Source organism: Enterobacter sp. E20 (assembly GCF_000801755.2).
Classification (GTDB): domain Bacteria; phylum Pseudomonadota; class Gammaproteobacteria; order Enterobacterales; family Enterobacteriaceae; genus Enterobacter; species Enterobacter asburiae_B.
On record NZ_CP012999.1, the window covers coordinates 2,051,045 to 2,108,715 of the forward strand.

General features: G+C 52.6%; 51 protein-coding genes and 6 pseudogenes (2 of these 57 running past the window's edge). 24 read left to right on the forward strand and 33 right to left on the reverse strand.

Annotation, left to right across the window (positions count from 1 at the left end; translation table 11 throughout):
- The 6 genes from rsxC to blr form a co-directional block, all read right to left on the reverse strand.
- Positions 1–1,597 carry the 5' portion of an electron transport complex subunit RsxC gene (gene rsxC / locus NI40_RS09760; protein ID WP_045143010.1) on the reverse strand. It extends 539 nt beyond the left edge of the window, so 1,597 of the gene's 2,136 nt are visible here — the first part of the coding sequence; the start codon lies at positions 1,595–1,597; the stop codon falls past the left edge of the window.
- Positions 1,590–2,168 (reverse strand): electron transport complex subunit RsxB, encoded by a 579-nt coding sequence (rsxB, locus tag NI40_RS09765; protein ID WP_023311378.1) that lies wholly within the window; start codon positions 2,166–2,168, stop codon positions 1,590–1,592. The genes rsxC and rsxB overlap by 8 nt, the downstream gene beginning before the upstream one ends.
- A complete protein-coding gene (rsxA, locus tag NI40_RS09770; protein WP_014883581.1) occupies positions 2,168–2,749 on the reverse strand; it encodes an electron transport complex subunit RsxA in 582 nt (193 codons plus the stop codon). Before rsxA ends, rsxB begins: the two co-directional genes overlap by 1 nt.
- Positions 2,750–2,825: 76 nt before the next feature.
- Positions 2,826–3,266: a DUF2569 domain-containing protein gene (locus NI40_RS09775; protein ID WP_039262318.1), complete on the reverse strand. Its 441-nt coding sequence runs from the start codon at positions 3,264–3,266 to the stop codon at positions 2,826–2,828.
- A gap of 86 nt (positions 3,267–3,352) precedes the next feature.
- Positions 3,353–3,568: a transcription modulator YdgT gene (gene ydgT, locus NI40_RS09780; protein WP_013096896.1), complete on the reverse strand. Its 216-nt coding sequence runs from the start codon at positions 3,566–3,568 to the stop codon at positions 3,353–3,355.
- A gap of 231 nt (positions 3,569–3,799) precedes the next feature.
- The gene (blr, locus tag NI40_RS22750; protein ID WP_168112406.1) at positions 3,800–3,925 is read right to left on the reverse strand and encodes a division septum protein Blr; all 126 of its coding nucleotides are present in this window, start codon (positions 3,923–3,925) and stop codon (positions 3,800–3,802) included.
- A 243-nt stretch (positions 3,926–4,168) separates the two neighbouring features.
- Here blr and NI40_RS09785 point away from each other — a divergent pair, with 243 nt between their 5' ends.
- Positions 4,169–5,209, forward strand: a complete 1,041-nt coding sequence (locus NI40_RS09785) for an oxidoreductase (RefSeq protein WP_039262316.1) — start codon at positions 4,169–4,171, stop codon at positions 5,207–5,209.
- Between the two features lie 53 nt (positions 5,210–5,262).
- Here NI40_RS09785 and add read toward each other — a convergent pair whose 3' ends face one another.
- From add to malX, 3 genes are all read right to left on the reverse strand, one after another.
- Complete coding sequence (add, locus tag NI40_RS09790) at positions 5,263–6,264, reverse strand: adenosine deaminase (protein ID WP_033145337.1); 1,002 nt, start codon at positions 6,262–6,264, stop codon at positions 5,263–5,265.
- A 96-nt stretch (positions 6,265–6,360) separates the two neighbouring features.
- Positions 6,361–7,533, reverse strand: coding sequence for a MalY/PatB family protein (locus tag NI40_RS09795; protein WP_039262315.1), 1,173 nt, complete (start codon positions 7,531–7,533; stop codon positions 6,361–6,363).
- A 48-nt stretch (positions 7,534–7,581) separates the two neighbouring features.
- A complete protein-coding gene (malX, locus tag NI40_RS09800; RefSeq protein WP_039262314.1) occupies positions 7,582–9,174 on the reverse strand; it encodes a maltose/glucose-specific PTS transporter subunit IIBC in 1,593 nt (530 codons plus the stop codon).
- A 177-nt stretch (positions 9,175–9,351) separates the two neighbouring features.
- Here malX and NI40_RS09805 point away from each other — a divergent pair, with 177 nt between their 5' ends.
- Positions 9,352–10,380, forward strand: coding sequence for a Mal regulon transcriptional regulator MalI (locus tag NI40_RS09805; RefSeq protein WP_039262313.1), 1,029 nt, complete (start codon positions 9,352–9,354; stop codon positions 10,378–10,380).
- Positions 10,381–10,505: 125 nt separating this feature from the next.
- Here the strand turns inward: NI40_RS09805 and NI40_RS09810 are convergent, their stop codons facing one another.
- Together NI40_RS09810 and manA are read right to left on the reverse strand one after the other, a co-directional pair.
- Positions 10,506–12,047 carry a YdgA family protein gene (locus NI40_RS09810; protein ID WP_039262311.1) on the reverse strand — a complete coding sequence of 514 codons (1,542 nt, stop codon included), beginning with the start codon at positions 12,045–12,047 and terminating at the stop codon, positions 10,506–10,508.
- Between the two features lie 214 nt (positions 12,048–12,261).
- Positions 12,262–13,446 carry a mannose-6-phosphate isomerase gene (manA, locus tag NI40_RS09815; RefSeq protein ID WP_039262310.1) on the reverse strand — a complete coding sequence of 395 codons (1,185 nt, stop codon included), beginning with the start codon at positions 13,444–13,446 and terminating at the stop codon, positions 12,262–12,264.
- A 199-nt stretch (positions 13,447–13,645) separates the two neighbouring features.
- On the opposite strand from manA, the gene fumA reads away from it, so the two are divergent.
- Entirely contained in the window at positions 13,646–15,292 is a 1,647-nt protein-coding gene (gene fumA, locus NI40_RS09820) for a class I fumarate hydratase FumA (protein ID WP_039262309.1), read from the forward strand.
- A gap of 182 nt (positions 15,293–15,474) precedes the next feature.
- Entirely contained in the window at positions 15,475–16,869 is a 1,395-nt protein-coding gene (fumC, locus tag NI40_RS09825; protein WP_039262308.1) for a class II fumarate hydratase, read from the forward strand.
- Here the strand turns inward: fumC and tus are convergent, their stop codons facing one another.
- From tus to NI40_RS22755, 3 genes and pseudogenes are all read right to left on the reverse strand, one after another.
- On the reverse strand, positions 16,870–17,799 hold the full coding sequence (gene tus, locus NI40_RS09830; protein ID WP_039262307.1) for a DNA replication terminus site-binding protein: 930 nt from the start codon (positions 17,797–17,799) through the stop codon (positions 16,870–16,872).
- 73 nt (positions 17,800–17,872) lie between these two features.
- Complete coding sequence (rstB, locus tag NI40_RS09835; protein ID WP_039262306.1) at positions 17,873–19,171, reverse strand: two-component system sensor histidine kinase RstB; 1,299 nt, start codon at positions 19,169–19,171, stop codon at positions 17,873–17,875.
- A 29-nt stretch (positions 19,172–19,200) separates the two neighbouring features.
- Positions 19,201–19,614 (reverse strand): annotated as a pseudogene (locus tag NI40_RS22755) (tyrosine-type recombinase/integrase); the annotation flags it as partial.
- Here NI40_RS22755 and NI40_RS09840 point away from each other — a divergent pair.
- Positions 19,612–20,130, forward strand: a pseudogene (locus NI40_RS09840) (replication protein P); the annotation flags it as partial. The pseudogenes NI40_RS22755 and NI40_RS09840 overlap by 3 nt on opposite strands.
- 665 nt (positions 20,131–20,795) lie before the next feature.
- Here the strand turns inward: NI40_RS09840 and lpxP are convergent.
- Both lpxP and NI40_RS24475 read right to left on the reverse strand, forming a co-directional pair.
- Positions 20,796–21,704 carry a kdo(2)-lipid IV(A) palmitoleoyltransferase gene (gene lpxP / locus NI40_RS09850; RefSeq protein ID WP_039262348.1) on the reverse strand — a complete coding sequence of 303 codons (909 nt, stop codon included), beginning with the start codon at positions 21,702–21,704 and terminating at the stop codon, positions 20,796–20,798.
- A gap of 537 nt (positions 21,705–22,241) precedes the next feature.
- Positions 22,242–22,418, reverse strand: a complete 177-nt coding sequence (locus tag NI40_RS24475; RefSeq protein ID WP_217498535.1) for a YnfU family zinc-binding protein — start codon at positions 22,416–22,418, stop codon at positions 22,242–22,244.
- A gap of 152 nt (positions 22,419–22,570) precedes the next feature.
- Between NI40_RS24475 and NI40_RS09855 the strand changes: the two genes are divergently transcribed.
- On the forward strand, positions 22,571–22,804 hold the full coding sequence (locus tag NI40_RS09855; RefSeq protein ID WP_039262743.1) for a hypothetical protein: 234 nt from the start codon (positions 22,571–22,573) through the stop codon (positions 22,802–22,804).
- A 17-nt stretch (positions 22,805–22,821) separates the two neighbouring features.
- On the opposite strand, the gene NI40_RS09860 is transcribed toward NI40_RS09855, so the two are convergent.
- Together NI40_RS09860 and NI40_RS24195 are read right to left on the reverse strand one after the other, a co-directional pair.
- Positions 22,822–31,404: a GH36-type glycosyl hydrolase domain-containing protein gene (locus NI40_RS09860; RefSeq protein ID WP_039262742.1), complete on the reverse strand. Its 8,583-nt coding sequence runs from the start codon at positions 31,402–31,404 to the stop codon at positions 22,822–22,824.
- Positions 31,405–31,542: 138 nt separating this feature from the next.
- The gene (locus tag NI40_RS24195; protein ID WP_218055124.1) at positions 31,543–31,707 is read right to left on the reverse strand and encodes a YnfU family zinc-binding protein; all 165 of its coding nucleotides are present in this window, start codon (positions 31,705–31,707) and stop codon (positions 31,543–31,545) included.
- 350 nt (positions 31,708–32,057) lie between these two features.
- Here NI40_RS24195 and NI40_RS09865 point away from each other — a divergent pair, with 350 nt between their 5' ends.
- The 13 genes and pseudogenes from NI40_RS09865 to NI40_RS09910 all read left to right on the forward strand — a co-directional run bounded on the left by NI40_RS09865 (position 32,058) and on the right by NI40_RS09910 (position 41,132).
- Complete coding sequence (locus NI40_RS09865) at positions 32,058–32,282, forward strand: DinI family protein (RefSeq protein WP_039262741.1); 225 nt, start codon at positions 32,058–32,060, stop codon at positions 32,280–32,282.
- A 62-nt stretch (positions 32,283–32,344) separates the two neighbouring features.
- Positions 32,345–32,602, forward strand: a pseudogene (locus tag NI40_RS22765) (glycoside hydrolase family protein); the annotation flags it as partial.
- Positions 32,599–33,117, forward strand: coding sequence for a hypothetical protein (locus NI40_RS09870; RefSeq protein WP_039262740.1), 519 nt, complete (start codon positions 32,599–32,601; stop codon positions 33,115–33,117). The pseudogene NI40_RS22765 and the gene NI40_RS09870, both read left to right, overlap by 4 nt.
- Positions 33,118–33,505: 388 nt before the next feature.
- Positions 33,506–33,919: an Ivy family c-type lysozyme inhibitor gene (locus NI40_RS09875; RefSeq protein ID WP_045143001.1), complete on the forward strand. Its 414-nt coding sequence runs from the start codon at positions 33,506–33,508 to the stop codon at positions 33,917–33,919.
- Positions 33,920–34,370: 451 nt separating this feature from the next.
- A pseudogene (locus tag NI40_RS09885) lies at positions 34,371–35,033 on the forward strand (terminase small subunit); the annotation flags it as partial.
- Position 35,034: 1 nt separating this feature from the next.
- A pseudogene (locus NI40_RS24280) lies at positions 35,035–35,151 on the forward strand (major capsid protein); the annotation flags it as partial.
- Positions 35,150–36,649 (forward strand): annotated as a pseudogene (locus NI40_RS09890) (phage tail tip fiber protein); the annotation flags it as partial. The pseudogenes NI40_RS24280 and NI40_RS09890, both read left to right, overlap by 2 nt.
- Positions 36,649–36,951: a hypothetical protein gene (locus tag NI40_RS09895; protein WP_039262736.1), complete on the forward strand. Its 303-nt coding sequence runs from the start codon at positions 36,649–36,651 to the stop codon at positions 36,949–36,951. The pseudogene NI40_RS09890 and the gene NI40_RS09895, both read left to right, overlap by 1 nt.
- A complete protein-coding gene (locus NI40_RS22770; RefSeq protein WP_039262735.1) occupies positions 36,951–37,628 on the forward strand; it encodes a hypothetical protein in 678 nt (225 codons plus the stop codon). Before NI40_RS09895 ends, NI40_RS22770 begins: the two co-directional genes overlap by 1 nt.
- 103 nt (positions 37,629–37,731) lie before the next feature.
- Positions 37,732–37,971 (forward strand): phage exclusion lipoprotein Cor, encoded by a 240-nt coding sequence (cor, locus tag NI40_RS24285; protein WP_039262734.1) that lies wholly within the window; start codon positions 37,732–37,734, stop codon positions 37,969–37,971.
- A 56-nt stretch (positions 37,972–38,027) separates the two neighbouring features.
- A complete protein-coding gene (locus NI40_RS22780; protein WP_045143000.1) occupies positions 38,028–39,290 on the forward strand; it encodes a tail fiber domain-containing protein in 1,263 nt (420 codons plus the stop codon).
- A 151-nt stretch (positions 39,291–39,441) separates the two neighbouring features.
- Positions 39,442–39,861 carry a translesion error-prone DNA polymerase V autoproteolytic subunit gene (locus NI40_RS09905; RefSeq protein WP_039262733.1) on the forward strand — a complete coding sequence of 140 codons (420 nt, stop codon included), beginning with the start codon at positions 39,442–39,444 and terminating at the stop codon, positions 39,859–39,861.
- Between the two features lie 2 nt (positions 39,862–39,863).
- Complete coding sequence (locus tag NI40_RS09910) at positions 39,864–41,132, forward strand: Y-family DNA polymerase (RefSeq protein ID WP_039262732.1); 1,269 nt, start codon at positions 39,864–39,866, stop codon at positions 41,130–41,132.
- Positions 41,133–41,508: 376 nt separating this feature from the next.
- Here NI40_RS09910 and NI40_RS23910 read toward each other — a convergent pair whose 3' ends face one another.
- Entirely contained in the window at positions 41,509–41,847 is a 339-nt protein-coding gene (locus NI40_RS23910; protein WP_127353291.1) for a hypothetical protein, read from the reverse strand.
- A gap of 172 nt (positions 41,848–42,019) precedes the next feature.
- Positions 42,020–42,247: a phage protein gene (locus NI40_RS09915; RefSeq protein WP_039262731.1), complete on the reverse strand. Its 228-nt coding sequence runs from the start codon at positions 42,245–42,247 to the stop codon at positions 42,020–42,022.
- A 148-nt stretch (positions 42,248–42,395) separates the two neighbouring features.
- Between NI40_RS09915 and NI40_RS24200 the strand changes: the two genes are divergently transcribed.
- Entirely contained in the window at positions 42,396–42,560 is a 165-nt protein-coding gene (locus tag NI40_RS24200) for a YnfU family zinc-binding protein (RefSeq protein ID WP_213729873.1), read from the forward strand.
- A 242-nt stretch (positions 42,561–42,802) separates the two neighbouring features.
- Here NI40_RS24200 and NI40_RS09920 read toward each other — a convergent pair whose 3' ends face one another.
- Positions 42,803–43,021: a cold shock domain-containing protein gene (locus tag NI40_RS09920; protein WP_039262730.1), complete on the reverse strand. Its 219-nt coding sequence runs from the start codon at positions 43,019–43,021 to the stop codon at positions 42,803–42,805.
- 287 nt (positions 43,022–43,308) lie between these two features.
- On the opposite strand from NI40_RS09920, the gene cspF reads away from it, so the two are divergent.
- Entirely contained in the window at positions 43,309–43,521 is a 213-nt protein-coding gene (gene cspF / locus NI40_RS22785) for a cold shock-like protein CspF (protein ID WP_071884838.1), read from the forward strand.
- 51 nt (positions 43,522–43,572) lie between these two features.
- Here cspF and NI40_RS09925 read toward each other — a convergent pair whose 3' ends face one another.
- The 3 genes from NI40_RS09925 to rstA all read right to left on the reverse strand — a co-directional run bounded on the left by NI40_RS09925 (position 43,573) and on the right by rstA (position 45,899).
- Positions 43,573–44,247: an SOS response-associated peptidase gene (locus NI40_RS09925; protein WP_039262729.1), complete on the reverse strand. Its 675-nt coding sequence runs from the start codon at positions 44,245–44,247 to the stop codon at positions 43,573–43,575.
- A 422-nt stretch (positions 44,248–44,669) separates the two neighbouring features.
- The gene (locus NI40_RS09930; RefSeq protein ID WP_039262728.1) at positions 44,670–44,930 is read right to left on the reverse strand and encodes a hypothetical protein; all 261 of its coding nucleotides are present in this window, start codon (positions 44,928–44,930) and stop codon (positions 44,670–44,672) included.
- Positions 44,931–45,182: 252 nt separating this feature from the next.
- Entirely contained in the window at positions 45,183–45,899 is a 717-nt protein-coding gene (gene rstA, locus NI40_RS09935) for a two-component system response regulator RstA (protein ID WP_021241154.1), read from the reverse strand.
- Between the two features lie 128 nt (positions 45,900–46,027).
- Here rstA and NI40_RS09940 point away from each other — a divergent pair, with 128 nt between their 5' ends.
- Positions 46,028–46,363 (forward strand): GlpM family protein, encoded by a 336-nt coding sequence (locus tag NI40_RS09940; protein ID WP_028017326.1) that lies wholly within the window; start codon positions 46,028–46,030, stop codon positions 46,361–46,363.
- Here NI40_RS09940 and folM read toward each other — a convergent pair.
- From folM to ydgH, 3 genes are all read right to left on the reverse strand, one after another.
- Positions 46,360–47,082, reverse strand: a complete 723-nt coding sequence (gene folM, locus NI40_RS09945; RefSeq protein ID WP_039262726.1) for a dihydromonapterin reductase — start codon at positions 47,080–47,082, stop codon at positions 46,360–46,362. The two genes, NI40_RS09940 and folM, sit on opposite strands and share 4 nt — an antisense overlap.
- A 39-nt stretch (positions 47,083–47,121) precedes the next feature.
- A complete protein-coding gene (locus NI40_RS09950) occupies positions 47,122–48,504 on the reverse strand; it encodes an amino acid permease (RefSeq protein WP_039262724.1) in 1,383 nt (460 codons plus the stop codon).
- Between the two features lie 185 nt (positions 48,505–48,689).
- Positions 48,690–49,634 carry a DUF1471 family protein YdgH gene (gene ydgH / locus NI40_RS09955; RefSeq protein ID WP_039262723.1) on the reverse strand — a complete coding sequence of 315 codons (945 nt, stop codon included), beginning with the start codon at positions 49,632–49,634 and terminating at the stop codon, positions 48,690–48,692.
- A 535-nt stretch (positions 49,635–50,169) separates the two neighbouring features.
- On the opposite strand from ydgH, the gene pntA reads away from it, so the two are divergent.
- Both pntA and pntB read left to right on the forward strand, forming a co-directional pair.
- Entirely contained in the window at positions 50,170–51,699 is a 1,530-nt protein-coding gene (pntA, locus tag NI40_RS09960) for a Re/Si-specific NAD(P)(+) transhydrogenase subunit alpha (protein WP_023311474.1), read from the forward strand.
- Between the two features lie 10 nt (positions 51,700–51,709).
- Complete coding sequence (pntB, locus tag NI40_RS09965; protein WP_024909329.1) at positions 51,710–53,098, forward strand: Re/Si-specific NAD(P)(+) transhydrogenase subunit beta; 1,389 nt, start codon at positions 51,710–51,712, stop codon at positions 53,096–53,098.
- Between the two features lie 120 nt (positions 53,099–53,218).
- On the opposite strand, the gene uspE is transcribed toward pntB, so the two are convergent.
- The 6 genes from uspE to NI40_RS09995 form a co-directional block, all read right to left on the reverse strand.
- Complete coding sequence (gene uspE / locus NI40_RS09970) at positions 53,219–54,169, reverse strand: universal stress protein UspE (RefSeq protein ID WP_023335478.1); 951 nt, start codon at positions 54,167–54,169, stop codon at positions 53,219–53,221.
- A gap of 109 nt (positions 54,170–54,278) precedes the next feature.
- Positions 54,279–54,461: a hypothetical protein gene (locus tag NI40_RS09975; RefSeq protein WP_014883604.1), complete on the reverse strand. Its 183-nt coding sequence runs from the start codon at positions 54,459–54,461 to the stop codon at positions 54,279–54,281.
- 145 nt (positions 54,462–54,606) lie between these two features.
- The gene (gene fnr, locus NI40_RS09980; protein WP_006174991.1) at positions 54,607–55,359 is read right to left on the reverse strand and encodes a fumarate/nitrate reduction transcriptional regulator Fnr; all 753 of its coding nucleotides are present in this window, start codon (positions 55,357–55,359) and stop codon (positions 54,607–54,609) included.
- Between the two features lie 183 nt (positions 55,360–55,542).
- The gene (gene ogt, locus NI40_RS09985; RefSeq protein ID WP_039262722.1) at positions 55,543–56,058 is read right to left on the reverse strand and encodes a methylated-DNA--[protein]-cysteine S-methyltransferase; all 516 of its coding nucleotides are present in this window, start codon (positions 56,056–56,058) and stop codon (positions 55,543–55,545) included.
- A gap of 10 nt (positions 56,059–56,068) precedes the next feature.
- Positions 56,069–57,595: a p-aminobenzoyl-glutamate transporter gene (gene abgT / locus NI40_RS09990; protein WP_029740288.1), complete on the reverse strand. Its 1,527-nt coding sequence runs from the start codon at positions 57,593–57,595 to the stop codon at positions 56,069–56,071.
- Between the two features lie 41 nt (positions 57,596–57,636).
- Positions 57,637–57,671, reverse strand: partial view of a M20 family metallopeptidase gene (locus tag NI40_RS09995; RefSeq protein ID WP_039262721.1) — the 3' end only. Its footprint extends 1,411 nt past the window's final position; 35 of the gene's 1,446 nt are visible here — the last part of the coding sequence; its start codon lies beyond the right edge, outside the window — the gene reads right to left on this strand; its stop codon occupies positions 57,637–57,639.

The following is a 57,671-nucleotide window of genomic DNA, read 5'->3' on the forward strand; positions in this document are numbered from 1 at the left end:
CCTTTCGCGCTTCGCGGGCGGCAATCGCCTCGCTGTTATCCGGTTTTTCCCCGGCCTGGATCACCACCGTCTGGGCGGCATCGGCTTTTTTCTCGCGAACGCGCGCCAGTGCGGCGTTGATCGCATCCTGATCTTTCCCGGCAGGCTGAACGGCGGCCTGCTTATGGCGTTCCTGACGGGCGATTTTTTCGCGCTCCAGTCGCGCCTGACGCGCTTCGAAACGTGCCTTGGCTTCTGCGGCGCGTTTTTCTTCCATGGAGATGGCATAAATCTCGGCCTTCTCCTGACGGAAGTATTGCACCAGCGGAATGTTGCTTGGGCAGACCCAGGCGCAGGCGCCGCATTCAATGCAGTCGGCCAGATTATGGGATTTTGCCTTGTCGTGCAGCTGACCTTTGCTGTACCAGTACAGCTGCTGCGGGAGGAGATCCGCCGGGCAGGCATCGGCACAGGCGCTGCAGCGGATGCAACCTTTCTCTTCCTGCTCTTCACCCATTTCGGTGGGGGAAGGGGCGAGCAGACAGTTCGTGATTTTCACTACCGGAACGTCCAGCCACGGCAGCGTAAAGCCCATCAGCGGGCCGCCCATGATCACCATCTGGTCGCTGGCCGGGCAAAATTCAGCCTGTTCCAGCAGATGGCGCACCGGCGTACCCAGACGCGCCCAGACGTTGCCAGGACGGGAAACCGACTCGCCGGTCAGCGTCACCACACGCTCGGTCAACGGCTCGCCGTCAATCACCGCGCGTTTCACCGCATAGGCGGTGCCGACGTTTTGCATCAGCACGCCGATATCCGAAGAGCGTCCGCCGTGCGGCACCTGCTTGCCGGTGAGAATTTGCGTCAGCTGTTTTGCGCCGCCAGAAGGGTACTTGGTCGGGATAACGCGCAGGCTAATATCATGACTGCCCGCCAGCACGGCGCGCAGCATCGAGATGGCCTGCGGTTTATTGTCTTCAATACCAATCAGCACTTCCCGCGGCTTCAGAATGTGCGCCAGGATGCGGATGCCTTCCACCACCTGAGCGGCACAGTCCTGCATCAGACGATCGTCTGCGGTGATATACGGCTCGCACTCGGCGGCGTTGATAATCAACGTCTGAATGTTATCGCCACCGCCGCGCAGCTTAACGCCGGTCGGGAAGCCCGCGCCGCCCAGCCCGGCGACGCCGAACTGATGAATTCGCTCGATAAGGGCTTCGCGGCTGTGGGAGCGGTAGTCGCTCCAGCCGTCACGATCGATCCAGCGGTCTTCGCCGTCGGCTTCAATGATCACGCTCAGCTCCGACAGCGCAGACGGATGAGCCACCGTATGAGGGGCAATCGCCACCACTTTACCGGAGGTGGGGGCGTGCACCGGCAGCATACGCCCACGGCCAAAGGTTAGCGGCTGGCCGCGAAGAACCGTATCGCCTTCTTTCACGCACAGCTCGCCCTCAGCGCCAATATGCTGCTTGAGCGGCATGACGTAACGCGTCGCCAGCGGAATTTGACGCAGCGGCGTGCCGTTGGACTGGGTTTTCATCTCTGGCGGATGGATACCGCCGTCAAAGTCCCAAATCTTCTCTTTTCTGAAAGCAGAAAATAACTTAAGCATGTTGTTCCACAGGAATGATGCGAACCGGAATGGTTTGAAGATCCCACTTCCAGCTTTCGGTAGTCGTTTCAACCGGTCGCAGCTCAATACATTGCGTCGGGCAGGGGGCCACGCAGAGGTTACAGCCGGTGCAGAGGTCCGCCACGACGGTGTGCATGGCGCGGGTGGCGCCGACAATGGCGTCAACCGGGCAGGCCTGAATACATTTGGTGCAGCCGATGCAGTTGGCTTCATCGATCACGGCCAGGGCGCGAACCGGCTCCTGCACCTCCGCATCGCCATCAACGGGCTGCGGATCGACGTTAAGCAGGGCCGCGATTTTCAGCATCACCGCTTCGCCGCCGGGGGCGCAGCGGTTAATTTTTTCACCCTGAATGCCTACCGCTTCGGCATAGGGGCGGCAGCCCGGGTAGCCGCACTGCCCGCACTGGCTTTGCGGCAAAAGCTCATCAATTTTTTCAACAACGGGATCGTCCTCTACCGCGAAACGGCGGGAGGCGTAACCCAGGATAAGGCCAAACACCAACCCCAGGACGCTGATAGAGGCGATGGCAATCCAGATAGCATTCATTACAACTTCACCAGACCACTAAAGCCCATAAAGGCCAGAGACATTAAACCCGCGGTCACCAGCGCAATCGCGTTACCGCGAAAGGGCGCAGGGATATCCGCTGCCGCCAGACGCTCGCGAATCGACGCGAACAGGACCATAACAAATGAGAAACCGACGGCGGCGGAAAAACCGTACAGCGCCGACTGCATAAAGTTATGGCCAAGGTTGATGTTCAGCAGCGCAACGCCGAGAACGGCGCAGTTGGTGGTGATCAGCGGCAGGAAGATACCCAGCAGGCGATAGAGGGCCGGGCTGGTTTTACGCACCACCATTTCAGTAAATTGCACAACAACCGCAATGACCAGAATAAAAGCCAGCGTGCGAAGATAGATTAACCCCAGCGGGATGAGGATCCAGGTATCAATCAACCACGCGCAGATGGACGCCATCGTCATGACGAAGGTCGTCGCCAGCCCCATGCCCATCGCCGTTTCCAGCTTTTTGGACACGCCCATAAACGGGCACAGGCCAAGGAACTTCACCAGAACGAAGTTGTTAACCAGCACGGTGCCGACAAAGAGCAGTAAGTAATCGGTCATTATTTAGCCTGAAATAAAAAAGCCGCCTATTATCGGACAAACTCACGCAGGCGACAACAGGTTATCTGTAAGGTTATTACGGGTTCACGAAGGTGCTTTTTACCCGCGTCGAACGCTTGAAATAGGGGACCAGCAGCGCTGCCGCCAGTAACGGGAAAAGCAGCTGACGAACGGCCAGAGCGTCTGATACGGGCGAAAAAGCAAACGCTTTAACCGCCAGCAGAACCGAAATCAGCAGCCAGATAATGTAGTGCTTTGGCACACTCTTGCGTCGCTTAAAGAAGGCGATGGTCAGCCACAGGGTGTAGTACCACATCCCAATCGCGAAAACGAACGACATAAACCACATCGCAATATTCAGCACGCTTTGCGACATCAGGGTCTGGATGGCGTGAGGGGTAATCAGTGCGGTGGTATACAGCAGCAGCGCAAGTGAAGCGCTTAATAAGGCAACCAGCAGCCATGCCAGTGGGGCGATTAACCAGCCTCCAATGCGTTCTCCAGGCGTTGCGGTCATGAACTCTCCCATAATCTGCGCGAAATGTTGTACAGCTAGTTTGCAGGGCGGAGAGTATATAACATTTCGCGCGGATGGCTACTTTCTTATAAAACGTAACGCCATACGGACTTAGGCACTTCACCCACGTTGAACAAACGCCCCCCGGAAACCAGCTCCGCACGGCGATGGTCAGCGGCGCGATACATATTAATGATGTCCTGATTATCCGACAGGGTGTAGTTCAGATGGTCAAACAGTTTTTCCAGGCTCTCAAGCGAATTGATCTTGCGAAATTTTAATAAATAGTCCTGAACTGTCATATTAATAAGTTTCCATATAAAAGTGAGTAATACCAGTTAAGGTAATTCGTTCGAATAATAAACGGATTAATAAAGACGTAAACAGCCCACTCAGGTAACGCGACGAAATTAGGAGTTTTCTTTGCTGAAATTCAGGCATCAGACGATGCCTGGAAGAGAAGGTTAACCGTGTTCACCAGGGCTGGCAATAAGTAACTGACATATTATGTCACTCTTTATTGCAGTAACCGGTTACTTAGGTTGGGCGACTGTGACAGGCTCCGGCGGCTGGTAGTTATCGATATGGCTGGCAACGCCCAGCAAAATGACCGAAACCCCAAGGACAATCCATCCCGCTAATTCAATGATTCGATTAATAATTGACGTCATGATTCGTAGTTGTACTTTATCCATAAATACAGGTCGCAAATGTTACAGCGACGTTTCCCCGACGGCAAGCGCTTTGGGAACGGTTCCCTTAAACAAAATCAGTGGGTTAATACTATGTAACAAAAACAACCCCTACGACCTGCTATTTTAAGTCATATGGCACATTATTAATCTGTGGTAATGCCAGGCTAGCCAGTGTGAAATAAGAACGTCATAAAAGAGGACGGCACTATGAGTGATAATATCCGCGTTGGGCTTATCGGCTACGGGTATGCAAGCAAAACGTTTCATGCGCCTCTGATAGCCGGGACGCCGGGGATGACCCTGGCTGCGGTATCCAGCAGCGATGCCGCTAAAGTCCATGCCGACTGGCCTTCCGTGCCGGTTGTCTCTGAGCCAAAACACCTTTTCAACGATCCGAATATTGATTTAATCGTTATCCCCACCCCGAACGACACCCACTTCCCGCTGGCAAAGGCCGCGCTTGACGCCGGTAAGCACGTGGTGGTCGATAAGCCCTTTACCGTCACGTTGTCTCAGGCTCGCGAGCTGGATGCGCTGGCAAAGAGTCTGGGCAGGCTGCTGTCGGTATTCCATAACCGCCGCTGGGACAGCGACTTTCTGACGGTAAAAAGGCTTCTCAGTGAAGGCACGCTAGGGGAGATCCTCTTTTTTGAATCGCACTTTGACCGCTTCCGTCCGCAGGTACGAAACCGCTGGCGCGAGCAGGCCGGTCCGGGCAGCGGCATCTGGTACGATTTAGCCCCGCATCTGCTGGATCAGGCCGTCAATCTTTTTGGTCTGCCGGTGAGCATGACGGTCGATCTGGCCCAGCTCCGGCCCGGAGCGCAGACGACCGATTACTTCCACGCGGTGCTCAGCTACCCGCAGCGGCGAATTGTGCTGCACGGCACGATGGTCGCGGCCGCGGAATCGGCCCGCTACATCATTCACGGCACGCGCGGGAGCTACGTGAAGTTTGGCCTCGATCCGCAGGAGGACCGGCTGAAAAGCGGTGAACGTTTGCCGCAGGAAGACTGGGGCTATGATATGCGCGACGGCGTGGTCACGCGGGTGGAAGGTGAGGAACTGGTAGAGGAGACCTTGCTGACGATCCCGGGCAACTATCCGGCCTATTATGCGGGCATTCGCGATGCGCTGAACGGCACGGGCGAAAATCCGGTTCCGGCCAGCCAGGCGATTCAGATTATGGAACTGATTGAGCTGGGTATTGAATCTGCCAAACATCGCGCCACGCTCTGTCTGGCATAAGCTATAAGGGCTGTTGTAGGCCGGGTAAGGCGTAGCCGCTACCCGGCAAATGCTCAACCGCGAGCCACTTTATCTTTAAGCGCCTGCTTCTCTTCGGGCGTCAGGAAGGCAATCTCCAGCCCGTTGATCTGCGCCTGACGGATCTGCTCGCGGCTCAGACCCGCCTGCGGTGCGGCGATGTTGTATTCGTGGATGATATCCACGCCCTGAACCGCAGGGTCGTCAGTGTTCAGCGAGGCCAGCACGCCGTGCTCGAGGAACGTTTTCAACGGATGATGCGCCAGCGTTGCCACGGTGCTGGTCTGAATGTTAGACGTCAGGCACGACTCAATCCCGATACGCTGCTCCGCCAGGAAATCCATCAGGGCGCGATCTTCTACCGCCTTCACGCCGTGGCCGATACGTTCGGCGCCCAGCTCGCGGATGGCCTGCCAGATGCTTTCCGGGCCAGCCGCTTCGCCCGCATGCACGGTAATGTGCCAGCCGGCATCGCGCGCGCGGTTGAAGTGGGAGAGGAACAGACTGCCCGGGAAGCCCAGCTCGTCACCGGCCAGATCGACGGCGGTGATGGCATCGCGATGGGCCAGCAGCGCTTCAAGCTCCTGCAGGCAGGCGGCTTCGCCGAACGTACGGCTCATAATGCCAATCAGACGGGCCTGAACGTCGAAGGTTTTACACCCTTCGCGCACGCCTTCAATCACGGCTTCCACCACGCCTGCAACGGGCAGGCTGTGGGTCATCGCCATATAGCCCGGCGAGAAGCGCAGCTCGACGTAATGCAGGCCATTACGGGCCGCATCTTCAATGTTCTCAAACGCCACGCGGCGGCAGGCATCCAGCGAGGCCAGCATCTTCACGCCCCAGTCGAGTTTGCTCAGGAAGCTGACCAGGTCCGGTTCATTGGAAGTTACCTGTACGTGAGGGATCAGCGACTCAAGCGTCTGAGCAGGAAGCGTTAAATTGAACTGGCGGCCAAGATCGAGGATGGTTTGGGCACGAATGTTACCGTCAAGGTGACGATGAATATCAGTTAAAGGCAGGCGTGTATCAATCATGGTCGCACTCTTTTCTGGTTAAAGTGCGCCATATTATAAAAACAAAACGGGGTAAAAAGCTATTTGCGCAAGGGAATATTCCGTTGCGCAAATTGATTACAGGAGCGTGTTAATCCCGGCAATGAGGCGTTGCACACCTTGTTCAAGCTTGCTGCGCGGACAGCCGGCGTTCAGGCGAACAAAGCCGTTTCCCTCTTTGCCGTAGGTATATCCCGGCATGATGGCGACTTTTTGCTGCTCGATCAGCACTTTTTGCAGCGCCCGATCGTCAATGTTCAGCGGGCGCAGGTCAATCCAGGCCAGATAGGTTGCTTCGGGCGGCTGCCAGTTCAGCTTCGGAAAGGCGCGGTTTACTTCCTGCGCGATATACATCAGATTCTCTTCCAGATAGCCCCGCAGGGCATCCAGCCACGGCGCACCCTGCTGATAGGCGGCAATATGCGCCGTCAGCGCCAGCACGGAAGGGGAAGAGAGTCCGTCCCGGCCTTTTAGCGCGCTAAGATAACCGTTACGGCTCTGTTCATCGCCAATCAGGCCGTAAGCGCCCGTCAGCGCTGGAATATTAAAGCTTTTCGAGCCGGAAGTGAGAAGCGCCCATTTGCCGCGCGCCACCGTGCTCCACGGCGTGTGACGATGCTCTCCCCACACCATATCCATATGAATTTCATCGCTGATAACCGCCACGTCATAGCGCTCGCACAGTTCCGCCATCTGCGTCAGTTCGTCCCGCGTCCAGACCTTGCCGGTTGGGTTTTGCGGGCTGCACAGCAGTAAAATTTTGTTTTCAGGTTTCGCCAGGGCCGCTTCCAGCGCCGCCATATTTCCCTGCCAGCCTGCGGCGTGCTTTTCCATCTCCACGGGCACCACATGACGCGCATTCCCTTCAATGGCTTTATAAAACGCGTCGTATGCCGGGGTGTGCACCACCACGCCGTCGCCGGGGTGTGACCAGAGACGAATCAGCTCTGACACCATGTAGATAACGGAAGGACCATAAACGACGGTTTCCGTATCAATCTGGCTGTTAAAGCGCTGCTGGAACCAGTGCGCGACGGCGGCGAGAAACTCATCGTTCTTCCAGCGGCTGTAGCCCAGCACGCCGTGATTGATGCGCTGATGCAGCGCGTCGGTAATGCAGGGCGCGGTGGCGAAATCCATATCCGAGATGGTGAAGGGCAGCAAATCGGCCGCGCCAAAGCGGTCGGCGACGTAGTCCCACTGCGTACACCAGGTGCCGTGTCGATCCACGACGGTAGAAAAATCAAACATGACGTGAGTCCTTAAAGTAAAACCCCCTCATGAGAGGGGGCTGAGGCATCAGGCTTCAACTGTTCGCATCAGGGTAGCCAGCTCATCCTTCACCGACTGGACCTGCGGGCCGATAACCACCTGCAAATTGTGCTGATTTAACTGTACCACGCCGATGGCCCGGTTGGCTTTCAGGGCGTTGGTATCCACTTTTGACATATCCGCCACCGACAGACGCAGGCGGGTGATGCAGTTATCCAGCGAGGTGATGTTATCCGCGCCGCCCAGCGCCGCCAGAATGGCCGGTGTGTTATAGCCGGATTTGCCCACGGTTCCGGCAACCGCCTGTTCAACGCTGCTCGCCGTATCGGTATCGCGGCCAGGCGTTTTCAGGTTAAAGCGGGTGATGGCGAAGCGGAAGATGCCGTAGTAAACCGCAAACCAGATAGCCGCCACGACCGGCACCAGGTACCACTTGGTGGACAGGCCGTGCAGGATCCCGAACACCACGAAGTCGATCACGTTGCCGTCGGTGTTGCCGATGGTCACGCCCAGCACCGCCATCACGGTAAAGCCCAGACCGGTCAGCACCGCGTGGATGAGGTACAGCACCGGTGCGACGAACAGGAACAGGAATTCGATTGGTTCGGTGGTACCGCCCACGACGCAGGCGATCACGCCGGAAATCAGCAGGCCTTTAATTTTATGACGGTTTTCCGGGCGCGCGCAGTGGTACATCGCCAGCGCGGCACCCGGCAGGCCGCCGAGGAAGGCAGGCATTTTACCCTGAGACAGGAAGCGGGTGGCGCTTTCGGAGAAGCCGTGGGTGGTCGGGCAGCTCAGCTGCGCCTGGAAGATGGTCAGCGCGCCGCTCACGTCGTGACCGCACACCTCCATGGTGCCGCCCGCTTCGGTGAAGCGAATCAGGGCCACCAGGATATGCTGCAGGCCAAACGGCAGCAGCAGACGCTCGCCGGTGCCGAAGATCATCGGACCGAAATCTCCCGCGCCGTTGATGATGCGGCCAATACCGTTGATGCCCATCGCAAAGACCGGCCAGATCAGCGGAATGATTAAACCGAACAGACCCATCACGACCAGGGTAACAATCGGCACAAAGCGGGTACCGCCGAAGAAGGCCAGGGCATCCGGCAGCCGGATATTGTGGAAGCGCTCGTGCAGCATCCAGATAATGACCCCTGCGATCACTGCCCCGAGTATCCCGGTATCAATAGACTGGATACCGATCACGCTCTGAATGTTGTTGGCTTTAAGTACGGCAGCGTCGGTGGTCGGCAAAATGCCTTTCGTGGTCAGCCAGAAGTTAACCGCCAGGTTCATCACGGCGTAGCCTACAAACCCGGCAAACGCCGCGACGCCTTTGTTCTCGCGCGCCAGGCCCAGCGGGATAGCGATACAGAACATCACGGGCAGGAAGCTAAACGCAAAGGAGCCGACTTTACTCATCCAGATGAAGATCGCCTGCAGCACCGGGGTACCGAGGAACGGGATCAGCGTGATGACGTCTTTACTGCTCAGCGAGCTGCCGATCCCGAGCATGATCCCGCAGAACGAGAGGAGTGCCACGGGCAGCATAAAGGTTTTACCCAGTTGCTGGAAAAATTCCCACAGCGATATTTTTTGTGCTGCTTTCGCCGTCATAAAACGACTCCTTTATTGTTAAAATCAGTTTGCCTGCTTCAATGCTGCGAGAAGATAAAACGTTTTATCAAAGTTTAGTGCGCGCTAAATCACATTCTCAGGCTTTGACTGGTAGTATAAAGATAACGTATTGATAAAACGTTTTACCGATCTCATTTCAGGGAGTCACGCCAACACATGGCTGTAGCGAAAAAAATCACCATCAACGATGTCGCGCTGGCGGCGGGCGTTTCCGTAAGCACCGTTTCACTGGTGCTGAGCGGAAAAGGGCGCATCTCTCCTGCGACCGGTCAGCGGGTTAACGAGGCGGTTGAGCAGCTGGGTTTTGTGCGTAACCGTCAGGCGTCGGCGCTGCGCGGCGGGCAAAGCGGGGTGATTGGCCTGATTGTCCGCGACCTGACGTCACCTTTCTATGCGGAGCTGACCGCAGGGTTAACCGAAGCGCTTGAAGCGCAGGGGCGGATGGTCTTTCTTCTGCACGGCGGTCGCGAGCCCGATCAGCTTCTCTCCCGGCTCGATATGCTGCTGAATCAGGGGGTGGACGGGGTGATCGTCGCCGGGGCGTCGGGCGTGGGCAGCGAGCTGTGCGAGCGCGCCGCCGAAAAAGGCGTGCCGCTGGTGTTTGCTTCGCGCGCCAGCTATCTGGACGAGGCCGATACGCTGCGACCGGATAACATGCAGGCCGCGCAAATGCTGACCGAACATCTTATTCGTCGCGGACACCAGCGCATTGCCTGGCTGGGTGGGAAAAGCTCGTCCCTGACCCGCGCCGAGCGGGTCGGCGGCTACTGCGCGACGCTGATTAAATACGGCCTGCCGTTCCACAGCGAATGGGTCGTGGAGTGTGAATCCAGCCAGAAGAAAGCGGCGGAAGCGATAGCCGCGCTGCTGCGCAGCAGTCCGACGATCAGCGCCGTGATTTGTTACAACGACGTGATTGCCATGGGCGCCTGGTTTGGCCTGATCCGCGCCGGGCGTCAGAGCGGCGAGGGCGGGGTGGAAACCTTCTTCGGCCATCAGGTGGCGCTGGGGGCGTTCGCCGACGTCGGTGAAAACGCGCTAGACGATCTGCCGATCGTCTGGGCTACCACCCCTGCGCGGGAGATGGGCTACACGCTGGCGGACAGGATCATGCAGCGCATCGACAACACGGACGTTCAGGCCGGACACCAGATTGTGGCGGCGCGGCTGGTGACGGTGAAATAATCTCCGCTGCACATCGCCCGGCGGCGCTTCGCTTGCACGGGCCAACAACGGATCGGGATCGTAGGCCGGGTAAGCGTCAGCACCACCCGGCAATAAAAAAACCCTCATGCGAGGGGTTTTGACGTTTAGTGCTGCGGTGCTGCCGGTGCTGCCGGTGCTGCCGGTTCAGCCGGTTCAGCCGGTTCCGGCATCCCCAGCGTCGGCATACCAAACATGCCGACAAAGTCTTCCAGCGGCATCTTGTCGCCGTTCAGCGTTACCTGGCCGTTGGCGTACTGCAGGCTGGTGGAAATCGTGTTGTTTTCCACTTTAGTGATGCGGAACATCTGGCCCATTGCCGCCAGACCTTTCACCTGCTGGTTCGCCAGCTTGCCGGCGTCTTCATCGCCGTAGCCTTCCAGCTTCGCAATCTGGGTCATAAACTCGGTCGCCATATCCATCGGGATGGTCAGCTTGCTGTCGAGCGACTTCACGCTGCGATCCACTTCCTGCGCCAGCGTCTGCGGTTCACCCGTTGCGGTTGCCGGATCTTTCAGGAACAGAGACAGGTTAAAGCTGGTTTCGCCCTTGCTGTTTTTCCAGCTCAGCGGCGCAACGGTGACCACCGGCTCGCCTTTCAGCAGGACAGGCAGGTTGTTGAACAGTACCGCCATCGCCTGCTGCTGGTACACCTCAGGGTTCTGCTGGAGTGCGGCATCGGTCAGCAGCGCCTGGCTCTCTTTGCTGTATTTCTGGCTAAACTCGTGCCACGCCTGGCCGTCGATATTGCCGATCTTCAGCGACAGCTTGCCGGTGCCCAGGTCCTGATTCTGCACCTTCAGGCTCTTCAGCGTGTAATCCAGCTGGGTGTTGATGCTCTTACCGTCTTTGGAAACGTCTGATTTGCCGTTGACGTCCATACCTTCCATCACGGCCATCTCTTTTCCTTCAACCGCAATGGCAACCTTGTCGAGAGACAGTTTTTGATCGCCGATACGCTCCTGGAAATCGGTCATTCGGCTGTTGCCGTCGGCCTTCAGGTTGTTGAAGGTGAGCTGAACCTTTTGGTTATATTCGTTCACGGCATTGACCAGGCCGCTTTCCGCTTCACCCGTCAGGGAGAACACGTTTCCGTCGCGGTCAGCATCAAGTTTGAAGTGACCGCCGCTGAAGGCGACTTTCTCATTCTCTTTCTCGTAGTTCAGCGCTTTCAGAGCAATATCGGAGCTCGTGTCACCGGCATAGCTGATGCGGGTATTAATGTCGAATGGCGATTCATTCTTCGCCAGGTCAAACAGCGGTTTAGTGACGTCGTTATTCACCAACACGGTATGAACGGACGCCATCGACGGGATCAGGTTAAAGGACTTCAGCTGCGCCAGCGGCAGCGGACCGTGGCTCACCACCTCGTCCAGCACCACGCTCTGGCCCGGTTTCAGCCAGCCGTTTTCAGCACCGGCCACCGGCTTCACCACCAGCTGCATACGGCTGGTAAACACGCCGCGCTGATAATTCTGGTAGCTCAGCTCAAGGCCCGCCTCCGGCGCGCTGCGCTTAATCTCTCCGTTAGCCTGCGCCACCATCTCAGCCAGACGGCCTTCCAGCTGTTTCCCGGTAAACCAGGAGGCACCCGTCCAGACCACGCCTAACGCTACAATCACTCCAACCGCTACGACCGATTTTTTCATTGCGACTATCCCTAAAATGAAACCAGGCGGTAAAAACCGCCTGGAGATATTAAGCCTGCAACTAGCTTAGCAAGAGTTGTTAAAAAAATCAGTAAGTCCCTAATACCCGTCATACTTCAAGTTGCCTGTGCGTTGGCTTTCCTCGCTCACCCCAGTCACGTACTTATGTACGCTCCTGGGGATTCGCTGCGTCGCAGCCTTCATGCAACTCGAATTATTTAGGGTATAGCTTATTGAAAACGCGCGCCAGACGACCGGTGCCGCTTACGCTGACCGGTGATTCACTGGCTGCAACGAATGCTGACTCACCGGGCTTAAGCACCAGACGCTGTTCGCCTTTGCGCAGCGTCGCTTCGCCCTCGGCGCAGAACAGAATCGCCGCGCTTTCCTGCGCGATGGCGGTTTCGGCCTGGCTCAGGTCGTGCAGGGAAAAAGCAAAATCCTCAACCGGAATTGGGAAGTCCAGCTCTGCGCCGTTTTTCACCGGCTGAGTCAGCAGCTCCGCGGCAGGTTTCGCCACAAACTTCACGTTGGCAACCAGTTCAGGAATATCGATGTATTTCGGCGTCAGGCCCGCGCGCAGCACGTTATCGGAGTTAGCCATTACCTCCAGCGCAACGCCCTGAAGGTAGGCGTGCGGGGTTTCAGCGAACAGGAACATCGCTTCGCCCGGGTTGAGCTTCACCACGTTCAGCAGCAGAGGGGAGAACAGGCCGCTGTCGTCCGGGTAGAATTCGGAGATCAGGCGGATGGTCTCCCACGGTTCACCCTGCTGGCTGCCCAGAGCCGCTTTCAGCACCGCCAGCGCGTGAGATTTCTCTTCACCCTGCATATTCAGCAGGCTGGCAAACAGCTGGCTCAGCGCGTCCGCGTTCGGGTTTTCAAGGAAGTGGGCGATAGCCTTGTGGGCACCCGCGACCGGTTGCAGCAGAGAAACGATCTCTGAAAACTCGCGGAACGCGTTCATCGCCAGGAACGGGGTCAGCGCAAAGACCAGCTCCGGCTTGTGGTTAGGATCTTTGTAGTTACGCTCGGCGGCGTCTAACGGAATACCCGCCGCGTTCTCTTTGGCAAAGCCGATTTCAGAGGCTTTCTTGTTCGGGTGAACCTGGATGGAGAGCGGCTGGTCAGCGCACAGCACCTTGAACAGGAACGGCAGTTCGCCGAAGCGCTGAGCCACCTTGTCGCCCAGCAACGCGGCTTTATCGGCGTCAATCACGTCACGCAGGCTGCGAACCTGGCCGCTGGCGTCTTCAATTTTTGAGCTGCTCTTCGGGTGCGCCCCCATCCACAGTTCTGCCATCGGCAGGTTGTTCGGGTTCGCGATACCGTAGAGATCCGTTAACGCAGTTTTACTTCCCCAGGCGTAGTTTTGCACTGAGTTAATGAGTTTTTGCATTATCAAGCCCTGATTCAATTGTGGAATTAACTCCGGGTATTAAAGCAATAAACCTCATGGAAGTAACCTGTGGATGTAAAAAGTCGTACTAGTCTCAGTTTTTGTTAAAAAATTGTGTAGGATAAGCTGACTCGCTTTTAAGCCGGGCAGCGGAACATCTGCCCTGAATAAACAGACCGAAGCAGTAAGTGAGAGACCAATGTCGAATAAACCCTTCCATTATCAGGATCCTTTCCCCCTCAGTAAGGATCGGACCGAGTATTACCTGTTAACCCGCGATCACGTCTCCGTCTCTGAGTTTGAAGGACAAGAGATCCTCAAGGTGGATCCGCAGGCGCTGACGCTGCTGGCGCAGCACGCTTTCCACGACGCCTCGTTTATGCTCCGCCCAGCGCACCAGCAGCAGGTTGCCGATATTCTCAGCGACCCGCAGGCCAGCGAAAACGATAAATACGTTGCCCTGCAGTTCCTGCGTAACTCAGACATCGCGGCGAAAGGTGTTCTGCCTACCTGTCAGGACACCGGCACGGCGATCATCGTCGGTAAAAAAGGCCAGCGCGTCTGGACCGGCGGCGGTGACGAAGCGGCCCTGGCGCACGGCGTCTACAACACGTACACCGAAGATAACCTGCGCTACTCGCAAAACGCGGCGCTGGATATGTACAAAGAGGTCAACACCGGCACCAACCTGCCGGCACAGATCGATCTCTACAGCGTCGACGGTGACGAGTACAAATTCCTCTGTATCGCCAAAGGCGGCGGTTCGGCCAACAAAACCTATCTTTACCAGGAAACCAAGGCGCTGCTTACCCCGGGCAAGCTGAAAAATTACCTGGTTGAGAAAATGCGTACTCTCGGCACCGCGGCGTGCCCGCCGTATCATATCGCGTTTGTGATTGGCGGTACGTCGGCTGAAAGCACGCTGAAAACCGTTAAGCTGGCCTCAACCAAATACTACGACGGCCTGCCTACCGAAGGTAACGAGCACGGCCAGGCGTTCCGCGACGTGCAGCTTGAGCAGGAACTGCTGGAAGAAGCGCGTAACCTGGGCCTCGGCGCGCAGTTTGGCGGCAAATACTTTGCCCACGACGTGCGCGTGATCCGTCTGCCGCGTCACGGTGCCTCCTGTCCGGTCGGGATGGGCGTGTCCTGCTCTGCGGATCGCAACATCAAGGCGAAGATCAACCGCGACGGCATCTGGATCGAAAAACTGGAAAACAACCCGGGCAAATACATCCCGGAAGAGCTGCGCAAAGCGGGTGAGGGTGAAGCGGTTCGCGTCGACCTGAACCGTCCGATGAAAGAGATTCTGGCGCAGCTTTCGCAGTATCCGGTCTCGACCCGTCTCTCGCTGAACGGCACGATCATCGTGGGCCGCGACATTGCGCACGCGAAGCTGAAAGAGCGTCTGGACAACGGCGAAGGCCTGCCGCAGTACATTAAAGATCATCCGATCTATTACGCAGGCCCGGCGAAAACGCCTGAAGGTTACGCGTCCGGCTCGTTAGGCCCGACCACGGCAGGGCGTATGGACTCGTACGTTGACCAGCTGCAGGCCAACGGCGGCAGCATGATCATGCTGGCGAAAGGCAACCGCAGCCAGCAGGTGACGGACGCCTGCCACAAGCACGGCGGCTTCTACCTCGGCAGCATCGGCGGCCCGGCTGCGGTTCTGGCGCAGGGCAGCATTAAGAGCCTGGAGTGCGTGGAATACCCGGAACTGGGTATGGAAGCGATCTGGAAAATTGAAGTGGAAGACTTCCCGGCGTTTATCCTCGTGGATGACAAAGGTAACGACTTCTTCAAGCAGATCCAGTCGTCCCAGTGTTCGGCGTGCGTGAAGTAATTCTGTAAATTGCCGGGTGGCGCTGACGCTTACCCGGCCTATATTCTCGTAGGTCGGGTAAGGCGAAGCCGCAACCCGACACTAAAAAGAGCGCACAAAGCGCCATATCGTTTCTCAGAAGTCATCAATACTTATCCCTTAAGCATGTGAGCAATCCCTCTTTTGTTATCAAGGAGAAAGTAATGACCACGGTACGCCATGAGAAAGATTCGATGGGCGCCATCGACGTCCCGGCCGATAAGCTATGGGGCGCGCAAACCCAGCGTTCGCTGGAGCACTTCCGTATTTCGACCGAAAAAATGCCCGTCTCGCTGATTCAGGCGCTGGCGCTCACCAAACGCGCCGCCGCGAAAGTGAACCAGGATTTAGGCCTGCTGACGGCAGACAAAGCGACCGCCATCATCAACGCCGCCGACGAAGTGCTGGCGGGCAAGCATCCCGATGAATTCCCCCTCGCCATCTGGCAGACCGGTTCCGGCACCCAGAGCAACATGAACATGAACGAAGTGCTGGCGAACCGGGCCAGCGAACTGCTGGGCGGCGTGCGCGGCATGGAGCGTAAGGTCCATCCGAACGATGACGTCAACAAAAGCCAGAGTTCCAACGACGTCTTCCCGACGGCGATGCACGTGGCGGCGGTAATTGCTATCCGCGAGCAGCTTATCCCGCAGCTTAACGTCCTGAAAGCCACGCTCAACGAGAAAGCGCAGGCCTTCCGCGACATCGTCAAAATTGGCCGTACGCACCTGCAGGACGCCACGCCGCTGACGCTCGGCCAGGAGATTTCCGGCTGGGTGGCGATGCTGGAACATAACCTGAAGCATATTGAGTACAGCCTGCCGCACCTGGCGGGGCTGGCGCTCGGCGGGACGGCGGTCGGGACCGGGTTAAACACCCATCCAGAATACGCGGTGCGCGTGGCGGAGGAGCTGGCAAACATCACCGGGCAGCCGTTCGTCACGGCGCCCAACAAGTTCGAAGCGCTGGCGACCTGCGATGCGCTGGTCCACACCCACGGCGCGCTGAAAGGGCTGGCGGCCTCGCTGATGAAAATCGCCAACGACGTGCGCTGGCTGGCCTCGGGTCCGCGCTGCGGTATCGGTGAAATCAGTATTCCGGAAAACGAGCCGGGTAGCTCCATCATGCCGGGTAAAGTCAACCCGACCCAGTGCGAAGCCATGACCATGCTCTGCTGTCAGGTGTTGGGCAACGACGTGGCCGTCAACCTGGGCGGTGCGTCCGGCAACTTCGAGCTGAACGTCTATCGCCCGATGGTGATCCACAACGTGCTGCAATCTGTTCGTCTGCTGGCGGACGGGATGGAGAGCTTTAACGAACACTGTGCGGTAGGGATTGAGCCCAACCGCGAACGTATCAGCCAGTTGCTCAATGAATCCCTGATGCTGGTGACCGCACTCAATACCCATATCGGCTATGACAAAGCCGCGGAGATCGCTAAAAAAGCGCATAAAGAGGGGCTGACGCTGAAAGCCTCCGCCCTGGCGCTGGGCTATCTCACGGAGGCGGAGTTCGACGCCTGGGTTCGTCCGGAAGCGATGGTCGGTAGCATGAAATAGTCATCCCGCCACGTACAGGTGCAGCCGCGGAATAATTAGCTGCAGCGGCTGCGCCTGAGGTCGGTAACGGTGCTGGACATTTTCAGCATCGTAATTCAGCAACTCACCAATATCCGGCACGATAGCCCCCCGATCGGCATCATAAAGCGCAATCAGCGGCGTAGGGCAGGCATACTGAACCTGTTTTTGCTGGCCGGAATACCAGACGCGGGCGATAGGCTGCACCTTCACCGGGCGCTTTATCTTGAGGCGCGTGTCCGCCGGCAGCGAGGCGATGCTGTGGTACTCCTGCTCCAGGCGCTCAATCCACTGCTCGCGCGACCACGGCGCGACGGTACGCGGCGTCTTCAGGCTTTTTTCCAGCTGCGCCAGAATCTCATCCCGGGTGAAGTTTTTAATGATGTGCTTATTCGCCCAGCCGAAGCGCAGCGTGGCGGGATGACGCAGTACCGTCAGCGTGCGATAGGCGTTCAGGGTAATCAGCCCCGGAAGCTGGCGGTGCACCCATTCAAACCGGGCGGCAGGGGCGAGGCCGGACTCTTCGGTAACGATCTTTTCAAAGGCCGCTTTCAGGGTGTTGATGTGGGTAATCTGGCTTTCCAGCGCGTCGCGCGTTGTCGCATCGGTTTGCAGGCAGATCACGCCAGGCAGACGCACGGCGGCCTTACTGCTGCGGTTTTCTGACTGCTGCTGGATAAACAGGCGGCGATAGTGCTTCAGCGTCAGCTCAAGGGCGGCGCTGCCGATGTGCTGTTCAACCGCGATGGTGTCCAGCGGGTCGTGCTCGGCCCCTTTGGCAACCTCGGGCAGGGTAAAGACGCGCGCGGCCAGCAGACGGCAGCTCTGCAAACGTTCTGTCAGGGTCAGGAGCTCGTGTTCTATTGCCCGAAACGTGCTGTTCAGCCGTTCGAGGAGATCGTAGGTCGCCATAAGCACTCTCGTTAGTTACAACATACTTATCATATAGCACAGCACGCCGGGTCAGGCCAGCGTGCGGTTGAAGTCAGGCAGGGACGGGAAGGGCGATGTTATGGTATACCGGCCAGCTAAAGCAGAAGCGCGCGCCGCCGAGCTCGCTCTCTTCGCAATGCACCGTGCCGCCCATCGCCTGCGCGATAGAGTAGACAATCGCCAGCCCCAGGCCGCATCCGCCAGTGGCGCGATCGCGGCTGGGGTCGAGGCGGACAAACGGTTCAAACACGGTTTCTCGCTCTTCCGGGGCAATCCCCGGACCGTCATCCTCCACCGTCAGGCTGGCCTGATTGCCCTGCAAATCCAGCCCAATCTGTAGCGTGCTTTCGCTGTAGCGCATGGCGTTGTTCATCAGATTGTCCAGCACGCGCTCCATCAGGCGCATATCGAGCGCGCCGTAATCACCCGGCGTGACGCGCGTTAACAGCGTGCGCTGCGGGTTTACGCTCTGAACGTCATCGATGTGGGTTTGCAGCCAGGCAGGCAGGTCCGGCGTGCTGAGGTTCAGTTCGTTTTGCGGACGATCGAGTCGCGCGTAGGTCAGCAGCTCCTCGATCAGCGCCTCAAGCTGGCCGATATCGCGGTTAAGCGCCTGAGACTCCGCTTCCGTCAGATTCTCGCTCATCTCCAGACGATAGCGCAGGCGAACCAGCGGCGTGCGCAGCTCGTGCGCAATCCCGTCGATCAGCTGCTTTTTACTGGCGATCAGGGCATTGATGTTATCGGCCATCTGGTTAAAGGCCACGCCCAGACGTTCAAAGCTGGAACCGCTGTCGAAGTGAATGCGTTCGGTAAAATGCCCTTCGCCAAAACGCTGCGCGGCGGATTCCAGCTTCAGCATGTCCTGCCAGTGCGGGCGCATCCAGATAAAGACCGGAAACGCGAGCGAAATGGCGATAAAGGCCATCAGCGCCATGTCCAGCAGACGCATCTGGTGCAGATAATAGAGATAGGGCACCGGCCCGACGGCCAGTACGTAATGGCTGCGCGGAATACGCTGGATAAAGGTGTATTTCTCGTCCAGCGCGACGATGTCCCCGTCGCGCAGACGCTGCATGGCGGGTGGGTCCAGCTCAAAATCTTTTAACGGCTCGATGCGTAAATCGAATGACAGGTTCAGATCCAGCTCTTTGAGGGTTTTCGCCCAGTCGTGCGGCGGGATCTCTCTCAGCTCGCTGCGCATCAGATAGAGCGAGCTTTTCATCAGATCGTCCAGCGACTGCCTGCCCGCACGTTCGGCGGTGAATTTATAGACCAGCCCGACCAGCATGGTCATGACCAGGAAGCAGACAAACAGCAAAAGATAAAACTGCACAAACAGCTTTTTCATTAAATATCACCGGGAAATCAAGTAATTAACTACTTTGTTTTTACCTTCAGGGGCACTATAGGGGCATTTGCATATCCGCCAAAGCGCTGATTCAAAAATGATACCTGATCGCTATCGAGAGCATTTATCCACGCAGAGTATACATGGAAGACCATCTCTGCATTCTCATGACCCATCTGATTCGCTATAAAAGCAGGATTAGCACCTGCCGACAACATCCAGCATGCGTATGTATGACGCAGCTGATAGGGGCGTCTGCGGCGAATTCCCGATCGTCTTACCGTAATATCCCATAATGACACAATTGAACTGACTGAATAGTACGCAGCTTGCTTGCCTTTCTGAGGTCGAGGCATAAACACAAAGTGCAGTTTCTGCGTTTCCGTTTTACCGAACTCCCGGTGGTGAAAAGTGATTGGTACCTTAGGGGCACTCCCGGTAATCGCAGCCAGGAAGACGTGAACGAGATTCGCCGTCAGTGGGTGCTGGCGTTCAAAGAAAACGGGATAACCACCATGGAGCAGGTTGATGCCGGCATGCGCATGGTTCGCCGCCAAGAGCGCCCGTTCCTGCCGTCGCCAGGCCAGTTCATCAAGTGGTGCAGGGAAGGGCGCAGCGTGCTGGGGATCACCACCGCTGACGTTATGGCTGAGTACTGGAAGTGGCGTAAGCTGGTGTTTCGTTACCCGAGCAGTGAGCAGTATCCCTGGCCTAAACCCATTTACTATCACATCTGCCTCGAGCTGCGGCGCCGGGGAACTGATGGTCAACTGTGCCACAAAGAACTCGAGCATGAAACCGGCGATATTCTGGATATGTGGGAAAAGCGGGTGCTGGCCGGGAAGCCAATCCCGCCTGTTCGGCGCGCGTTGGCCTCGCCAGTGGTTCAGAAGGGGCCAACGCCAGCGGAGCTTTTAAAGGCTAAATATGACCGGATGAAGGCTGGTGGGAGGGGGTAAGTGTGCCAGCAAAGATTCTGAAGACTCGTGCCGCACAACGAATGAGTTAAAGGCTTTATCTCCATCGAGTGTTATAACCGAGTAACAAGTCGCCTCCTCTGGCGACAAAGAGGTATCAAAATGAGATTAAGAATCACGAGATCAATCGGCCTCAGCAAATTCTCGCCACGTTGGGTTAAGACTATCTGTTTACGGCTAATTAAAAACGATATTGAGCGCTCCCTCAACGCTCTTCTGGCCACCATTGATGAAACTGAACTCTCTTCGGAGCAAGTCAAAGCATTGAGGGAATACGTTGACAGAATCAACCTGGCAAGGGGAAAGGGGATGCAAGCGTGAGCGCTACTGCTATGGAGCCGAAAGAGATTTTTTATACCACATGCTCATTGCTGAACACATAAAGCGTAGCTGAAGTGACTGATGCTGACTGAGTGATGTGCGGAGAAATAGTTGTCTAATAACTCAATCATATTAATCACTTTTCCCATGGTACCTTTTTTATCTTGAGGATTAGGCAGTACGAAATCCTAGCTTTGGCCGCTCTATTGGATCCTACACCTCTGAATTGCTAAGGTCGGAATATGAACGGATGAAAGCTAGCATGAGGTGCGAGTGGTGTTGAGAAAGGTCCACTGGACAATCATTTGAATAATTCTGTGAAAAACTCATTTGTATAAAGAGTCTTCTCCTTCTGGGCGCGTTTTGAACCTTCGATGCATCCACAGGTATTGCTCAGGGGCGCGGAGGATTTCACGCTCGATGATTTTATTCATATAAGCAGCTGCAGCGATATTATCGTCCTCTGGATATCCTAACAATGGATTACTGATATACATATGATAACCTTTTTTATCGCTCCGTCGAATCATGCTAAGTGTGATCAAATTTGCTCCAGCGAGTTTTGAAAGTGCGTACGTTCCGTTCGTTGTGGCTGCTTTTTTTACCGAGAAAAAGGGTGCGAAAACGCTCCCCTTAGGCCCGTAATCCTGATCTGGTGCAAACCACACAGCTTCACCAGCCTTGAGTGCATGAACTAATCGAGATAGATTACGTCGATCAATCATAGCTTTATTTGAACGCATACGTCCTTTTGTCTGAACCCATTCCATCAATGGATTGTTGTGCGGCCGATACGTTGCCATCATTGGATGGCATAACCCCATTACTCTTCCGCATAGTTCAAGGGACATGAAATGAATCCCGACAACCATTACCCCTCCGGTTGCGTTAGCCAAGTTTTCAATCCCTTCTACGTCAAACCACTTTTTGACTCTCGCATCGCTCCAGAACCAGGCCATGCCAGTTTCCATCAGTCCCAGCCCGAGAGAAACAAAGTTATTATTTATCATGTGGCTTCGGGCAATCGGAGTCATATCGGGAAAACAGAGTTCAATATTCCTAACCGCTATACTTTCTCTACGTTTTAAAAAGGGCCGGGAGATTGTTCCAAGACAGGAACCAAGAGTATGTAAAACCGGATAAGGAAGTTGGACTATAACCCACAGAAGTGCCAAGCCTGCCCAGGAAAACCAGTAGCGGGGATGAAGTAATTTGTATGTAAAGAGTTGTGACATAAATTTCCCTAAGCTAATGAAGGTTGTAATGCACATGGATAATTTGAAGAGTTTGTTTTTCAGCGGAACGTTTCATTTAGATAATTGAATTTTTTCTGAATTCAGGGGGGCAGATTGCGTGTGGGAGTGGATGCCAACTAAATGGTTTAGTGAGGCGAAAAATTCTTTTTCTATAAGACTCAGTGGGTTATTAATGATATTCGAGGAATTGCCTTCTGGATTCATCCTCCCCAACATACTCAAAAGATAGAAGACGAATTTGGATTAAGTTATAAAACCAATTGCAATCATCTCGTTGAATAACTTCGCCTGGCTTGAAACATATCCCTGATGCTTCCCGTACAATTGCATATTTACCATTGCTAAATTTCACTCTGTGGATATAGAAATGTTGACCGATCTGTCCATGACAGCTGTTCGAAAGTATATCTCCTTCAATAAAAACAGATTTTTTATCTTTCATCATAATGCCCTCTACCACTAAACTATAAAAGGAATGTTGGCATTTACAGATATCAGTTAAGTTGCAGGAACTGTTCAACCGCCGATGCACCAGCATTCTGATGGCCTGAACAACAGTCCGCAGGCAGGACATTCCAGAATAGCATTTTTTCTTAGTTTACCTGCTTTCTGATTGGCTCTGTATGCGCATACCGGGCAAGCAACATGGACCGGTCTTTCTTTAAAATGTCTAAGTCCTTCTGTAAATGACATAAAATAACCTCTGAAAAATATAATATTTATTATACGCTTTAAAATATAAATTGTCGGGTTAAGTTATGAATATTTATTGCTGAATAAAATATGAACTTTTAGAAAACAACTGTTTGATTTATGTTACAATATCCTTCCACGAGAAATTTATGATGAAATCAGAAGACACTCTTGACTGGTACCCAGCGCAGTTGCCACCAGTAAAAATTATTTTAGGTGAAGCAGTGCTTGCTGTGGGTAAACAGGGAAGGCCGATTAATACACGTACCTTGCTCGAGTACCTTCAAGTCATGCAAGGTAAGCAAAAAAGACGTGATGATAAAGTTGCTATGCAGACTGCGATTGAAGTGCTTAGAGACAATCAGCGCATTAACGGTAGACGTTAATGCGCTCTTAAGATCCCTTAGTTCTGAGTGATCTCTACTATGTGTCTTTGACCATCCTGCTTTAAAGGTATTCGGTCATCAGACAGTTCGATACCATCTAGTATGACCTGATACTCCCCGTTGCCACGTGTAATGGTAATCTCGTAATAACTTTCGTCATGTTGATATGTCAGAGAAAAAGACTCCCACTCTGCTGGTAACAGGGCATGTATGGTCAAGACATCACCGGAACGTTTTATGCCCATCAATTCTTCTGTAAGAAGACGATAGGCCCAACCCGCTGATCCGGTGTACCAACTCCAACCTGCACGTCCAGTATGTGGCGCGATGCTGTAAACATCTGCACTCATTACGTATGGTTCTGCTCTGTAAATCGCAACTTCTTCGTCAGTAGACGTGTGGTTTATTGGATTGATCAGTGACCAGAGTTGCCACGCACGCTCTGCATTTCCCATTCGGGCAAATGCCATCACGGCCCAGATAGCACCATGAGTATATTGCCCGCCATTTTCACGCACACCAGGCACATAACCCTGAATGTAACCGGGATTTGGTCCGTGTCCATCGAATGGAGGCGAAAGTAGCTTTATCAACCTGGATTCGGAGTTTACCAAATGCTTGTCCAGAGCTTGCATTGATTTACCGGCACGTCCACAGTCTGTCGCACCGGATAAAACGGACCAACTTTGAGCTATTGCATCAATCCGGCAATCTTGAGAACTTTTGGATCCTAAAGGCGTTCCATCGTCAAAATATCCACGCCGAAACCATTCCCCGTCCCAGGCTGTCGCATTCAGATTTTTTTGCAAGTGTTCCGCCTCCGTGCGACACAGCGATGCTACAAGCTTATCTTGCTGACGCTCAGCGAGTGTCGCGAAACGCTTTAAAATGTCGAACAGGAAGAACCCGAGCCAAACGCTTTCACCTTTTCCTTCGATGCCGACCCGGTTCATCCCATCGTTCCAGTCGCCAGCGCCCATTAGCGGCAGACCATGTTGTCCAAAACGAAGCCCATGCTTAATGGCTTTAACGCAGTGTTGCCATAGCGTCTCTTCGGTGTGGCTGATTAGTGGTGTATCGTAAACGGACTCTTCTCCAGGCTGGAGCTGACGTCCTTCCAGATAAGGAATCATCAGCTCTAGTATTCCGATATCCCCAGAAGTGTCGACGTAGTGACTGACGGCGAGCGGTAGCCAGAGAAAATCATCTGAACATCGCGTGCGTACGCCGCTACCGTGAGGTGGATGCCACCAGTGCTGCACATCGCCTTCAATAAACTGTCTTGACGCACATAGTAATATTTGGTCGCGTAGGCGTTCCGGTGCAGCGTGGGTCAGTGCTAATGTATCCTGGAGTTGATCGCGAAAACCAAATGCGCCACCCGATTGATAATAACCACTGCGCGCCATGAGACGACAGGCCATTGTCTGATATAGAAGCCAACCGTTAACTAGCTTATCAACTGAATGGTCTGGTGTATTGACCACTATCTTATCCAGCATGCGGTGCCAGTGACGATGGACATTGTCCAACTCCTGTCGAACGATATTTTCATCCAAATAATGATCGAGTATAGTCTGAGCCCGGGCGGAGTTTTCCTCGCTGCCGAGTACAAAAATGAAGGTCTTCTGATCACCGTCAATTAGGGTGGTAACAGACTGAACTGCACCGCATGGATCCAAACCAGCGCCCGTATTTCCCGATAAGCTGCGAAGCTTCATTGCGGCCGGTTTTTGCAAAGAGCCATTGCGGCCAATAAACTCTCGGCGATCACCTGTCAACGAACAATGAGGATCGTTGACAGCGAAAAATGCAATGCGTCCTTCGCCGTTAGCTCCGTAAAAGTTATTTGCTGTAACTCCACTACCACCCGGCACGACCACCGTATGTGTAACGATATGGGGAGCAGAACGCGAGCGTGATTCCCCAAGCGTCCACTCTACGTACCCTGTGACCGATAATTTGCGCGTGCGGCCCGAATTGTTACTAAGCGTCAGAAGTGCCAACTTAACAGGATCGTGTTCGCCAACCAGTATTGTCAACTCGCTATCTATACCACTATCGCGGTGCGCGAATACGCTGTAGCCAAAACCATGACGGGTTAAATAATCCCCGCGGCCACGTACAGGTAACGTCGTGGGTGACCATACCGTTCCGCTCTCTTCATCACGAATATAAAAAGCCTCACCGCTACGGTCGCTTACTGGATCGTTTTCCCAGGGAGTTAAACGATATTCATGAGCGTTCTCATACCAACTGTAAGCCTGTCCGGCTTCTGAAATAACGCTACCAAAACAGGAGTTTGCCAGCACATTTGACCAAGGGGCCGGTGTTGGAACATTTTCCTTCAGGATAATCTGATACTCCCGTCCATCCTCTGAAAACCCTCCATGCCCATTGAAGTTGAACAGATGTTCTATATGCGGCGTCCAGTCTTCCTGTCGATTGCTTCCCTCAGTGACAAAAGATACAAATGGCCTTTGCGGTTTAATTGGCGAGTGGAGCCGCTGATTAAGTTGCTCGTTTAGCCCGCCGGCGCGATCGTCAAGATACATACATGCAACGCTCATCAACAATTGCTTATCTTCAGAAGACAAATGCTCCCCGTTACGGACAAAAATGCCGCCCGGTTTATCCAGCAGGCTGGCTTCTGAACCGGCATAGATTAAATCCATAATCAGTGTTTGAAGGGCCTGCTGATAGCCACCTGCGCTGTTATTGAGGATAACAAGATCCACTTCAAGCCCTTTTAGTCGCCAGTAACGATGAGCCTGAATCAGTGTAGTGATAGAGGTCATACTCTCATCGCTGGTCACGCTATGCAGTACAATCGGTAAATCACCTGAAATGCCCCAGCCCCATAGTCCGGACTGACCGCGGCGGTTACGGCTTATGACTTGATCGTCGGCGCGTAGTTCGTGACAGGGATAGAGCACAGCACTAGCGAGTCGGTTAAACAGCGTTGCGTCATCTTCGCTGGCATTTATCTGCCTTAGCACTACCAGACTGTGCGACCAGGCAAGCTCAAAAACACGCTCAGCGATTGGGTAATCACGGTATTTTTCCAATAATGCCTTGCTTTGCTGACGGCTCTCACTGATGCCATAAACGATATCAATCGTTATCGGAATACCTGGCATGAGTCTCACAACTTGTCGGATCGCTAGGACAGGATCCAGCACGGCACCGGAAGTATTGCTGAGCGGCCCGTTAGCATAGATAGCAGCGGCATCAGCCTGACTTCTGCCCCTTCCAATAAACTTAGCTCGGTCTGTTTCAAACGAGGCTTCATTATGATCATTGCTATGCACCACCATCATGTGAAACAGAAATGGGCTCGGATCATCTGGAGAACGCGGTCGTCGATGGCAAAGAATAGCGTCCCGACTGTGGTCAATCTCAGTTTCGATGAACAAATTACTGAATGCCGGATGCGCTAGATCACTGGTTTCTGGAGCAATCACCACTTCAGCATACGTTGTTAGCTCGAGCGTTCGCGGTAGACGGCCATGGTGTACCAGGGTGACGCGCCGCAGCTCTATATCATCCTCCGGGGAAACTACAACCTGTGTCCTAACGCTAAGGGCTCCGAAGGTACGCCTGAATTCTGCGCCTGCGTCGGTGAAGATTATCTCATCGCTGCTGTTCGCATTTCCGCCCATGGGCTGCCAAGTATTGCTCCATACCTCATTCGTATGCGGATCACGGATATAACAGAACGATCCCCAGTTATCACGGGTTGTATCGCTGCGCCAGCGGGTAACTGAAATCGAATTCCAGCGAGTGTATCCTCCACCACCTGGCGTCAGCATCAAGTGGTAATGCCCATTTGAGAGCAGCTGTACTTCCGGAGTAGGGCTGTCTACATGACTGAAAACTCTCGGTTCATATCGCACCGGTTTAACCCTTCCTTCATGGGATTCAAAATGACGGCGAGGGCTGTAAAGATCGACTGCATCCGGGACGCGTTCCTGCAATAGAAGATTCGCCGACATAAAGGTGGGGCTTGCCATAAATCGCTCGTTCATTGGGGCATCAAGCAGGATATGCGCTAGCGCCTGGAATCCCATCCCTTGGTGGTGTGCCATCCAGGACTGTACAACCGCGTACAGTTGCCCGGTAGCAAGCCGTGATGGCGTGTAGTCCAGCGCTTCATAAAACCCGTATTCGCCATGCGCACCGCTCTGCTCCAGTCTAAGTAAGTTTTCGCAGGCCTTCTGGGGGTAAACGAGCAGAGCCAGTAGTGTTGCATACGGCGCGACTACCATATCGTCCGCAAGTCCTCGGCGAAGACCGAGTCCAGGTACCCCAAATGCCTGATACTGATAATTACGCTGGACATCAAATGCATGATAGCCGGACTCAGAAACGCCCCATGGTACGCCACGTTCCTTGCCCCAGTTAATCTGACGTGTCACCGCGGATTTGCCCATTTCATCAAGCAAACTGCCACGCCAGTTTGGCATCACTAGATTCGGCATCAGGTATTCAAACATCGAGCCGCTCCATGACATTAACGAGGTTTCATTGTCGATATTGGTGAACAACCTTCCCAACGCATACCAGCTTTTCATCGGAAGCTGATTTGTCGCGATAGCGAGATAACTTGTCAGCCTGATTTCAGAGGGCAGAAGGTCATAGTGGCTTTTATCGGCGGTATTTGTGTCGCAGTTATATCCGACACTGAGCAGGCTGGTAGCTTCGCTGTAGAGAAAGGCAAAATCCATTCGCGCATGGTCATTTAACCTCTTTTCAAGTTCGCTAATGATATCCAGCCGCAAACGGGCGTGAGTAATAACTGATGCAGGAGGCGTTCCTTCTCCGGTATCGGTACTCTGCGCCAACCAGCTTAGTGTTGGCAATGTCTCGCTTGGGTATGTAGGGGGTAACCACGCGAGCAGATGTGACCATTCGTGGCATAATTCAACCAACTGATGCTCCAGATGCTCGGCCCAGCGCACCACAAGATCACCTTCCTGCTGACTCGCAGCGGTAAGATGTTTGCACTGAGTACGCATTTTTTTAAGTTCGCTGTAAAGAGCTCCCGAAGGAAGTTCCACTGAGCTGAAACACTGCTTTTGAAGCTCTTTAAGTGTATCCGGTGCCCCCGGCCCCCAGTGTTTTTCAAGAAGTAATAATGTATCGTTTAACCCTGCAAGTATTCTTTCGCCATTCAAAATCGGCTGGTTTCGCATGGCTAGTAACCCTTCACGCAGAGTCAATAGATGTCCAGCCATATTACCGCTATCCACGCTTGATACGTAACGCGGACTGAGCGGCGCAAGTGTTCGAGTGTCATACCAGTTATATAAATGACCACGAAAATGTTCCATATTATCAAGAGAGTCGAGCGTGAGCGTTATGCGTTGTAAGACGCTGCCGCCTGGCAAATAGCCAAAATCCCAGGCAGTAAGGTTAGCCAGTAGTGATAACCCAATGTTGGTAGGGGATGTACGGTGCGCGATCGTCGGCTGCGGTATTTCCTGATAATTATCGGGGGGGAGCCAATTTTCTTTCGCTGTGGCGAAGGTCTCAAAAAAAGACCATATTTCTCGGCTTGTCTGTCTCAGCAGAAGTTTCTGCTTATGATCTGGCAAAAAGGGCTTACGCGCGGGTTGGCGGCTCAGCCAAGCCATAATAATGGGAGCTATGCACCACCCGACGCTAATGTGCAATGCGATGAACAGCATCAGCGGATCAAACACCAATGCTAGTGATGTGAGACTCAGACCGCAGGCAACATTCAGCCACATTTCCCGATAAAAACCTAAAACCGAGATACTGGATTGGTAGTTATCTGGGTTATAGCTTACCCATTGGTTGAGGTTACGCTGGCTTACACCAAGTCGCCAAAGCGTAACTCCAATAGCGTATAATGAGTAACCGGCCTCGTGGGGTAGTATCATAATCGTGAGACCGATACGTGAAATGCGCTTCAAGGCTCCAGCTGAGACCAGTTGCAGATGTTGTTTAAGGGGACGGCGGTGCGGTTTATGACCGAGATCCCATGCTATGCTAAGCGCCGCAGGAAGAAACCATATTAGCGTAAGCACGCTAAACCAGTATAAAGGGTTGGGGAGCCAGAGCAGCGTGCTCAATACAAGCAGCATGATCGACGGCGCTACCAGGCTGCGTCGGAGATTATCCAATAATTTCCAACGAGAAAGGATGGACAATGGATTTTTTTCCCTGCTTCCGTCAGCTTTTCTGACCCGAACCCTTAACCAATTGAGCAGTTGCCAATCTCCGCGGATCCAGCGCGTACGACGTGCGACGTCTGAGATATAATTAGTTGGATATTGTTCGTAAAGTAAAACGTCGCTCAGCAGACCAGAGCGGGCGTAACATCCTTCGAGCAGGTCGTGACTGAGTACAAGATTTTCCGGACAGACGTTGGCAGTGGACTGGACAAAAATATCTACATCATAGATACCTTTGCCTACGAACGATCCCTCGCCAAAAAGATCCTGATATATATCTGAAGACATCATCGAATAGGGATTATTACCCGGGACGCTGCTGCGCATGGCGGCGTAGTGCCCCTGACCGTAAAGAGGCATTTCCTCTGCTAAGCCTGGCTGTAAAATTCCGTACCCTTTAACGACTCGTTGGAACGTTGGATCATATTCTGGTTTATTCAGCGGATGCGCCATTGTGGCCACCAGTTTATGGGCGGTATCGCGAGGAAGGAGCGTATCACTGTCAAGAGTGATGACGTATTTAATCCGTCCGGGCAAAGCCTGCGAGGGAAAGCCTGCAACGCTCGAAAACTGGGTTCCCGGTTGGCGTAACCAGCTGTTAAGAAGAGCTAGTTTGCCCCGCTTGCGTTCATATCCCATCCAGATTCTCTGCGAATCGTTCCACACCGGCCGGCGGTGCAGTAGATAAAATCGAGATCGGCCGCTAGGGTTGCGCCGATTAAGTCTCTGCGTCTCAGCAATCGCTTGCCTTAAAAGGACAGTGTTTTCCTCGGTATCCTCAGTTGATGAATCCGGAAAATCGGTAAGAAGTGCAAAGTAGAGATTTTCATCCTGATTGCCAAGGCTGCAGACTTCCAGGCGAGAGAGAAGTTTGCTGAGGCTTTCATAGCTTGTCAGCATGCAAGGGATCGCAACCATTGTGGCATATTCAACTGGTATCCCACTTGAAAAGTCCATCCGCGGCAGAGGTCTGGGAATACGAAAGCGTGTCGTTGCTTCGCTAAGCATATCGCTGGCGAGTTGACTAATGGCAACAATAAGGGGGAGTGCTAGGGTGATGAGCAGCCAGAATATACCCTGTAGTGCAGTTTCATACAATATGGTAGCCGTAGCGGCCGTGGTCAAGAGACTCAGGCTACCAAGCCATGACAGAAGGGGCGATTTATTCATACTCTGCCGTAGCCATTTCAATAGAGACCTTTCAACTGACAAAAGTTGTTCGAGTTGTGGCCTTCCACCCCCAAGCAGAAAATAACCGATATGCCGGTGCTCAGGATCTAGACTCGGTTCGCAAGACATTGCCAACACGCGGTTTGCAACTTCCGGTTCACTCAAGCTCGCATCCCTGGCAAGCGTTTCAATCACATGGCGATAATGATCTCGGGTGTCGAAGTGCATGCGAGGATATATACCAGCTGGGTCAAGGCGTAAAGTTTGCTCGACTACGCTGATGGTCTCTGCAAAATCAGACCAGTTCGTTTCACTCAGCAGACGTAAACCCGAAATACTGTTACTGACGGAAAGCTGGCTGGCGGCAAGCTGCTGATTGAAGCGATGAATCAGGATCTCAGTTGTAACACCTTGCTCTGCAAGACGTTGTTCAATCCAATTCAGAGGGAGTGCAAGAGCATTGCCATGTCCCTGCAGACGACGAACCATTTCAGCAACAAAGGCACTGCTCAGTGGAGGATGATTACGCGCCATATCGGCAACAATCAAAATTAGGTCGGCGGGAGCATTCTCTGCACAATCAAAAATTCGCGTTATCCACATATCTGCAAGATTTCGCTCCTGCTGGGCCTGGGTCACTTCGTTGCTCACACGACGCAGGTTTTCTATCAGCGCTAGACGCAGCATTCCTGGCAAAGCCCATATCTCCCCCAACGTCAGAGGTGTCACCTCTTGATAGGCGGAAATATAACTGGTAAGGCTGCTGGTGTCCCAGCGTCCGTCGCCATGCGCTATGGCCTCTGAGGCTAAGTCATAAATTCTGGGACATCTATGTGGATAGGCTAGTACCGGAAGACCCTTACCAAAGCTTTTCGGTAAGTGCTGGCGTACCATGCGAATCTGCTCTTCAATCAGGTAATAGTTGTCCAGCAGCCACTCACCTGCGGGCATGATACTCGTTTTTTTTCCTGCATTGAGTAGATAGCAACATCGCGTAATTATCGTTTCATTGTCAGTTAGTCGTTTAAGAAGGTAGTACGGGAGTATTTCCGGAGACAATTTGTGCGTACGAGCCAGTTTTCTTCCAAAGCGTTCCAACTGAGGGGTAGAAAACAGTTCCGAACGTAAATAGTTTTCTCCTCCCGAATCGTTGGCTGGGGCTGATATGTTTGCGCTGCCTTCGGGCAGAATACGAGAACGCTTAAACCACGCAATAGGTTTCATTTTCATTGGGTTGCTCTTTTGCTACGTTAACGCGCAGGAGCAGATGCGAAATCAGTTCAGAAACGTTCTCTCAGGATGGGCGTAAGGCATCGGGGATTTGACAACTGCTGATATTTTATTAAGTGTAGAACATCGGCTGTGAAGCTAGCGCGGAGAGATAAAAAGTGCTTTACACCCCGGACAAAGCATGGGGCTTTTTAGACGCAGTTTAGAGGAAGACTGAGTGGATTTTAATCCGCAAAAAGGGCAGGTGACGGTGGTGGTTAATACACTTCTAAACAGTTTCATTGCGTAATCGATAACAGACATGATTATTAGCCTCTCAATGAATGTATTTCACTTTATCACATTTGGCTAAAATTAAACCAATTTAATAATCACCCATTTTTTAACATAAGTGAGGTTTTTTTTCTCTTTTCTAACTCATCGCTTTCATGTCCGTTTTTGAAGCGAATGAATTCCAACCTTTTAAAATCCTTATGCTATTTTGCAACGCAAGATGAGTTTTATCTAGGTTACCGCCTGGATTGAACACTTGATTTTTTCTACAAGAAAAATCGGTTGATTCACATTCGATGTTCTGAAAGCGTTGCAAAATCCGTAAGATAAGTTTATAAATATGCTGTATATACATACAGTAATTCATTGTGGAGGGAAAAATGACAATCGAGTTAACCATTGATCGCATGAAGAAACTTCCTGATGGAGCTATACCTGCGCTAGAGTCAGAACTTGTCAAAAAACTCAGTAAACAGTTTGATGATTGCCAGCTTACGATTAAGCGTGCCGGCAATGATGGGTTGACTGTTTTCGGAGGCGACAAGAAGGAGGTCGAACATATCCTGCAGGAGACCTGGAAAAGCGCGGACGAGTGGTTTTATTAATCGCGTGAATTTCACTGGAGCAGTTTCAAAGAGTATCGCTGTTTGCGTTCCCCTGGCTGTTCCCGATTACCGAACCTCAGAAAGCTGGGATCGCATCTTTCTGTCCGTACAACATCGGGCCGGGTAAGTGCTTCCCGTCCACGTTCTATAAGCGCATTAATGCCGGTGACCGCCGCGGGGCATGCGAGGCAATCCGCTGGTGGATTAAAGACGGTGGTCGCGATTGCAGCATGACTAAAGGTCAGAAGAACGGCTGCTACGGTCAGGTAGAACGGCGAGACCAGGAAAGTGCGCTGGCGTGCTGGGGGATAGACCAGTGAAAATTAATCCGGGTATTATCGGCGTTGTCATTATTGCTGGCCTTTCGGTCGCCCTCGTTAAGAGCTGCTTGGAGGCCAGTAATCTTCAAAGTGAAAACGACGTTCTGCGAAGTGACAATTCTCTGCAGGGGCAGGTTATCGCTACCCAGGCATTCAACTTCAATCGATTCAATCAGGTTGCAGAACATGCCAATAGGCTCAACTCCCTGATTGACACCAGCACCGAAGAAACCGTAATCGAATACCGGGAGATTCTCCGCCGTGAAAAAACCTGTGATCTGCCTGTTCCTGCTGACATTGCTGGTGGGCTGCTCAAATACGCGCACCGTTTACGTGCCAGCGCCATGCACACCGATTCCAATGGACCTGACACAGCCGATGATCGTGCCGTTGCCACCAACTCCATGACGTACTGCCAGGCAGTATTGTGGATTAAGCCGCTACTGGCTGTAATTGAAAAGGGCAACAATAATTTCGCTGGCATAAGGCAGATCGAGTTGGAAAGAAAGAATTAGGGATGGCTCGTCCTTGAGCACACGGGTATTCCTGAACGACGGCTTTACCTGACATAGCAAAGCACTATTAAATTGTAGAAAAGACTCAATATTTAACAAGCGAAGCGCAGCATTGTAAAAAAATGCCCTCACAAGGAGGGCTACCAGAGTCTCAGTTTCACTTGCTCTTTTTATGGATGTTTCCCTGGAGTTGGCAAACTCCTCATCAGAGTCTTGAATAGTCTGGCAAGCAGTCCGTAATCAACAAGCATAAGCGGTAGCTATTAGGATGATTCTGAGTTAATCACTTGGGATAGGCAGTAATATGGAATCCTCTAGCTAACTGTAGGGCTGACATAGTAGCCGATAAGGTATAGTGTTGAGATGTCTTTATGGAATGAGGATTAATATGAAAGGTAAAGTGTTTATCGCTGCTATGGCTTTTGTATCTTTCAGTGCTCTTGCCGACGTGGGGCAGTATCTTTCTGATTTCGCCAGTGCAAAAAGCACGTCTAAAAGCTACTCCCAGCTGATTAGTAAAAACAAACTTCCTGCATGGGTAAAAAGTGGTGGCACGAGCACGCCATCAACCGAAGTAACAGTTGCGGGCAAAAAGTATATTGCACTGTCAGGGTGTAAACCACACAGTTGTCCAGAACAGAATATTGCTGTTCTCTACTCACCTGATAGCGGTGATATTCATGGTGTGTTTTCTGATTTCAATGCAGAAAAGAATCGTGAGACATTGACCTGGTTAAACGTGGATCCGATTGATTCTAATGCGATGAAAAATGCGCTTTTCAATCGACTGTACGGCAATTAAATAACCCAAGCTTCAAACTGTAATCCACCAGTTTGAAGCTTCAAAACACAAATCAATCGCCACTCAGTGTGTTGGTCGCTCACATCGCACCCTCGTTTCGCTTAACTTTAGCGATGAATTCCTCTGTGATTGATAGACCCGCTATGATTTCCGAATTTAAGACAGAAGCACCAAATTTGCTTACGAGGTCAAGAAGAGTTTCATATGTCTGGATGAGTTCCATTAGATCGGAAATCACTAATTGATCATGCTCAGTGCGCAAATGAGACCGGGCAGAGGCTTGATGCACTATCCACTCGAGATTGGCCTTGATTTTATGTACGTCATCGTAGTTATACATATTTCATAAACTTAAATCCTCATTTCAAGATTTCTTTGAGAAAAAGACTTCATTGCTTCAAATACTGAAGCTGTGAGTGACGTCTAAAGTTCATTCAGTTTAGAGGTAACAATGGCTAAGCCGGACTGGGGCGAGCTGCAGAAGCGGTTCCTGTCTGATCACGCTGCTACTGGCATATCCCCTAAGGAATGGTGCGAGGCGCATAATCTTAATTATGTAACTGCTCGCCGCTATATCAAGAAAACTGCTGCGCAAAATACAAAAATTTACCCGCGAAAGATAGTGCGCACTGCGCAGAAAGATAAAAGCGCAGAAGAGCTGGTGGACATAAAGCTAAGTGCGAAGGTAAAGCGCTTTATTGCTGAATATCTGAAGGACAATAACGCCACGGCCGCCGCTGCGCGTGCTGGTTATAGTGACCCAAACTACGGTCGTCAGCTCATAGCGAATCCTAACGTTGCGCAGGCCATTGCGCAGCAGCAGAAAGCCTCCATTGTGCGCACGCTTGGCAGTGCCGATGAGGTCTTGGCCCAGATGTGGCAGCTCGCCACCTTCGATGCAAACCAGCTTTCGCAGTATCGTCGCGGCGCGTGTCGTTACTGCTGGGGCTTCGGTCATCACTACCAGTGGCGCGATGCAGTTGAATTCGAAGAGAAAAGGCTCGAGGCTGTTGAGCGTGACAGACGTGAACCCGAAGATTCCGGTGGTTACGGCTACGACCACAACCGAGAACCAAATCCAGAATGCCCACGCTGCAATGGTGACGGCATTGGCCACCGAGTCGCAGGCGCCGGGGTTCCGTTCCTACGACATCAACGATCAGGAAAACCTGGCGATCGGGTACCGTGCTGAAGGCGTGGTGAATGTCGACCTGCTGGGTTACAGCTGGGATAATTGAATCTGATGAACTCTATGCGCAGCAGTACAGGGTAATTAGTGTCACCGATAACAATGACGGGACATATACCATCACGGGGGCAAATCACGATCCGGATAAATATGCCCGAATCGATACGGGTGCCATCATTGATCAGCGGCCGGTAAGTGTCATCCCTCCAGGCAATCAGTCGCCGCCAGCCAACATCGCGATCAGCTCGTTTTCGGTGGTTCAGCAGAATATCAGCGTCGAAACCATGAGAGTGAGCTGGGACCAGGCACAAAATGCCATCGCTTATGAGGCGCAGTGGCGCCGCAATGACGGGAACTGGGTTAACGTGCCGCGCAGCTCCACCACGTCATTCGACGTCCCGGGGATTTATTCCGGGCGCTACCTGGTGCGCTTGCGCGCAATTAATGCCGCTGAAATTTCCTCAGGATGGGGATATTCAGAAGAGAAGATCCTGACCGGCAAAGTAGGTAATCCGCCTAAGCCATTAGGATTCACGGCCACGGGCATTAACTGGGGGATCCGTCTGAACTGGGGTTTTCCGGCAAACACCGGCGATACGCTAAAAACGGAAATTCAGTACACTGCCAACAGTGACTTTTCAGATCCACTCCTGCTCTCAGATGTGCCTTATCCATCTGCGGAATACACCCAGCTCGGCCTTAAAGCAGGGCAGGAATTCTGGTACCGCGCGCAACTGGTAGACAAAACGGGTAACGAGTCCGGTTATACCGACTGGATCAGGGGGATGTCTAACGATAACGCCGATGATTATCTGGGTGAAATCGCAGACGATTTCCTTACCTCGGCCGACGGCGACCGCTTGACCAGCGATATTGATACCAATCTTGAAGCCACAATGCAGAACGCGCTGGCCAACCACGGAACAGTTGAACATCAATGGGCGCAATACGGAGAGGTTCGCGCCGATATTCTGGTTGTGAAAACGACTATTGCTGAGGTGGACAGGGCAATGGCCGAAATGTCGACACAGGTGCAGGCGCAGATCAACAACGTCACCGCCTCCCTGGAAGACAAGCTTACAGCCGTTGTTGATGCCTCCGGCGCTTCGGCAATCTACACCCTCAAAACAGGCGTGAGGATAAACGGTGTGATGTACAACGCCGGGATGTCGATTGCCGTGCTTGCTGAGGCCGGGAAGCCAGTAGTTACACGTGTTGGTTTTAACGCTAATCAGTTCGTGCTGGTGAGTGGCAGCGATGATACCCAGTATTCACCGTTCGCGGTTGTTAATGGTCAGGTATTTATGAGCTCAGCGTTTATTCAGGATGGCACCATCACCAATGCCAAAATCGGCAACTTCATCCAGTCCAACAATTACGTCCCAGGGCAGTCCGGGTGGAAACTGGATAAAGGGGGGACCTGGGAAAACTACGGCAGTGACGGGCAGGGCGCAAGAAAGACTACGAACGTTACTGACAGCATCAGGGATGCGAACGGCGTCCTCCGCGTACAGATTGGCAAACTTACAGGGGTATTTTAATGACGTGGGGCATTCAGACATGGGATGCCAATGGCAATCCGAACAATTATGGTATTAAGCCAGTTTCAGTGGTCGGCCGTATTCAACTTTCTGAAGGGCAGAACTCCGGAAGCTGGTCGTTTACCATTCCGGCAGGAATGAAGGTCGGGTTTGTCGTTTCTCTGGATAAGGGGGCGATATCGGTGGGGCGCCGTATCGTCGCAAGCGGAAATACGATAACTCTCGGCGCTGCAAGCAGCGTAGGGATTGGAAACTATCCAGCCTCTGAATGTGAGCTCGTAGTTTTTGTGGAGAAGGCGTAATGGCAGATTATGGCGCACTGATAGCTCTGGATAATGGGAATCCCTTTATCACGCCACAGTCCACACCATTTTGTCTCTACAGGAAGGTAGTGGTTAATTCAGTAGCAAGCGGGGCATATCACGGTGCATCTGCAGAAGTAGCTCTGGACGTGTCTTATCCAGCAATGGTTTTTTGCAAAACGAGTGATACAGTTCAGCCTACAATAGTCACTGCGGCCAGATCAGGAGGAAATATTCTTGTTGGATCGAGCAATCCTTATGGACAGGCACATACATTAACGGCTTACATCTTTGCTATTTATCCTCAGACATTGCCAAAATGGGGATTTGCTATCTGGGATGCCACTGGGAAGTTGGTTCTGACAAACGAAAGTCGGATACTGAGTGACCTTGTGACTGTTGGGTCGCCTGGAGCTACGACAGGTGGAATTAATATTGACGTCACTCTGCCTGGTAGTTATGCGGTGGCACCCGCTATTCTTGGCTCCCAGATAATCCAGAACAATAACACTAAACCACCCACCATTGTGAATATCACCGCTTACTCAGGATGTCGGTTTAATGGTTCATCAACCAGAATTAATGCCGCGCCTTCGACCACGGCTACCGGTTCTGCTGCTGGTGGGACAACGACTGGGATAGCTTTGACGGCTATCAACACTGCCGCCTATGATTGATCGTTTTAAGCGATCAAATCCACATAATTGATCTGTTATATCTATTTTATATTTTAATACCGCTGCGTTAGTTTTACTTATTAAAAACTAGCCAAGGTGTGAAATGACAAAAATAATATTCGCGATGGTATTCTGCCTGTTTCTTTCTGCTTGCTCCGGTTCAGTTCTGCAAAAGCAGGAACCATTATGCGAGGCAGAAGCGCTTATTGGTGGCCAGGTTCAGTCGGTACAGATTTATGGTGTGCGTAAAGTAGCCAGTCAGACAGAATATAGAGCAGGCTACCCCTTCAACTGGCGATGGGTGAGCAAAAATAACTTCACCAGGTCGACCTGTTCAAAATGAACAAAACAAGAACCCGCTTCGGCGGGTTTTTTATTATCTGAGCTCAGGAGTTTTTTATGTCGGCAGGTACAATTACCCTCACAAACGGGTCCGCTATTGTTGGTGGTAGCGGAACGGCATTTGCAACTGAAATCGCTGCAGGTGACTTCATTGTCTCTACTGTGGGCGGCGTTCCGTATACGCTGCCAGTCAAATCAGTCGAGAGCAATACCCAGTTGACGCTGGTCAGCAACTTTACCGGGCCAACGCAATCCGGTGCGGCCTGGTCAGCAGTTCCCCGCGTGGCGCTGAACATGGTAACTGCCGCGCTGGTGGCGCAAAGTGCTGAAGCACTGCGTGGACTGAATTACGACAAACAGAACTGGCAGCAGGTTTACACCGCCGCTGGAAACATCACAGTGAAGCTGCCAGACGGCACTACCTTCAACGGCCCTTCATGGAAATATCTGTCTGACAATATGGCAACGAAGAGCGGCGGGGCAGTGCCTGTTAACCAAGGCGGTACCGGATCGACAACCGAATCAGGCGCTCGCACAAACCTCGGTTTGGGAGACAGCGCCACCATGGACGTCGGAACTGCGGCTGGAACGGTAGCCGCAGGCGATGATTCGCGCTTAAATACTGTCGATCAGAAAGCGGGTGGGAAAATTACGAGCCCAATTACAGTCCAGCCAGGGATTAACGGTAACCCCGGATTTGCCATCAATTCAGGGGATAATGGTGGCGGTGGATTGATGAATAACGGCATCAGCCTGGTCGTGGCCAGTGGCTATAACCCAAATACAGGTAATTACGTCAACCTCATCAAAGGCACCTGGTATACAGGAGAATGGTCTTTCGGGGGAGCCCGTGGTGGCGGGGCTAATTTTGATAATGTCACACTAAACCTGAAAGGGTCTAATCAGGAAGGGATGGTCACCTGGGTTTTCCATTCCAATGGCGCTGCCACAGGCAATTGGGTAACGGCATCTGATGAGCGTATCAAAGAGAATGTAACGGTAATCGCTGATCCACTTATGAAAATGCAGCAGCTTCGAGGCGTTGAATGGGATCGCCTCGACACTCCTGCGCATGGGTATGGCTTCATTGCTCAGGAAGTTGAGAAGGTTTTTCCTGAAGCAGTTAAATCATATGGAAAAACAACGTTACGAGATGGCTCAGAAATAGAGGATGTAAAATCAGTCGATACCTTCGGTGTGGCCGCCGCCCTTCACCATGAAGCCATCCTTGCGCTAATGGATGAAGTTAGTTGCATCAAAAGGCTAATCAAAGAACTGGATGTAGGGGCTTTGGATTACAACTACTCAAATGGAGTTTGAAGCGAATAATTTACAAAAGTCATAATTCGAAACGAGAGAGAAACTTACAAGCGAAACGGCGAAGCTTTAAGCAGTAATGGTAGGGCCTGTATCTTGCGGACACATACAAACACAACTACTGTATATAAAAACAGTGCTAGAGGTGTGCGCAATGGACTTCATTAGGCCAACAGAACTGCGAGAAATTATCGCTCTCCCGCTTTTCAGTGACTTAGTACAGTGTGGTTTCCCAAGCCCTGCGGCTGATTACGTTGAACAGCGCATCGATCTCAATGAGTTACTTGTCGCTCACCCGAGCTCAACATACTTCGTCAAAGCCGCAGGTGATTCAATGATCGAAGCCGGGATCAGCGATGGTGATCTGCTTGTGGTGGACAGTTCGCGCACAGCTGAGCACGGTGACATTGTCATCGCCGCGGTGGAAGGGGAATTTACTGTTAAACGCCTGCAGCTACGTCCAACTGTCCAACTCATCCCAATGAATAGCGCCTATAGCCCGATTGTTGTAGGCAGCGAAGATACGCTCGACGTTTTCGGCGTTGTTACTTTCATAGTCAAATCGGCGAGCTGAGTATGTTTGCGCTCTGTGATGTGAATTCGTTCTACGCATCATGCGAGACGGTGTTTCGGCCCGATTTGAAAGGGCGACCGGTTGTCGTTCTCTCGAATAACGATGGCTGTGTAATCGCACGCAGCGCCGAGGCCAAGGCCGCTGGAATTACAATGGGAGAGCCTTTCTTCAAGCAAAAGGACTTATTTCGGCGCGCTGGGGTTGTTTGCTTCAGCAGCAACTACGAGCTGTACGCAGACATGTCGAACCGGGTAATGACGACGCTTGAGGAAATGAGCCCCCGCGTCGAAATTTACAGTATCGATGAAGCTTTTTGCGACCTGACTGGCGTTCGCAACTGCCGGGACCTGACTGACTTCGGGAAAGAGATCCGCGCTACAGTTCTAAAGCGTACGCACCTGACAGTTGGGGTTGGCATCGCGCAGACCAAAACCCTCGCTAAGCTCGCAAACCATGCCGCCAAAAAATGGCAGCGGCAAACGGGCGGGGTAGTGGACCTATCCAATCTTGATCGCCAGCGCCGACTGCTTGCTCTGGTTCCGGTGGGGGACGTCTGGGGCGTCGGCAGGCGCATCAGTAAGAAGCTGAACGCCATGGGCATCAAAACGGCTCTCGACCTCTCAGAGCAGAGTACGTGGATTATTCGAAAGCACTTCAATGTCGTCCTGGAGCGAACTGTCCGGGAACTACGCGGCGAACCATGTCTGGATCTGGAGGAGTTTGCACCAGCTAAGCAGGAAATCGTCTGCAGCCGGTCATTCGGCGAACGCGTTACTGAGTATGAACAGATGCGCCAGGCTATTTGCAGCTATGCCGCCCGTGGTGCTGAAAAACTGCGGGGTGAACATCAGTACTGCCGCTTTATCTCTACGTTCGTGAAAACCTCTCCCTTTGCGCTTAACGAGCCGTATTACGGTAACAGTGCGTCCATGAAGCTTCTCACCCCCACTCAGGATTCTCGCGACATCATCAACACCGCTGTAAAGTGTCTGGACAAAATTTGGAAGGATGGCCACCGGTACCAGAAGGCAGGGATCATGCTTGGGGATTTTTTCAGCCAAGGCGTGGCCCAGCTCAACCTGTTCGATGAGAACGCGCCGCGTGCTGGTAGCGAGAGGTTGATGGAAGTTCTGGATTATCTGAACGGGAAAGATGGAAAGGGAACGCTTTATTTTGCCGGGCAGGGCATACAGCAGCAGTGGCAGATGAAACGGGATATGTTATCTCCACGGTATACTACGAGGTATTCAGACCTAATAAAAGTTAGATGATCCTTTAAACGGTATATTCATTCGAACCTAATTATCGGCTATGAGTATTAAGATTAATATGTCTACTACTATGCTTTTGTAATGTAAATAAGCCCCTGCAATTATACAGGGGCTTATGGGTATGATGCCGGGTGCCTCCCGGTGAGTCATTGAACTAACCACTCGTGACTCGCTGCTTCAGAAATTCAGGATGAGCCGCTGGATATACAAATCATCAGGTTAATTAGCCCTGCCGCTTAGGAGGATTCATCATTAAACCGAATGTAACAGCAATGCTTAGCAAATGATACAATATTTACTGATGTGCCTCATGATTTTCTTTCGCAGTTTTCACGGTCACGGAATTTTCAGATGGTGAAGGTTAAAATATCGATGTTCATTTTTTTACTTTAAGTCTTGAGACAAAGGTTAAGGTTTTATCTTCTGGGCAAATCATTAGAAAAATTGCTGTGGGAGATTTTTCTAAACGTGTAATTCCATGCAGCATCTGGTAGAGTCTTTTTTTTAGTTTTTCTGCTCCATCTTTTTCAGACTCCCACTCTAAAACTGCCTGACCCTCTGAACCAATGAATGCATGGGATGGAAGTTTGACACCTCGGTTTGACTTACTTGAATAGTTTCGGTCATGCAAGAGACCCAAGATAAGAGGGTTGATATTATTATCTAAGAATGGGGCCTCAAGAACTATTAATACTGTGTAATGCAGGATTTTCATGGAAGCCTTATGGTTGCCTCAGCAATAAAGTCATATTGCCATGGTGTTGGATGTACATGTCTTAATTATAAATGTTTGTGTGGGGGTAAAAAAAGCCTGCGTTAAGCAGGCTATAATAATTAAACGTAGTTATAATAATGATTTCATGAATGTCTGTGTTGAATCCCTGGCGTCAAAGATACTTCTGCGCCGCATCTAATATTTCCTGAGAGGTAAGCTCTCGATCTGATGCCACATGGACCACTTCATGGTCACCTGTTAAAGAGGGAAAACCTGCTGACATTATCTGAAGGTTTATCACTTCTCCATTAGGATATTCTTCGCGTATTGATGTCACACCTTTAAGCACAGTGATAACTTTACTTGGCTTACCATTAAAAAAAACGATTACTTTTTTCATATATCACCATGTATTTTGAGGGTTTCTAGCCCCTGCAGGTGGTCGAAAGGGTTCTGTTTGTTCATTTTTTTTGCCTCTTTCGAAATTAAAACAAGCATTATACTTTCTTAACGTGTACTGTAACGGTCCATTTGAACTGGAGAAGTCTATGTCTGCACGTAAAAACACTCAATTCCGCCGAAATTATTTAGTAAAATGTCCTTGTCCAAACTGCTCAAAAGATTCCGAACATAGTTACAATCGTGTACAAAAGGGGGCTCAGTTGGTGTGCCCATACTGCTGTGCTTTGTTCAAATCTTCCCAGCGCTTCTAAAAAAATTATTAAAAAAATAAGAAGTGATGCTTTTGGAGGCTGCCTAACCTCTTACGCACTTTAGTATTTTATAAGCAGTTAGCTTCTGCTTTGAGACTGTTCATGCAGCAGTCCTGCATTTCATCACATCGGTCAGCAAACTTGATGGTAAGTAAATATGCTGGCCTGTTGTAATGATGTGAGTAACCGAACATCACCTTTCACTAATAAAGTCATGCTGGCTTAAGCAAACCATCTAAAAATTATCTATCGCAAAGTGTTACATTGGCAGCGACTGGACCTTTAGTTCCAGCTATGATAGCGAATTTGACTTTTTGTCCTTCAAAAAGAGTATTAAATGTTTCTCCCAGCAGGGAAGAAGTGTGAACAAGAACATCTTTACTTCCATCGAGTGGGGAGATAAAGCCAAACCCCTTATCTTCGTTAAACCACTTAACAAGACCTATGATTTTAGATGACATACAAACTCCGTTTGAACATTTCAAACTGACAAGCAAGCTCATGATAAGAAACGTATGCTGGTATATGTATGGACTCAAGAGGAGGGATATCAGAGATAACACCTAGTTATGAGAACGGCTTTTGGAAAAGTTAGATTCATCATCGCACCGAATCAGCCAAACCATTAAGGCACGTGTTGAATGATTAAGCAAATTTTATCTTAGCCTTCTAGAAGGCCGTTAAAATAGTGTTAGCTATTATTAACTGATCCTGTATAGTGAAATCTGGATTACCATTAGGAAAATATTTGTCTCGTAAAATGACAGGAGTTGTCAAAAGTTTTGACTTCAAGAGCGGAAAGGGATTGATTATCCCATCAGATGGCAGAAAAGATGTTTTTTTGCATGTTTCTGCGTTAAGTAATAGTGAAATCCAAACGTTAAAGCCAGGTGTTCGTGTTGAATTTTATCGTATAAATGGACTTAGTGGTCCGATGGCTGCAAATATATTCCTTTCTTAAGATAAGATAATATTTAACCAAATATAAAGTGCGCATCAAAAGTACGGCAGATTATATATTTGTTTGTTCTATCAATTTTCTCCCCTGATTTTTTACATTTCCAACATCACGGGCCACTGCATGCCAGATAAACATCTCAGCTGGCACAGTGCCGTCGGCTGCGATCTCTTCAGCTTCTTTCCCACCAATATCCTGCCGCATCCACTCACGTGCCGCTTCTGGTGACAAAACAAGTGGCCGGCGGTCGTGAATGTCGACCAGACCTTTATCCGCTGCCGATGTCACTATAAGAAAACCCTCAGCTTCATCACCACGCTCAAATGGTGTGCTGCCGATCGCTGCCATAAATATTGGTTGGCCATTGGCACGGTGAATGAAGTAGGGCTGTTTTTTGTCACCTTCTTTTTTCCACTCGAACCATCCATCGGCGAAGCAGATCGCGCGGCCATGTTGCCATAGAGGTTTAAACATTCTGCTGGTGGCCGCCGTTTCGACGCGCGCATTAATCAGGGGTGCTTTATCCCACCATCCCGGGGCATAACCCCATAATACAGGATCAAGATGTAACTGCTCGTTTCGTTCGCTTAGCAACAGGACCTTCGTGCCTGGAGCCACGTTGTAACGTCCAATCGGCTCAGGGTCGAATGCGATGTCTCGATCGGCTTCATCTGCGAGGTATGCCAGATATTCTTCACGGGTTTGGGCTTGTGCAAAGCGTCCACACATAGAAACCTCCAGCCAGATATCAGACTGAAAGTATAGGGCAGGGAGAAAAAGAGATGCGCTGGTTAAGTCTTACAAACGAATTCGTGGCGACCATGCTGATCAGATAGAGAGACGTAAAGCAGAGTGTTGCGAACCCGGAAGGAGCTTCGCAAAACAGGGGAATATTGGGGGCAAATTTGGGGGCATTTTGAAAGAAGGGACACCGATAGGGGCATCAAAAAGACCGTGCATGTCCGTATATGTCCGTTAAACGTTTCTGGCTAACTCACTGATACCATGACAAATAAAGCCATTTCAATGAGTTGCGAATTTTCTGCACACTAAAACTGCACAAACAGCTTTTTCATTGGATCTCACCGAAGAAACGCTTTGTGCAGAATATACATGAAAACCCGTCGATATTTTCATGTCTGTGGAGCGCGTTACATGGCAATTGCGCTGTTTTTTACCTTGGCGATGAGTCTTTCCGTTACGGCCAGTCCTTCCGCAATGTGCATATCAATCACATCGGTACCGAATTCGTTAATCAAATCCAGAAGTATTTCGTAAGTCTGGATGAGCTCAAGGAGATCAAAGAGCGCTTTTTGATCGGCGCGTGAGGGGGAGGAATGGCTAAGCGCTGCCTGATTAACAATCCATTCAAGATTGGTTTTGATGGCTTCTACCTGACTGTAGTTATACATATTTCATGGGCTTAAATCCTCATTTCAAGATTTTATGGGAGAGGTATCGTCAGAGCTTCACGGTGAAAAAAGAGTCTGCATGTCGCCGGGGCAGTTCTGGCTGTAGAAAGGATGGATGGAGATTTAATTATGGGATAGTTCGCGTGCTTAGCAAGTTAATTGTTGCGCAAACGTAAAAATAAACGCGCGAAAGAGAGGGCATTGCTGCGTAATGCCTTCATTTCGCGCAGGTAATTTTATCGGGATATGGGATCAGGTTTCCCACGCATGTGGGGCAAACAGATAACCCTTGTTACGCACGGTTTTAATGCGGTAGGGCTCGGTAGCGTTATCCTGCAGCTTTTTGCGCAGGCGCGAAATCGCCACGTCAACGCTGCGGTCCATTCCGTCATAGCTTACGCCACGCAGGTTTTTCAGCAGCGCGTCGCGGTCCATGATTTGCCCGGCGTGCGTTGCCAGCTCCCACAGCAGGTCAAAGTCTGCGGTGGAGAGGGCGATAAGCTCGCCGGAGAGCAGCACCTGGCGGTTAATGGGGTCAATAGACAGCGTACCAAAGCGCATCGCTTTGTGCGGCGTCAGAGACGGCGCGGGCGCTTCGCGTTCGATGCTGGCGTGCTGGCGCAAATGCAGGCGCAGGCGGGCAAGCAGGACGGCAGGCGGTGTGGTTTTCAGAATGTAGTCATTGGCGCCCATCTCCAGCGACAAAATGTGGTTCATATCGCTGTCCAGTGAGGTGAGCAGGACGATAGGACCCTCCCACCGGGCGCGCAGGTCACGGCAGAGCGTCATGCCGTCTTTGCCTGGCAACATAATATCCAGCAGTACCAGATCCGGGTTTTCACGGACGACCACCTCTTCGGCACGATCGCCGCGAGGTTCAACAATGACGTCCATATCATGTTTACCCAGATAGGCGGCGATCAGTTGCCCGACCTCGGGTTCGTCTTCAACATAAACAATCTTATTCATACAGCGTCTGTTTTCGTGAAAAAAGCCAACATACACCGCGGAACCTTAACCTTCCATTAATCTTTCAAAATTAACGCCGGTTCCGTTATTCTGGCTCATATTGTTACTTGATTGTTATAGGGAAAAGTATGGGGCTGGTAATCAAAGCCGCACTGGGCGCGCTGGTGGTGTTACTGATTGGCATTCTGGCAAAAACGAAAAACTACTACATTGCCGGGCTAATCCCGCTGTTTCCGACCTTTGCGCTAATTGCCCACTATATCGTGGCTTCTGAGCGGGGTACGGAAGCGTTACGCACGACCATCGTGTTTGGCATGTGGTCTATCATTCCGTATTTTCTCTACCTGCTTTCGCTGTGGTATTTCACCGGTTTTCTGCGTCTTCCCCTGGCGCTGAGCGGGGCGGTGGTCTGCTGGGGACTCAGCGCCTGGGTGCTAATTTTCTTCTGGAGCCGTTTTCACTAGCGCAGCGGGCGGCCGCCGTCCACGGCAAAGGTTCTGCCCGTGACGTAGCAGCTGGTGAGCAGGTAATCCACAAGGTCGATCACCTCTTTCTCGCCCGGCGCGATTTTCATGAGCGACTTATTCAGCGCCTGCTGGCGATACTCCGCATCATCGTTTTCGTTAAACAAAATCATCGCCGGGGCGATGGCGTTTACCTTCACCTCGGGCGCGAGCTTGCGGGCGAACGAGCGCGTCATATTATCCAGTGCGGCTTTACTGGCCGCGTAGGCGATGTGCTTGTCGCTGCCGCGCTCAACTACATAATCGGTGAAGTGAATAATATCGCCGGCCGCGTGCCCATGGCCGCGCAGCAGATTCTGCAGAGCGTGGTTAAGCAGATAAGGCGCATTGACGTGGATCTGCAGCATGGCGGAGAGCGTTTCGCTGAGTGACGTACCGGGTTTTTCGGCACGCCATGCGCTGGCGTTATGGATCACGGCGCGCAGTCCCGTCGTGGTGGCTTTTACCTTTTCCGCGAAAGCCAGAATGCCTTCATCGGTCGAAAAATCAGCCTGAATGCAGACCGCCCCGGCTTTGCGTAACCCTTCAATCGACGGGTATTCCGTACGGTAGCTGACAATGACCGGATGGCGAAGGTTGAGAAAGTGATGGGCGAGGGCGAGGCCGATACGGCGGCCTCCACCGGTAATCAGTATTGGGCGAAGCGGTGCATTTCCCATCGTATTCTCCTTTACAGTTCAACAATGGGAAAGGCGATGCTATCCCATTAACATCCAGGTTGCCGGTAGGGCAGCAACCAGTAACAGTCCAATTAAGGCCATCTCACGGCGCTTCAGCGCGTTCTCCAGCTGATGCGTGCGGCGGGCGTAGATAAAGACCAGCAGACCCGGTGCGTACAGCACTACCGACAGCAGCAGATGCATAGGCCCGGAAGCATACAACAACCACAGGCCGTAAATACAGGCTCCGACACCCACGACATAATGCGCCGGGCGTGTGGCAATTTTTAACAGATACGCACCCACTAAGAAATAGGGTACCAGAATCATCTCCGAGGCGATGGTCAGCAGGGTGTTATAGTCTGAACCTGTGAGCCAGATCAGCACCAGACAGACCTGAACGCTGATGTTGGTCAGCCAGAGCGATGCCGACGGCGCGCTGTTTTTGTTTTGACGGGCGAACAGACGTGGAAACGCCTTGTGCGTCGCGGCCAGGAACGGCACTTCAGCCGCCATGATGGTCCAGCTCAGGTAAGCGCCGCAGACGGAGACGATCAGCCCTGCGGCAATCACCACGTCGCCCCAGGGACCGAGCATTTTCACCATCAGGCCCGCCATTGACGGGTTACGCATTTCAGCCAGTTCAGGACGCGCCACCACGCCCAGCGACAGCAGCGTCACCAGCAGATAGACCCCCAGCGCGGCCAGAACTGCCAGCAGCGTGGCGCGGCCCACATCGCGTTTATTCCTGGCCCGGGCAGAAACCACGACCGCGCCTTCAACGCCGATGAACACCCACAGGGTAATCAGCATCGTGTTTTTCACCTGCTCCCAGACGGGCACGCCCAGCGCGATACCGGTGAAATCGAGCTTAAAGATGTCCATACGGAACGCAATAAAGGCCAGAACGATAAACAGGCCGAGCGGAACCAGTTTCGCCAGCGTCGCCACCAGGTTGATGCTGGCGGCCGTTTGTACGCCACGCAACACCAGCCAGTGGACGAACCACAGCAACACCGAGGCGCCCACAATAGACTGCCAGGTATTTCCATCGCCAAAGAGGCGCAGCTCAGGCGTATCGGTAAAGAAACTGAGCGCCGAGAAGACGATCACCAGGTAGGAGACGTTGGCGATAACGGCACATAGCCAGTATCCCCACGCGGAACAGAAGCCAATCAGCTCGCCGAAACCTTCACGCGCATAGGTGAAAATGCCGCCGTCCAGATCCGGGCGAATGCGGGTGAGCAGCAGCATCGCGAAGGCCAGCAGCAGTATGCCGACACCCGTAATGCCCCAGCCAATGATGAGCGCGGAAGGGCTGGCAACGGCCGCCATATTTTGCGGCAAACTGAATACGCCTGCACCCAGCATTGAGCTTAAAACGAGTGCAGTCAGAGCACTCAGGCCAAGTTTCTTTTCCATTGGCTTCCTGTTATGAAAGGTCAAAATCCAGAATAATTATTTCGCTCAGGCGCATAAAAATGGTGGATCACACTAAGGCGCGGGATTTTACGGAGTGTAACGAATGCATGCAATGACGTGAGGCAGAAATTCAAAAAAAGTAACAAAAAAAGGCGGCATTGCGCCGCCTTTCGTCAACGATTTTGTTACTTGTACAGATCGGCGCTGATGGTCACGTTGTTACCACGTTCCTGCCACTGGCGGGTGATGTGGTAGTACTTCGCCCCTTTCTTCGCCGCACGCTTCGCGACCTGGTAAGAGACTTCCGTCATGTTGCCGTAGTTGCCTGTAAACTTGATGCTGTCGAACGGCACCATCTGCGCTGCAGTGGCGTTGTTCAGCTCTTCAATTTTGGTACCGTCAGGCAGCGTAACGGAGTAACGGCCACCTTTCGTGGACTGCGTTTCGAAGAAACGTCCCACTTCAGCGCTTGGGGCAGCCGTCGTTGCTACGCCTGGAATTTCAACTTTCTTCGCTGCTTCGCCGCCTTTCGCTATCGCCGCGCGACCTGCTTCTGAATTTGCCGGGATGGCATCCGGGCTCTGCAGAACACGTTTTTTCGCATCTTTTTTATAGATGAACGCGGTAATACGCTGGTTGCCACCCTGGTTAGCATCGACCTGACGCACGATGAAGAAAGAGTAGGCCCCTTTCTCTTTCGCGGCTTTGGTGATGGCATCGTTCACTTCAGGCTGGCTGCGATAGAAGCCCTGAACGGTGACGGTGTCGTAAGGTTCCAGCTCAATCGCCTGATCTTTCGGCAGTTCAACAACACCGTTGATGACGCGGTTTTTCGGTGCGTCAGCTTTTGGCGCATTGTCTTTGAACAGCGCGATGGTCACGCGCAGGTTACCGCTGTTGCCGTAATCGGACTGGTCAACGACATAAAACGAGGCCGCCCCGTTTTTGTCAGCGGCTTTTGATGCAGCGACGACGGCGTCGCCAATAGAATTATAACGACCCACAATGACCGTATGGTCAAAAGGTTTTAACGCTGCCGCTTGCTCCGGCGTTAACTCTGTTGCGGCATTCGCAGACAGGGCGGTCGCGGAAAGAAGTGCGGACGCCAGGAGTGTGTTCTTAAGCTTCATAAAAATGATCCTTCGCCTTGCGCAAACCATGTACTGGTATTGTTGTTAATTTGAGACGGTCCCGATTATTGCATTTAAAACCCGTCGCTGTCTGCGCCATTTTTCACTGCCTGTGCTTACTGAATCACCGAATTCGATAACATTTAGTGATATGTTGAAAAAACACGCGTTTGACAAGTAAAACTGATAAAGCATATGACTTTTACAAGTTAATTTAATGTTAACAAGTTGTTCTCTTATGGCGCTATATCATGTTTTTACCGCTTCGCTTGCGCGATTTATCGGTTCTGGCAGTGAATTTAAGGTAAATATCACTGTCAGTGACGCCGATCGCTTATTTTTCACAGATAAAGTAAGAAATAGTGTTTTCTGGCGGTAGATCACGGGCGCTATTTTCAGTAGGTTATAGACAGTTTGTTACTGTTTTATTTTCCGGGGTTAATCATCTCTCGTCGCTCGCGCGATGGCGAAAATTGATACAAACCGCGGGCATTTATCGATAAACCATCATCAAAAACCGATGGAAGGGAAAACTATGCGTATTGGGGTACCAAAAGAACGGTTAGCCAATGAAACCCGCGTAGCGGCAACACCGAAAACGGTGGAGCAACTGCTTAAACTGGGTTTTACGGTCGCGGTTGAAAGCGGCGCGGGCAAACTGGCGAGTTTCGATGACGAGGCCTTTATCCAGGCTGGCGCGGAAGTGGTCGACGGTGCAGACGTCTGGCAGTCGCCGGTGATTCTGAAGGTCAACGCACCGGAAGAGAGTGAGATTGCGCTGCTGAATCCGGGAACGACCCTGGTGAGCTTCATCTGGCCTGCGCAAAACCCGGAGCTTATGGAGAAGCTGGCGGCCCGCGGCGTGACCGTGATGGCAATGGACTCTGTGCCGCGCATTTCGCGCGCGCAGTCGCTGGATGCCTTAAGCTCCATGGCAAACATTGCCGGCTACCGCGCCATTGTTGAAGCAGCCCACGAGTTTGGTCGCTTCTTTACCGGTCAAATCACCGCCGCGGGTAAAGTCCCTCCGGCGAAAGTGATGGTGATTGGCGCAGGCGTGGCGGGCCTTGCCGCAATCGGTGCGGCAAACAGCCTGGGCGCTATCGTACGCGCCTTTGACACCCGTCCTGAAGTAAAGGAACAGGTCCAGAGTATGGGCGCCGAATTCCTTGAACTGGACTTCAAGGAAGAAGCAGGCAGCGGCGATGGTTACGCGAAGGTAATGTCCGAAGCCTTTATCAAAGCCGAAATGGAACTCTTCGCCGCCCAGGCGAAAGATGTCGACATTATTGTCACCACCGCGCTTATCCCGGGTAAACCGGCGCCGAAGCTGATCACCCGTGAGATGGTTGATTCCATGAAGCCGGGCAGCGTGATTGTCGACCTGGCCGCCCAAAACGGCGGTAACTGTGAATATACCGTTCCAAATCAGGTAACCACGACCGCTAACGGCGTGAAGGTGATCGGCTATACCGATCTGCCGGGCCGTCTGCCTACGCAGTCTTCTCAGCTCTACGGCACCAACCTCGTCAACCTGCTGAAGCTGCTTTGCAAAGAGAAAGACGGCAACGTCACCGTTGATTTCGACGATGTGGTGGTGCGCGGCGTCACCGTCGTCCGCGAAGGTGAAATTACCTGGCCTGCGCCGCCTATTCAGGTTTCTGCTCAGCCTCAGGCGGCAACGAAAGCGGCGCCTGAGCCAAAAGAACCCGCCAAACCGGCTTCTCCGTGGCGCAAATACGCGATCATGGCGCTGGTGATTATTCTGTTCGGCTGGCTGGCTGACGTCGCGCCAAAAGAGTTCCTCGGCCACTTTACCGTCTTCGCGCTCTCCTGCGTCGTGGGCTACTACGTGGTGTGGAACGTCTCCCATGCGCTGCATACGCCGCTGATGTCGGTCACCAACGCCATCTCCGGGATCATCGTGGTGGGGGCGTTACTGCAGATTGGTCACGGCGGCTGGATCAGCTTCCTGAGCTTCATCGCGGTGCTGATCGCCAGTATCAATATTTTCGGTGGTTTCACCGTGACTCAGCGCATGCTGAAAATGTTTCGTAAAGGCTAAGGGGTAGCATATGTCTGGAGGATTAGTGACAGCTGCATACATTGTTGCTGCAATCCTGTTTATTTTCAGTCTGGCGGGGCTTTCCAAACACGAAACGTCTCAGCAGGGGAATAACTTTGGTATCGCCGGGATGGCGATTGCGCTGATTGCCACCATCTTCGGGCCGGATACCGGCAACGTGGCGTGGATCCTGGTAGCGATGATCATCGGCGGCGCGATTGGTATTCGCCTGGCAAAACGCGTTGAAATGACTGAGATGCCGGAGCTGGTTGCCATTCTGCACAGCTTCGTGGGTCTGGCGGCGGTGCTGGTGGGCTTCAACAGCTACCTGTATCACGAACCGGGTCTGGAACCGATTCTGGTGAACATCCACCTGACGGAAGTGTTCCTCGGTATCTTCATCGGTGCGGTAACCTTCACCGGCTCTATTGTCGCGTTCGGCAAGCTGCGCGGGAAGATCTCCTCTAAACCGCTGATGCTGCCAAACCGTCATAAGCTGAACCTGGCGGCGCTGGTGGTGTCGTTTGTACTGCTGGTGGTCTTCGTGCGTACCGAAAGCGTGGGCCTGCAGGTGCTGGCGTTGCTGGTAATGACCATCATCGCGCTGGCCTTCGGCTGGCACCTGGTGGCGTCCATCGGCGGTGCGGATATGCCGGTGGTTGTCTCGATGCTGAACTCCTACTCGGGTTGGGCGGCAGCGGCGGCAGGCTTTATGCTGAGCAACGACCTGCTGATCGTCACCGGTGCGCTGGTGGGTTCTTCCGGTGCGATCCTGTCTTACATCATGTGTAAGGCGATGAACCGCTCGTTCATCAGCGTTATCGCCGGTGGTTTCGGGACCGATGGGTCTTCTTCCAGTGCGGATGAAGAAGTGGGGGAGCACCGTGAAATTTCTGCGGAAGATACCGCAGACATGCTGAAAAACTCGCATTCCGTGATCATCACCCCGGGCTACGGCATGGCGGTGGCGCAGGCGCAGTATCCTGTGGCGGAAATCACCGAGAAGCTGCGCGCGCGCGGGATCAAGGTTCGCTTTGGTATTCACCCGGTGGCAGGGCGTCTGCCTGGCCACATGAACGTGCTGCTGGCGGAAGCGAAAGTGCCATACGACATCGTGCTGGAAATGGATGAGATCAACGATGATTTCGCCGACACCGACACCGTGCTGGTTATTGGTGCTAACGATACCGTTAACCCTGCTGCACAGGACGACCCGGGTAGTCCAATCGCCGGTATGCCTGTTCTCGAAGTGTGGAAGGCGCAGAACGTGATCGTCTTCAAACGCTCCATGAATACCGGCTATGCCGGGGTTCAGAACCCGCTGTTCTTCAAAGAGAACACCCACATGCTGTTCGGCGATGCTAAAGCCAGCGTGGATGCGATTCTGAAATCACTGTAAGTTGCGCTGAAACGAAAAAACCGCCGAATTCGGCGGTTTTTTTATTGCCGGGTGGCGCTGACGCTTACCCGGCCTATGGTTTTGTAGGCCCGGCAAGCCTGCGCCGCCGGGCGTCAGGCGTTAATCGTCTTCCGGATCGTCCAGCTCAACCGGCGTCTGATACTCATCCGGCTTAATGACCAGCAGGTCGCAGCGCAGATGGTCGATCACCTGTTCGGCGGTATTGCCGAGGAACGCGGCAGAAATACCGGTCCGGCCAATGGTGCCCAGCACCACAATCCCCGCCTGCAGGTGTTCCGCCAGGTCCGGGATCACCTCTTCAGGCAGGCCTTTTTCTACGTGGGTCATTTTCTCATCGATGCTGAATTTCTGGCGCAGCGCTTTCATGGCCAGCAGATGCTGACCGCGGATCGCGTCGTTGTACACGCTCGGGTCAAATTCAGGCAGCTCAATGGCAATGTTAATCGGGGTGACCGGATAGGCGCCCACCAGGTGCACTTCGGTATGATTCACCTGGTCAGCAAGCTGGATGGTCTCCTTCACCAGCTTCTCGTTCAGCGAATTGTGGTAATCCTCTTCGCTCGCGAGGTTTACCGCCACAACGGCTTTCCCGCCTTCAGGCCACGGCTGGTCTTTCACCATCCAGACCGGGCAAGGGCATTTGCGCAGCAAGTGCCAGTCGGTCGGGGTGAAGATCACGGATTCCAGCTTGTCGTGCTGGTGCGCCATCTTCAGCAGCAGGTCGTGCCCACCGGCGACAATTTCCTGGATGATGGCTTCGAAAGGTCGGTTATGCCAGACCACTTTAATATCAATGGGCACGCCCGCTTCCAGGTAATACTTCGCCTGTTCACGGATCCACGCGGTACGTTGGCTGATGACGCCCTGACGCATAGCGGTGCGCTCGTCAGGCGACAGAAGGGTGGTCATCTCATACGAGAAGTCATAGATCGGCAAAAACGCTTTGATTTTGCCACCAATCCGTTGATGTAAATACACAGCACGTCGTAATGCCGGCTGATCGTCCTGATTCGGATCGATAGCTACCAGCATGTTTTGATACTTGGCCATACAGGTCTCCTTACTACTGTCACCACAGTCTGTAATTAAAAGAGTAACCTATATATCCTGAATGAAACAGAGGGGAGGTTTTGCCAGATCAATAATTCATGAAAATTTATCAGAGGAAAAGTACCGTCGTCGTCACCGCGATAAACGCAATAAACAGCAGCACCATCACCGCTATCGCAAAGGTCGTGGAATCCTGGACGTAGGTTTTTTCTTCCCCCTTCATCGGACCGACAAGCATGATCCAGATGAAGATAAAGGTCACAGAGGCAATCACGACTGAAACGAAAAACAAACTTTCTCTCAATTCATAACCTCAACGAGAACCTTTCGGGCGCTGTGTGGGGACGTGCTACGGTGAAAATTTCTTGAAACAGAAGTGATTATACCAGACCAATAAATCACAAGAATTTATGGTCTGGTCATCAACATGCGGAGAGTTACGCCACGTTGCGGGCGTGCCCGGCAAGAACGGCAAGCGCTTCACCGTTTTCGATAGTGATGTATTTACCTTTAACGGCCAGCATCCCGCTTTTCTGGAAACGGCCCAGCAGACGGCTGATGGTTTCCACGGTCAGACCCAGGTAGTTGCCGATATCGCCACGCGTCATCGTCAGACGGAATTCACGCGGCGAGAAGCCACGCTCGGCGAAGCGGCGGGAGAGGTTGTAGATAAACGCGGCCAGGCGCTCTTCAGCGTTCTTTTTAGAAAGCAGCAGAATCATGTCCTGATCGCCTTTGATCTCACCGCTCATCAGACGCATCATCTGCTGACGCAGGTTAGGCATCTTACCGGACAGATCGTCCAGGGTTTCAAACGGGATTTCGCAAACCATTGAGGTTTCGAGTGCCTGAGCAAAGCTCGGGTGATGGCCCGTGCCGATGGCATCAAAGCCCACCAGGTCACCCGCCAGATGGAAGCCGGTGATCTGCTCATCACCCTGTTCGGTGATGGTGTAGCTTTTGATGGTGCCAGAACGGATAGCATAGAGCGATTTCAGTTCGTCTCCCGCTTTAAACAGCGTCTGCCCTTTCTGAATAGGCTTTTTGCGCTCGATGATATTATCAAGCTGATCGAGTTCATGCTCATTCAGGGTAAACGGGATACAGAGCTGGCTGATGCTGCAATCCTGGCAATGGATAGCACAACCGCCAGACTGAATGCGTCGTATAATTCGCTTTTCCGGGATCATAGGTTTGCTCAAGCCTTAATTGATATTGGTCAATTTTAACATCTTTTTGGTAAGTACGTAAGCCTGACAAACCCTCAATAAGGACAAGAGACGGCAACGTGTCGCCATCTTCTTGAAATTCCACAGCTTGATTATGGATTTTTAGCCTAACCGGTAGAAAATTAAGCACAAAAAGCCTGGGAGCTAGAGCAGGAGATACCCTTCGTGACGCAGTAACCACTCTTTGCGCTGCACGCCGCCGGCATAGCCTGTCATGGTACCGTTGCGGCCAATGACGCGATGGCAGGGCACCACGATGCTGACCGGGTTAGAGCCGTTGGCGGCACCCACCGCGCGTGCGGCGCCTGCGCGGCCTAGCTGTTCCGCGAGCTGGCCGTAATGCATGACCTGCCCGCAGGGAATGGACCGCAGCGCCTGCCACACTTCGCGCTGAAAAGGCGTGCCTGCCGTGGCGGTTGGCAGAGTATCAATGATGCTGAGATCGCCTTCGAAGTAGGCGGCAAGCTTGTCGCTCAGCCCGCCCGGGTTGGTGGCGCGGATACGTTCATACCCCTGCGAGCGGTAGTGAACATTGAGCAGTTCTTCCATCCGGTCGCTGTGCTCTTCCCATTCGACGGCGCGCAGGCAGAACTGCTCGTCCGCGATCACCCACAGCGGCCCGAGCGGCGTCGCAATCTTATCTTCGAGTAATCTCAGCATCCTCATTCCTTTAGTTCAGCCTCGGGTAAATCCCCGGCCCAATCGGCAGGCCGACAAGATACCATGCCACCAGCATCACCAGCCATACCCCTAAAAAGATAAGCGGGTAGGGTAAAACCAGCGAATAGTAGGTACCCAGTTTGGCCTCGGGTTTATAGCGCTGCAGGAAGCCTAAAAACAGCGGAACAAACGGCGAAACCGGCGCCAGCGGAATCACCGAGGAGTCCGCGATGCGGAACAGGATCTGGGCAAACGCAGGATGAAAACCCAGCATCATAAACATCGGTACGAAGATCGGGGCCAGAATCGACCAGATGGCGGAGCCGCTGGCGATAAACATGCACAGCAGGGATGACAGCAGCGCCAGGCCGACAAACGCCGGTACGCCGCTTAGCCCGGCAGCCTCCAGCGCGTCGGTCAGGCCCACGGCCATAAACTTGCCCATGTTGCTCCAGTTAAACATCGCCACAAACTGCGCCAGCGGGAACACCATCACGATAAATCCCGCCATCTCTTTCATCGGCTCGATCATCAGCTGCGGCAGATCGCCCTGACGGCGGATCTTACCGGTCGCGATACCGTAGGCGAGCGAAACGACAAAGAAGAAGAGGATAATCAGCGGCACGATGCCCTGAATAAACGGCGACGGCAGGACGGTATGTTTAACCGGATCGCGCAATATACCGTTTTCCGGCACCACCATCAGCGCCACCAGCGCGATAAAGGCCAGCGAGACAACGCCCGCCACGCGCAGGCCGAAGCGCTGCTCTTTGCTCAGGGTTTCCAGCTTTTCATCGCTACGGCCTTCCCATTTACCCAGCCGCGGCTCGATGATTTTATCGGTAATCAGCCCGCCGACAATCGTCAGGACAATGACCGAGCTTGCCATAAAGTACCAGTTGTCGATCACGCTGACGTGCATGGCCGCATCGATGGTCTTCGCCGCCTCCGTGCTGATGCCAGAGAGCAGCACGTCGGTGGTGACGATCAGCAGGTTAGCGGTAAATCCGCAGCCCACGCCCGCAATCGCCGACAGCAGGCCCGCCACGGGATGACGCCCGACGGCGAGGAAAATCAGCGCGCCCATCGGCGGCATGATCACCAGCGCGGCGTCGGAGGAGATATGGCTGAAGAAGGCGATAAACAGCACCATATAGCTGGCGTAACGCGCGCTGACGTGAGAAGCCATCTTCACCATTAATGCGGGCAGCAAGCCCACGCGTTCAGCCAGCCCGGCGCCCAAAACCAGCGCCAGAATGGCGCCCAGCGGGGCGAAGCCGCTGAAGTTTTTGATGACGTTGGGTAAAAACCAGTGCAGCCCGTCAACGCTGAGCAGGTTCTTTACCGCCACCAGGCTGCCGTCAGCCGGGCTGCGCACGCTCACGTCAAAGGCGGAGAGCACGGCGGTGGCGACCATTAAAATCACAATCAGATAGATAAACAGCAGGAAAGGGTGCGGCACTTTATTGCCGATCCTTTCAACCCAGCCATAGAGCTTACCGGATGGGGAATGCGAAGGTATGGATGACATACTCATGGGCGTTCCTCGGGAGTGTTGTGTTGTTGTGTTGTGTTTTTTTATTTTAAAGGTGACGGTGTCACGCCCTGTGGGA

Excerpts from the sequence above, each read along its gene's own strand:
- rsxB (WP_023311378.1), bottom strand. The coding sequence starts at position 2,168 with ATGAATGCTATCTGGATTGCCATCGCCTCTATCAGCGTCCTGGGGTTG.
- rsxA (WP_014883581.1), bottom strand. The coding sequence starts at position 2,749 with ATGACCGATTACTTACTGCTCTTTGTCGGCACCGTGCTGGTTAACAAC.
- NI40_RS09775 (WP_039262318.1), bottom strand. The coding sequence starts at position 3,266 with ATGACCGCAACGCCTGGAGAACGCATTGGAGGCTGGTTAATCGCCCCA.
- ydgT (WP_013096896.1), bottom strand. The coding sequence starts at position 3,568 with ATGACAGTTCAGGACTATTTATTAAAATTTCGCAAGATCAATTCGCTT.
- NI40_RS09785 (WP_039262316.1), top strand. The coding sequence starts at position 4,169 with ATGAGTGATAATATCCGCGTTGGGCTTATCGGCTACGGGTATGCAAGC.
- add (WP_033145337.1), bottom strand. The coding sequence starts at position 6,264 with ATGATTGATACACGCCTGCCTTTAACTGATATTCATCGTCACCTTGAC.
- NI40_RS09795 (WP_039262315.1), bottom strand. The coding sequence starts at position 7,533 with ATGTTTGATTTTTCTACCGTCGTGGATCGACACGGCACCTGGTGTACG.
- malX (WP_039262314.1), bottom strand. The coding sequence starts at position 9,174 with ATGACGGCGAAAGCAGCACAAAAAATATCGCTGTGGGAATTTTTCCAG.
- NI40_RS09805 (WP_039262313.1), top strand. The coding sequence starts at position 9,352 with ATGGCTGTAGCGAAAAAAATCACCATCAACGATGTCGCGCTGGCGGCG.
- NI40_RS09810 (WP_039262311.1), bottom strand. The coding sequence starts at position 12,047 with ATGAAAAAATCGGTCGTAGCGGTTGGAGTGATTGTAGCGTTAGGCGTG.
- manA (WP_039262310.1), bottom strand. The coding sequence starts at position 13,446 with ATGCAAAAACTCATTAACTCAGTGCAAAACTACGCCTGGGGAAGTAAA.
- fumA (WP_039262309.1), top strand. The coding sequence starts at position 13,646 with ATGTCGAATAAACCCTTCCATTATCAGGATCCTTTCCCCCTCAGTAAG.
- fumC (WP_039262308.1), top strand. The coding sequence starts at position 15,475 with ATGACCACGGTACGCCATGAGAAAGATTCGATGGGCGCCATCGACGTC.
- tus (WP_039262307.1), bottom strand. The coding sequence starts at position 17,799 with ATGGCGACCTACGATCTCCTCGAACGGCTGAACAGCACGTTTCGGGCA.
- rstB (WP_039262306.1), bottom strand. The coding sequence starts at position 19,171 with ATGAAAAAGCTGTTTGTGCAGTTTTATCTTTTGCTGTTTGTCTGCTTC.
- lpxP (WP_039262348.1), bottom strand. The coding sequence starts at position 21,704 with ATGTCACAACTCTTTACATACAAATTACTTCATCCCCGCTACTGGTTT.
- NI40_RS24475 (WP_217498535.1), bottom strand. The coding sequence starts at position 22,418 with ATGTCATTTACAGAAGGACTTAGACATTTTAAAGAAAGACCGGTCCAT.
- NI40_RS09855 (WP_039262743.1), top strand. The coding sequence starts at position 22,571 with ATGAAATCAGAAGACACTCTTGACTGGTACCCAGCGCAGTTGCCACCA.
- NI40_RS09860 (WP_039262742.1), bottom strand. The coding sequence starts at position 31,404 with ATGAAAATGAAACCTATTGCGTGGTTTAAGCGTTCTCGTATTCTGCCC.
- NI40_RS24195 (WP_218055124.1), bottom strand. The coding sequence starts at position 31,707 with ATGTCTGTTATCGATTACGCAATGAAACTGTTTAGAAGTGTATTAACC.
- NI40_RS09865 (WP_039262741.1), top strand. The coding sequence starts at position 32,058 with ATGACAATCGAGTTAACCATTGATCGCATGAAGAAACTTCCTGATGGA.
- NI40_RS09875 (WP_045143001.1), top strand. The coding sequence starts at position 33,506 with ATGAAAGGTAAAGTGTTTATCGCTGCTATGGCTTTTGTATCTTTCAGT.
- NI40_RS09895 (WP_039262736.1), top strand. The coding sequence starts at position 36,649 with ATGACGTGGGGCATTCAGACATGGGATGCCAATGGCAATCCGAACAAT.
- NI40_RS22770 (WP_039262735.1), top strand. The coding sequence starts at position 36,951 with ATGGCAGATTATGGCGCACTGATAGCTCTGGATAATGGGAATCCCTTT.
- cor (WP_039262734.1), top strand. The coding sequence starts at position 37,732 with ATGACAAAAATAATATTCGCGATGGTATTCTGCCTGTTTCTTTCTGCT.
- NI40_RS22780 (WP_045143000.1), top strand. The coding sequence starts at position 38,028 with ATGTCGGCAGGTACAATTACCCTCACAAACGGGTCCGCTATTGTTGGT.
- NI40_RS09905 (WP_039262733.1), top strand. The coding sequence starts at position 39,442 with ATGGACTTCATTAGGCCAACAGAACTGCGAGAAATTATCGCTCTCCCG.
- NI40_RS09910 (WP_039262732.1), top strand. The coding sequence starts at position 39,864 with ATGTTTGCGCTCTGTGATGTGAATTCGTTCTACGCATCATGCGAGACG.
- NI40_RS23910 (WP_127353291.1), bottom strand. The coding sequence starts at position 41,847 with ATGAAAATCCTGCATTACACAGTATTAATAGTTCTTGAGGCCCCATTC.
- NI40_RS09915 (WP_039262731.1), bottom strand. The coding sequence starts at position 42,247 with ATGAAAAAAGTAATCGTTTTTTTTAATGGTAAGCCAAGTAAAGTTATC.
- NI40_RS24200 (WP_213729873.1), top strand. The coding sequence starts at position 42,396 with ATGTCTGCACGTAAAAACACTCAATTCCGCCGAAATTATTTAGTAAAA.
- NI40_RS09920 (WP_039262730.1), bottom strand. The coding sequence starts at position 43,021 with ATGTCATCTAAAATCATAGGTCTTGTTAAGTGGTTTAACGAAGATAAG.
- NI40_RS09925 (WP_039262729.1), bottom strand. The coding sequence starts at position 44,247 with ATGTGTGGACGCTTTGCACAAGCCCAAACCCGTGAAGAATATCTGGCA.
- NI40_RS09930 (WP_039262728.1), bottom strand. The coding sequence starts at position 44,930 with ATGTATAACTACAGTCAGGTAGAAGCCATCAAAACCAATCTTGAATGG.
- rstA (WP_021241154.1), bottom strand. The coding sequence starts at position 45,899 with ATGAATAAGATTGTTTATGTTGAAGACGAACCCGAGGTCGGGCAACTG.
- NI40_RS09940 (WP_028017326.1), top strand. The coding sequence starts at position 46,028 with ATGGGGCTGGTAATCAAAGCCGCACTGGGCGCGCTGGTGGTGTTACTG.
- folM (WP_039262726.1), bottom strand. The coding sequence starts at position 47,082 with ATGGGAAATGCACCGCTTCGCCCAATACTGATTACCGGTGGAGGCCGC.
- NI40_RS09950 (WP_039262724.1), bottom strand. The coding sequence starts at position 48,504 with ATGGAAAAGAAACTTGGCCTGAGTGCTCTGACTGCACTCGTTTTAAGC.
- ydgH (WP_039262723.1), bottom strand. The coding sequence starts at position 49,634 with ATGAAGCTTAAGAACACACTCCTGGCGTCCGCACTTCTTTCCGCGACC.
- pntA (WP_023311474.1), top strand. The coding sequence starts at position 50,170 with ATGCGTATTGGGGTACCAAAAGAACGGTTAGCCAATGAAACCCGCGTA.
- pntB (WP_024909329.1), top strand. The coding sequence starts at position 51,710 with ATGTCTGGAGGATTAGTGACAGCTGCATACATTGTTGCTGCAATCCTG.
- uspE (WP_023335478.1), bottom strand. The coding sequence starts at position 54,169 with ATGGCCAAGTATCAAAACATGCTGGTAGCTATCGATCCGAATCAGGAC.
- fnr (WP_006174991.1), bottom strand. The coding sequence starts at position 55,359 with ATGATCCCGGAAAAGCGAATTATACGACGCATTCAGTCTGGCGGTTGT.
- ogt (WP_039262722.1), bottom strand. The coding sequence starts at position 56,058 with ATGCTGAGATTACTCGAAGATAAGATTGCGACGCCGCTCGGGCCGCTG.
- abgT (WP_029740288.1), bottom strand. The coding sequence starts at position 57,595 with ATGAGTATGTCATCCATACCTTCGCATTCCCCATCCGGTAAGCTCTAT.